This is a genomic window from Rhizobium sp. S163, assembly GCF_030380805.1.
Classification (GTDB): Bacteria; Pseudomonadota; Alphaproteobacteria; order Rhizobiales; family Rhizobiaceae; genus Rhizobium.
The window spans coordinates 230686-288137 of sequence record NZ_JAUDSA010000012.1; the positions used below are offsets into that span (position 1 = coordinate 230686).

Sequence of the window (57452 nt, forward strand, 5' to 3'; positions counted from 1 at the left end):
GGGCATCGACAACAAGCAGTCCTACAGTCTGTTCACGGCAGGGCGCGCGGCGATGATGCTGGAAGGCGACTGGCTGGTCAGCCAGCTGGAAACCAGCGGCGCCAATCTGGACGACTACGGCATGTTCCCGTTCCCGACCAACACGCAGCGCCTCTACGGATTTGCCGAGTATAACTACATCAGCACCAAGAGCCCGCATCCGGATCTCGCCGCGAAGTTCCTCGACTACTTCCTGTCGACCAAGGTGCAGCAGGATCTCGTCGGCCAGATCAGCTCGACATCGGTCAACAAGAACGTCCAGTACGCGAACCAGAAGCCGCTGGAAGCCGAATGGCTTGATGTCTTCAAGACCTACGGCAAGGTCTACATGAACGGCGACCAGGCCTTCCCGCTTGACGTCACGACCGAGTATTTCCGCGTGATCAACGACGTCGCAGCCGGCAACACCGAACCGGCCGATGCAGCGAAGCAGCTGCAGACGTTCATCGCCGGTCGCACCTAAGTCCTCCCAGGACATCGGTCGGTCCCGCACCTTGCTGGGACCGACCACCGCTCAATCCAATGCCACTCGCCAGACACACGTCGCGCGGAGCAGATACCCATGTCATTGAAAAATCGAACACACGACCCGCGCTTCCAGGCGCTCCTGTTGCTCGCGCCTGCCATGGCGATCTACGCGGTCTTCGCGCTTTACCCGATGTTAAACGTCGTGCTCCTCAGCTTCCAGAAGTGGAACGGACTAGATCCGCAACGCCCCTTCGTCGGCCTGGCGAACTACCAGTACATCTTCACGCGCGATCCGGTGTTCTGGGTCGCCTTCAAGAACACGGTCATCTGGACCATCATGTCGGTGGCCTTCCCGCCGATGGTCGGCCTGTTGCTGGCGCTGACGCTCAATCAGAAGATCTTCGGCCGCAACACGTTTCGCGCCATCTTCTATCTCCCCGTCATCATCGCGCCGATCGCGGTCGCGACGATGTGGAAGTGGATGTACGACCCCTTCTTCGGCCTGTTCAGCCAGCTCATGACCAATATGGGCCTGCAGATGTGGATCAAGGACTGGCTAGGCGACCGCAACATCGCGCTCTACTCGGTCTTCGTCGCCTATCTCTGGCAGTCCGTCGGCTTCTCGATGGTGCTGTTCCTCGCCGGCCTTCAGAACGTGTCGCAGACGCTGGTCGAAGCCGCCCGCATCGATGGCGCCGGTCGCTGGGCAATCTTCAAGCATGTGACCTTTCCGGCCCTGCGCACCACGATGACCATCGTGCTCGTTCTCTCGATCATCTCGTCGCTGAAGGCATTCGATATCGTCTACGGCCTCACCGGCGGCGGACCGGCGCAATCCACGCAGATGCTGGCGCTCTGGGCCTTCACGCAGGCGATGCAGATTTTCGATTTCGGCAGGGGTGCTGCCATCTCCGTCGTGCTGCTCATGATCACCATCGCGATCGTGGTGCCCTATCTGCGCTGGACGCAAAAGCATGAGGACACCGAATAATGACGATGACATCATCAGGACCGATCTCTGTGTCTGAAACCATCACCACCACGAACAAGCCCGGCCGTGACCCCGTCCTGATCGGCCTGTGGATCGCGCTGATCATCGTAGCCCTCGTCTGGTTCGCGCCCTTCGTTTTCATCGTCTTCACATCGCTGAAGACGAAGGCAGCGGTGACAAGCACCGGCGCGTTCATGCCGCCGGTCGAATTCGCCTTCGAGAACTATGCCAGTGCATGGAGCCGCGGCAACTTCGCCGAGTCGTTCATGAACAGCGTGATCATCACCGTCTTCAAGGTGCCGCTTGGCCTCGCCATGTCGGCGATGGCGGCCTACGCACTGGCGAAGATCAAGATGAAAGTAAGCAAGCTCCTGCTGCTTATCGTCGTCTTCGGAACTATGATCCCGTTCCAGGTGATGCTGGCGCCGCTCTTCACGCTGGTCAATTCCTTCGGCCTGATCGACACCTATCCCGGCGTCATCCTGCCCTACATCGCCTTCGGCGTTCCCTACCAGGTCTTCATCCTGCATGGCTTCTTCAAGGGCCTGCCGAAGGAGCTGTCCGAGGCCGCGCTGATTGATGGCGCCACTCACTTCACCATCTTCCGGCGCATCTTCCTGCCGGTCTGCCTGCCGGTTCTGGCTGCGCTCCTCATCCTCGACTTCGTCTCCACCTGGAACGAATTCGCGATGGCGCTGGTGCTTCTTCAGGACCAACACATGTGGACGCTGCCGCTCGGCCTGATGTCCTTCCAGGGCCAGTTCTCCAGCGATTACGGCCAGTTGAACGCCGCGATCGTGATGACGGTCCTGCCCGCAACGCTCGTCTATCTCATTTTCCAACGGTACTTCGTCTCAGGCCTCACCTCTGGTGCGGTCAAAGGCTGAGCGACCGAAATTCAAAGTCTTTCGAGGAGATCTTTCATGTCCACAGCAACAGTCGAAAAATGGGGTGTGTTCGAAGCGGCCTTCAACGGCCCGTCCGGCGGCAATCCCTATCTCGACGTGAGCCTCGACGCCGTCTTCACCCATAAGAGCCGCGAAGTCCGCGTGCCGGGTTTCTATGACGGCGATGGCGTCTATCGCGTGCGCTTCATGCCCGATGTCGAAGGCGAGTGGTCGTTCCAGACGCGCTCGCAGACCGCCGAGCTCAACGGCAAGACCGGCGCATTCGTCGCAACCGCACCGTCTGCCGGCAACCATGGCCCAGTTCGCGTGCGTAACAAGTTCCATTTCGCCTATGCTGACGGCAAGCCGTTCCTCTCTTTCGGCACGACCTGCTACGCCTGGACGCATCAGCCGCTTGAGATGCAGGCGCAGACGCTTGAGACGCTGAAGACCGCAGGCTTCAACAAGATCCGCATGGGCGTATTTCCCAAGGACTACCCCTATAACACCAACGAACCGCTCTATCCCTCTTTTGAAAGTGGCGCCGACGGCAAGGAAGATTTCGATCGTCCGAACCCGGTCATGTTCCGCCATTTCGAACAGCAGGTCGCGGCTCTCTGCGAACTCGGCATCGAAGCCGACATCATCATGTTCCACCCCTACGATCGCTGGGGCTACGCCGACATGTCGGCCGAACAGGATTTTCGCTATGTCGCCTATCTCGCGGCACGCCTTGCCGCCTACCGTAACGTCTGGTGGGCGCTCGCCAACGAGTACGACTTCCTGCTCGACACCAAGCCGGTGGAGCAGTGGGACCGCTATTTCCACATCCTGGAAGAGAACGATCCCTACCAGCACCTGAAGTCGATCCACAACGGCGAGGTGTCGATGAACTTCGATCACCGCAAGCCATGGGTCACGCATACCTGCATTCAGAACCCCGACGTCAAGCTGACGCAGACCTGGCGCGACGCCTATGGCAAGCCCGTCGTCAATGACGAGCCGGAATATGAAGGCAACATCGTGCAGTGCTGGGGCAACCTGACGGCGCAGGAACTGGTGCACCGCTTCTGGATCACCGTGACGCGCGGCGGCTATGCCGGACATGGCGAGACCTATTCGCACCCTGATGATCTGATCTGGTGGGCCAAGGGCGGCGAGCTGCGCGGCGAAGCCTGGAAGCGCATAAGCTTCTTCCGTAACCTCTTGGAGCAGGACGTGACACACGGCCTTGATCCCATGGGCGCTGTCGGCGAATGGCCGTGGACCCGCGTTTCCGGCGTGCGCGATGGCAGCACCGACCTGCGCTACATCTATCTCGGCGAGCATCAGCCCGTCGTCTGGTCCTCGGGCTTCCCGAAAGATGGCGACAACTATGAGGTCGACATCATCGACACGTGGAACATGACGATCACGCCCGCCAAGAAGGTGGAAGCGCCGATTCCGCACCCGACACGCCACGGCGCGATCGTGCGCGGCGGCAAGGCGGACGCCGCCTTCGGTGTCGAGCTGCCGGGCAAGCCATATCTGGCACTTCGCGTGCGCAGCGAGCGTTGAGCAGGTCTCACAGGGAGGAATTCTATGTCCGGATTGGCCATTAGAAATGTCAAGAAATCATACGGTGCCGTCGACATCATTCACGGCGTGGACGTCGACATCGCCGATGGCGAGTTCGTCATTCTCGTTGGCCCGTCCGGATGCGGAAAATCGACCCTGCTCAGAATGATCGCTGGGCTGGAGGAGATCACCGGAGGCGAGATTTCGATCGGCGGCCGCGTCGTCAACAATCTGCAGCCCAAGGATCGCGACATCGCGATGGTATTCCAGAACTACGCGCTCTATCCACAGATGACGGTGGCCCAGAACATGGGCTTCGCGCTGGAACTGGCCGGCGCAAAGAAGGCGGAGATCGACAAAAAGGTCGGCGAGGCTGCCGGCATCCTCGGCCTCCAGCCGCTGCTTAGCCGCAAGCCGGCGCAGCTCTCCGGCGGCCAGCGCCAGCGCGTCGCCATGGGCCGCGCCATCGTGCGCGATCCCAAGGTGTTCCTCTTCGACGAGCCGCTCTCCAACCTCGACGCCAAGCTGCGCGTCAAAATGCGCGCGGAAATCAAGGCCCTGCACCAGCGCCTGAAGACCACGATCGTCTACGTGACGCACGACCAGATCGAAGCCATGACCATGGCCGACAAGATCGTCGTGTTGCAGGGCGGTAAGGTCGAGCAGATCGGCACGCCGCTGGAACTCTACGATCGGCCGCAGAATGTTTTCGTCGCGGGCTTCATGGGTTCGCCGGCGATGAACTTTCTCGAAGGCAAGTTGACGGGCGGCGACACACCGCGGCTGACACTGGCATCCGGCCAACAGGTCGAGCTCTCGCAGGGTGCCGCGAACACCGATGGCCGCGAAGTCATCGTCGGCATTCGCCCTGAGGACCTCGCCTTCGCGCAAGACGACGGCGTTCCGGCCACCGTCAGCGTGGTGGAACCGACAGGATCTGAAACCCATGTCGCGCTTGAGGTCGAAGGCAAGGAGGTCACCTGGGTCATGCGCGAGCGCGCCGACCTGACACCGGGCCAGGTCATCAAGCTCTCGCTGAAATCGCCGAACGTGCATTTCTTCGACAAGGCTACGCAGCGCCGCATCTAGACTGCGACAAAACGAACAAGACTTGCATTCGTCGTTTCAAGGCGTTGGATGCAAGGCTTTGGCAGCAGTATTGCTTTCAAGGCAGGTATTGTCCCCATCGCGTGGCTGGTAACCTTACCAGCTAACCAAGCAACGTACTTTCAGTTGCATGGCAACATGAAGCAATGCCATCAAACGGACAGCGGTCCCAAACACCGTGGTCCGTGGGGTTACGGATCGGTAAACCCGTCCTCGCGGGGCGAGGACGGGTTCTAGACTTTCTATTATGCGATGAAATAGCTTTCAACGCCCGAAACCGAGCGTTGGCAGACAGTCGCTCAAGACGCCGTCTTGACCTGTGTTTCAGCTTGTTCGGCACGCATGCCGGCGCAAAACGCGGCCGTTCTGTTTGCGGCAAAGGCATGCGCGCGCTTTTTGGCCGCCGTTTCGAGCAATTCGGCGAAAACGCCGAGGCTGATCCGATCGGCCCGCAGCATCTGGCGGATCATCGGATCCCTCAACACTTCCGACATGGTCATGTCCTGCATGGCACACTCCTTTGTTGCAAGGAGGGATACTACGCGCATGTAACACCCAAATGTCGCCAGCGTGGCAGGATCAAGGCAAATGACACGTTGCAGTTGCTGGATGTCGCTGCGCCGATTTCATTTCCGCCCAGCTTCGCGGTTGAAAAGCTGAAAGCGATTGATAGTTCTGGCGCATGAGCAACGCGCGTACCGATTCAAACGATGCAGGCGGCACCGTCAAGACACTCCGAAAGCAACTGAACTGGCTGCAACGCGGAAGGGATATCCGTTCGCTTCAGCTGCAGGGTTTGCTTGCCTTCGTCGATCTCGCCATCTTGGCCTTCTTCCTGTTCGGGCCCTATCTGAGGACCGGGCCGTCCTATCTCATCATCGACTATATGATCGCCGTGTGGGTGACGATCGAACTGATCGCCCAGGCGATCGTTGCCGGAAGCCTGAAGGCTTTCGTGAAACGACCGATGAGCTGGATCGATCTTTTCATCCTGGCGACGCTGCTGCTTCCGGACTTGCTGTTCAACTTCACCTTCCTGCGGGCCATGCGGATCTGGGCGATCGGCAACAGCCCATTCCTGAAAGAGGGATTGCGGCGCCTTGGCTGTGCGCATCTGCTGGATGTCGTACGCGCCTGCGTCAACCTCGTGGTCTTCCTCTTCATCGTCACCGGCTTCGTCTACACCACATTCTTCTACCGCCAAGGCGGATGGGAGGGCTTCGTGGATGCCTTGTATTTCACCGTGGCGACGGTCACGACGACGGGCTTCGGCGACATCACCTTGCCCGGCGCCATGGGAAAGCTGACATCGATCGTGACGATGATCGTCGGCATCTCGCTCTTCGTCCGCCTCGCGCAGGCGGTCGTGCGTCCCTACAAGGTGAACTTCCCCTGCCCGCAATGCGGCCTGCAGCGCCATGATGCCGACGCCGTGCATTGCAAGGCCTGCGGACATCTGCTGAACATTCCCGACGAAGGCCAGTGACGGCGGCGCGATCAGCCACGACCGTTATATGTATAGATATGATCGCGGAAAGATGCTTTCCTCGGCGCAACATCGGAGGGATCACATGTCCGGACATCCATTCAATCTGAAGGGGCGGGTCGCCGTCGTCACCGGCGCCAGCCGCGGCCTTGGCCAGGCGATCGCCCTTGCGCTGGCGGATGCGGGCGCCGACCTCTGCATCACGGCGAGAGTGCTGACGTCGCTGCAGGACACGAAGACCAAGGTAGAAGGCCGGGGTGTGCGCTGCATCGCTATCGCACAAGATGTCGGCGATCTCACCTCGATCGACGCAGCGCTGGAACAGGCATGCGCGCTTACCGGCAGGATCGACATCCTCGTCAACAATGCCGGCATCGAGCAGGTCGCGCCTTCGCTCGATGTGGACGAAGCGCTGTGGGACCGGATTGTCGGAACCAATCTCAAGGGCGCATTCTTCTGGTCGCAGGCGGCGGCGAAGCGCATGTCCAAGCAGGAGACCAGCGGCAGCATCATCAATCTCTGCTCCCTGACCTCCTTTGTCGGCATTCCGACCGCCGTTCCCTACGGCTCATCCAAATCCGGTCTGCTAGGGATGACGCGTGCGCTCGCCGCCGAATGGGCCGAGGCCGGTATTCGCGTGAACGCGATCGCGCCCGGCTATTTCAGGACAGCGATGACCGACGGCTTCTATGAGGACGAGGACTGGCAGGCGCGCATGCTGACAAGGATCCCGCAGCGCCGCTTTGGCGAGGCGGCTGATCTCGGGGGCGCCGTCGTGTTTCTCGCCAGCGACGCGGCGGGCTATATCACCGGCCATTGCCTCCCCGTCGACGGCGGTTTCCTCGCCTCCATCTGACACATGACCGCCAGCAAGGTGCGGCGCACAATTCTCCGCGCAAAGTGCGTTGACATGGCATGTATATACATGTTTCACTCGGTCAAAATAAAATAATGCGGAACATCAATCCTCGACCTGAGCCACTGGTTTGAGTAGACAGCCGATCGAACGAACATCGGCGGCGAAGCTGTGCCCATTGCTGGGTTTTCGCCGGCGCTTGCCCAAGACGCCAACAAGGTTACGTGCACAATGACTGAAGTCTCCTTTTACGAATATTCGAAGCTTTCTTCAGACGAGAAATCGGCTCTGCTTCGCCGGTCGGAGACCGACATCTCCGGCTTCATCGAGAAGGTGGGCCCGATCCTCGAGGCGGTTCGCACGGAAGGCGACCGGGCTGTTGCACGCTTCGGCCGCGAGCTTGACAAGGCGGACGTAACGGAAAGCTCGATCCAGGTGACCGAGGCCGAGTTCGACGCCGCCTCCAAGCTCGTCGAGGACGACGTCATCGAGGCGATCAAGTTCGGCATATCTAACATCCGCACCTTCCACGATGAGCAGAAGCCCGAGGCCATGTGGCTGAAGGAAATTCGCCCGGGCGCCTTCGCCGGCGACCGCTTCACGCCGATCCAGTCCGTCGCGCTCTACGTGCCGCGCGGAAAGGGCTCCTTCCCCTCGGTCACGATGATGACCTCGGTTCCGGCCGTGGTTGCCGGCGTGCCGAACCTTGCGATCGTCACCCCGCCCGCGCCGGATGGAAGCGTCGATGCCGCAACACTGGTCGCGGCCCGTCTCGCTGGTGTCAACACCGTCTACAAGGTCGGCGGCGCCCAGGCCGTCGCCGCCGTCGCCTACGGCACGGAAACGATCAAACCGGCGCTGAAGATCGTCGGGCCGGGCAGCCCGTGGGTCGTCGCCGCGAAGCGTCTCCTGTCAGGCGTGATCGACACAGGCCTGCCGGCAGGCCCATCCGAGGCGATGATCTTCGCCGATGACACCGTGCATGGCGGGCTCGCAGCACTCGACCTCTTGATCGAAGCCGAGCACGGCCCGGATTCGTCCGCCTATCTCGTCACCCACAGCCGTCGTGTTGCGGAAGAAGCCATCGCGGCCCTTCCGGAGCATTGGGGCCGGATGACGGAACAGCGCGTCGGCTTCTCCAAGACCGTGCTCACAGGAAAATGCGGCGGCGTCGTGCTGACCTCCTCGATCGAGGAGAGCTATGCCTTCGTCAACGCCTACGCGCCTGAGCACCTCGAAATTCTCTCCACCGACGCCTTCGCGCATCTCGGCCACATCACCGAGGCCGCCGAGATTCTACTCGGACCGCACACGCCCGTCAGCATCGGAAATTTCTGTCTGGGTCCGAACGCAGTGCTCCCAACCAGCCGGTGGGCGCGCACCTATGGCCCGCTGTCGGTCACTGACTTCGTCAAGCGCAGCTCGATAGGCTACGTCACAGCACCTGCTTATCCCGAATTCGCAGCGCATGCTCACAAGCTTGCGCTGTACGAAGGCTTCTCCTCGCACGCCAATGCCGTCTCCGACGTGCGCGACGCTTACCTGAAGACGAAAGGCTGAGCCCTTGAAAGCTGTGCGCCTCCACGATGCTGGGGATTTGCGGGTCGAAGCGATCGACCCGCCATCGGCCCCACCCAGTGGCTTCGTCAATGTGGAGATTCGCGCCGCTGGCATATGCGGCTCCGACCTGCACAACTTCCGCACCGGCCAGTGGATCAGCAGGCGCCCCTCGACGGCAGGTCACGAGTTCTGCGGCCGGGTGACGGATGTCGGCGAGGGAGTCGAGGATATCATGGTCGGCGACTACGTGGCGGCCGACTCGCGCGTCTACTGCGGCACCTGCCCCGCCTGCACGTCGGGCCGCAGCAATATATGCGAGGCGCTGGGCTTCGTCGGAGAGGCATGCGACGGCGGTTTTGCCGAGCATGTTCAGCTGCCGGCAAAGCTGCTCTTCAAGCATGAGCCAACGTTGGCACCGAAGGTCGCGGCGATGGCGGAGCCGCTCGCGGTTGCGCTGCATGCTGTCAAACGCCTCAACGCAGCACAGAATGAAGCGGTTCTCGTTATCGGCTGTGGCACGATCGGCGGCTTGAGCGGGCTGCTGTTGTCGAAGCTCCATAAGGGCAAGCTTCTGTTCGCCGACACCAATGCCGAGCGCGCGGCGCTGGTCGCGCGCATCTGCAGCGGGACGGCGGTCGCGCTGGACAAGGCTGCGATCGACACCGCGCTGATTGGCGAACGGCTGCGCTATGCCATCGATGCGACAGGCAACGTTGATGCGATTGCCGCCGGCCTCGATCTGCTTGCCGGCGGCGGCGGCTTGGCGCTTGTCGGCATCAGCCATGGTAAACTGGATCTCGATCCGAATATCCTGGTCGAACGGGAAATATCGTTGGTCGGCTGTCATGCTTTCGCATCCGAGCTGCCGGAAGCAATCGCCCTGCTGGCCGAGTTGGAGCCAGCGCTCATCGAATTCAGCGAGGTCTTGGCGTCGCTCGACGATGTCCCGAATGCTTATCAGCGGCTGCTCAAAAGCCAGAGCCAGAAATTGAAGACCATCGTCGAGATTGCGGATTGAGGTTCGCCACGCGATAGCCGTTCACGAGAACGAACTGGAGAGTTTGTCATTGAGTGCACTTTCGGATTCGGCATCGCCGCTCTACGAGAAGGTCAAGGACTTCGTGCTCGCGAACATCGGCAGCGGCAAGTGGGCGCAGAATGCCCGGCTTCCCTCCGAAAACGATCTCGTGAATTCGCTGGGCGTCTCCCGAATGACCGTTCACCGTGCGCTGCGCGAACTCACCTCGGAAGGCCATCTTCGCAGGGTCCAGGGCGTCGGCACCTTCGTCGCGCCGCCCAAGGCGCAGTCGACGCTGATCGAAGTCAGCAACATCATCAACGAGATCCTTGATCGCGGCGGAAAGCATCGCGCCGGCGTCATCCTGCTCGAGCGCGTCGAACATCCCGCGCCCGCCATTGTCCGCGCATTCGAATTCGATCGCGTCAAACCCGTCGATCACTCACTCGTCGTGCATTTCGAAAATGACATTCCGGTGCAGCTGGAGGAGCGGTATGTGAACCCCGCTCTCGTCCCGCATTATCTCGATCAGGACTTCACCTCGATCGCGACGCTGGAATATCTGCAGCGCTGCACGCCGCTGACCGAGGTCGAACACTTGATCAGCGCGGTGCCTGCCGGCGCGGAGCAGGCGCGTCTGCTGCACATGCCCGAGCGCGACAGCTGCCTCGTCCTGCACCGCAAGACCTGGACCGGCGCCACGGTCGCGACCGTCAACACCTTCACTCATGTCGGCAGCCGCTACTCCCTCGGCAGCCGGTATCGCCCGACCCACAAGCCTGCCTGACAACACGCATCAACACCCTATTTATTCGAGAAGCGCATTCCATGAGCCAGACCAACAGCCGAACCGCCATTATCCGCGATCACGCCAAGAAGCGCGATGGCGTGGCCGAGACACTTCTCGCCGAGTTGCTTTTCGATCTGTTCGAGCTCGATGCACAGAATCTCGCGATCAATTTCGATCAGTACAGCCTGAACTCGTTGAACGGCTTCTTCGAAAGCGGCGAGGAGAAATACTTCTTCAAATTCCACCAGGAGGAAGGCGAGGAGAAGATGGGCGGCGAGTACTACCGCGCCGATATCCTGACGCGCGCGGGCCTTCCCGTCGATCAGCCGGTGATGATGTCGACCCTGCCGGGTGAACAGATCCTCGTATACAAACGTCGCTTCGACCCGCGCTTCTCCGACGTGCTGCGCGCGATCGATCTTGAGCCGGATGCGGCCGCAGCCGTGGAGGCGGTGGACGCAGAGCGCGAGCTCAGCGAGGCCGTGCTGAAGGTCTATCTGGAGACGCTGCACCCGGTGACGCCGGCGCAGGTGGCCGAGGAGCCCGTGCACCGGCTGTTTTCCGCCCGCCTCGTCAGCGAACCTGGCGCGGCTTTCCCGGGCGGGCGCTACGAGAGCTTTTACATCGGCAAGCACTTCGCCTTCCCTGGCGTTTCGCTCGATTGGAGCGAATTCGCAGCGGCGCGCTTCGTCATCAACGGGATTGCCTATGAAAAGACGGTCGGCGAACTGTTTGACGATGCGCACAGCCGCCTTGCGCCACTTCGCCTCGCCGATGCCGGCGGCGTCACCGCCCATGGCGACGCTCACAACGCAAACGTCTGGTACCGCAAGAGCGAGGATGGTGCGTCGCTCGCCTTCTTCGACCCCGCTTTCGCCGGCGAGCATATTCCGACGCTCCTTGCCGAGGTCAAAACCACCTTCCATAACATCTTCGCACACCCGCTCTGGCTCTACGAGCCTGCCCTTGCCGAGCAGAAATTCGAAGCCCGGGCGCGCTACGAAAATGGCACGCTGCATGCCAATTTCGATTGGCAGCCGAGCCCGGTCCGTCAGGCCCTTCTCGACGTCAAGTCAACGGCGCTGTGGAAGCCGCTGCTTGCGGAACTGAAGAGCCGCGCACTGCTTCCAGCGGATTGGAGGACGGTGATCCGGCTCGGGCTGTTCCTCTGCCCGACGCTGGTGATGAACCTTCGCGCCGGCGCGGCCACGCATAATCCGACGTCCTCACTGATCGGCTTTTCAACGGCGGTCATGGTGGGCAGTGAGCCGACAGCGGGCGCCGATATCGTGACCCGCTTCCTCGACGCGATCGATCCGGAGCATGCGTAAGATGAGCGTTTTGCACCATCACGAATTCGCCAAAACGCGACATCGGCGATTGCCGAAATCGACAGGCGCATTCATAGAGGGGTAGAGGTTTTCTAACTTTGCGCGGCGCCAATTGGCGGTATCGCGCAGATTCAGATTTACAAGTTCGGGCAAAGAAATGACTATACATAATGCTGCTCAGCCGATCGCCCAAAATATAGGCTGAACATACAAAACGCACGAATGACGTCTCGGCTTCGAACCTAGCGAACACATCATCGTAGAAAAGAGGGGTTACCATGACATACGCATCGATCAAGTCTCACATGTCGCGCCTGGCCATCGTCGCCGGCGTTATCGGCGCTCTCACGCAGGCCGTCCCGGCTTCGGCAGCCGACATTCCCGCCAAGCCGGAAGCCGGCACCTTCAAGCTCGGCATCGAGCCCTGGCTCGGCTACGGCCAGTGGCACGTCGCCGCCAGCAAGGATCTCTTCAAGAAGTCCGGTCTGGAAGAAGTTGAACTGGTCAATTTCACGGAAGACAAGGACCTGAACGCAGCGCTCGCCAGCGGCCAGCTGGACGCAGCTAATATCGCGACCCACACCGCGATGGGCATGGTCGCCGCCGGCCTGCCGGTGAAAATCGTCTCGCTCCTCGACTTCAGCCTCACGGCCGACGCCATCCTCGCAGGCAGCGACATCAACAGCGTCGCCGACCTGAAGGGCAAGAGCGTCGCTTATGAAGAAGGCACGACCAGCGACATCCTGCTCAATTACGCGCTGGCGGCCAACGGCTTAACCATCGACGACATCACCCGTGTTCCAATGCCGGCAGCCGATGCCGGTTCCGCTCTGATCGCCGGCCAGGTCCCGGTTGCCGTGACCTACGAACCCTACATCTCGACCGCACGTGCGCAGGACAAGGCTGTCAAGCTTCTCTTCGAAGCCGGCAAGGATCCGGGCCTCGTGTCTGACGTTCTGGTTGTTCGCGAAGACGTTCTGAAGTCCAAGCCGGGCCAGGTTCTTGCCATGCTGAAGGCCTGGGACGCAGCACTTGCCGACTACAAGGCCAACACGGCCGAAGATCGCGCGATCATCGCCAAGGCCGTAGGCGCATCGCCTGAAGACCTCGCGACTGCATTCGACGGCGTGCAGTATTACACGACCGCCGAAGCGTCCAAGGCCTTCGCCGGCGAGTTCAAAACCAAGACCTTCGTCGATGTGCTCAAGGCCGCGAAGCTTGCGAAGATCCTGACCCAGGACGTGACCGCGGAACAGATGATCGACTCGTCCTTCGTCGACGCTGCCAACAAGTAACGCGCTATTCAAGACGGATCATCCATGTCGGCATCACAATCCTCGTCTGCCAGCACCGACACCCGCGCGCAGTCGCGCGCGGGTGTCGGACGACCGCCCAGTGCATTTCGCATCGGTGATCCGCTTGGCGCAAAAACGTTCCTCCTGATCGCAGTGTGCGTCTTCGCACTGCTGTTTGCCTTTTGGTGGTCAGCAACCGCGACCGGCTGGGTCAAGCCCATTTTCCTTCCGAGCCCGGGCGCTGTCTGGACCAAGATGGTGGAACTGACGCTTGACGGGACGTTGCTGAACGATGCCGGCATCAGCATCTATAGAATGCTCGTTGGCTTCGCGCTGGCATCGCTGATGGCGATCCCGATCGGCATCATGATCGGCTGCTACCGCACCTGGGAAGCGGCGATCGAACCGTTTATCGACTTCGTGCGCTACATGCCTGTCGTCGCTTTCGTGCCACTGACGATCCTGTGGGCCGGAACCAGCGACATCCAGAAATTCGTCATCATCTGGATCGGCACGTTCTTCCAGCAAGTGCTGATGGTGATGGACAGCGTCAAGCGCGTCCCGCCCGACTTCGTTGGGCTTGGACGAACGCTTGGTCTTTCGGAACCGAAGATCCTCTGGCGCATCGTACTTCCGTCGTCGCTGCCGGGGATCTGGGACACTCTCCGGATCAGCATGGGTTGGGCCTGGACGTGGCTCGTTCTGGCCGAGCTTGTCGCGGCCACCTCGGGGCTTGGCTACCGCATCGTTGTGTCCCAGCGCTATTTCCAGACGCAGACGATCATCGGCTACATCCTGCTTCTTGGCATACTTGGCCTGATCACCGATCAGAGCATGAAAGCTCTCGAGCGTGTTTTCTTCCGTTATACGTCGAGACATTGATATGAATGAACCGAAACTAAAGATCCAAGCGCTCAACAAGTGGTACGGATCGGGCAAGCGAAGCGTTCACGCCCTCAGCAACATCGATCTGGAACTGGCGGACAACGAGTTCGTGTCGCTGGTCGGCGCTTCCGGCTGCGGCAAGAGCACGCTTCTGTCGATCGTCGCCGGCCTGCAGAAGTTCAACGACGGAGTGCTCCTGACCGATGGTGCGCCGATCGTGGGACCCGGCCTCGATCGCGGCGTTGTCTTCCAGTCCTACACGCTGCTGCCCTGGCTGACCGCGCAGCAGAATGTCGAGTTCGCCCTTCAGGCGGCTGGCCTATCGGCTGCCGAACGCAGGGAAGTCGCGCGGCACCACATCAATCTGGTCAAGCTCGACCGTTTCGCCGATGCCTTCCCCTCGCAGCTATCCGGCGGCATGAAGCAGCGCGTCGCCATCGCACGAGCGCTGTCCTACAGGCCAAAGATGCTGCTGATGGACGAGCCCTTCGGGGCGCTGGATGCGCTGACCCGCCATCAGATGCAGGAATTGCTGACGCAGATCTGGGAAGAGCACCGCCTGACCGTGCTGTTTGTCACCCATGACGTCGAAGAGGCCGTCTACCTTTCCGACCGCATCATTTCGATGAGCATCAATCCCGGCCGAATCAACGCAACCTTCCACGTCGGCCTGGCGCGCCCGCGACATCAGGACATGATCTCGACCTCGGACTTCATCTCCATTCAGAAGGAAGTGCTGGCGGCGATCCGCGCGGGTTCGCAGCAGGATGATGCACTCTAAGCTGTGAACCGGCCGACGAGATTGAGCATAATGCGGCCGACATCATTATCTTTTCCCGTCGCCGGCAGCGCGCCGATCCACGCAACGGAGCTGGCGGAAAAAACCAATCCGCCGGCATCGTGACGGTAAATCGTCATGTCCGATCGCCGCATCGCGGCCCGCTCCGCTTCGCCATCGGCAAGCCAAAGATCGGGACGCACCTGAAAGCTGTCGTCGAAACCATCGGCGACCGCCAGCCGAACCAGGTTGGCTGGGGTTTCCTCCGAACGCAGCACCGCATCCACCTCGTATCCCGCCGCGCCGCCGAGTACCGTGCCACTATCGCCGAAGGCCTCGCCGACACCGTCGAACAGCCATGCATGTTCGCCGCCGTAACTCCCTTCCAGCCGGCGGTACGGTCGCGATGGACCAAAGCTCATGATCACATAGGTGACGCCAACAAGCGCCTGGGGATGACGGTTGCCGCGATCTTCCCAGTTTCCGCCCGGCTCGCCCGTCATCGAGAGGTGCATTTCGCCCGGCCGGCCACTCCAGATATCGTTCTTGCCGCGCCGCAGTTCCATGTTGTCGCCGTCAAAAGCGACCACCCAATAAAAGCCGTTACCACCGAGATAACCGAGGCTTCCGCCGGCCGCGAGATAGCGATCCAACCCGCTCATCATCGCGGACGACCAGTATTCCGGATGACTGCCTGTCAGCACCAGGCTGTAGGCCGACAGGCTCTCCAAGCCTTCGTCGTGAAGATCGCGATCGGTCAGCACATCGACCGCGATGCCATGGCGCGCGTAGAATTTCAGCAGCTGCAGATCGACAGAGAGAAGATGCGGCGAGTTCGACAGAGGGTAGTGATAGTCGTCCCTCAACGTCGCGCGCGGGCGCCGGCTCGAGGTCAGGCTGACGCCGCTGAGGTCGCTGTGGGTGTCGTATAGGCTGAGGAAATTGTTGTCGATCGCGAACAGGTGGGCGCGGTCGCTGCCATGCCAGGGGTAGCGATGCGGCGGCAGTTGTTCGTCGGCGTAAGCGAGATAGGTCGCCGTCGGCAGCAGCACCGCCACGTTCGATTGAGGCTCTGTCGGGCGAACGAAGAATGGTAGCCTCTCCACGCCGCGATCGGTCCCTATCTCAAGCGCATAGACACCGGATCGGGCATCCTCGGGGATGTGAACAGTCAGATCCGCCGCCCAGTCGAAACCGCCGAAATCATCGTCGTGCAGGTGGATGGAATCGAAATGATCGGGATCCAGACGGGGATCATGGATTTCACCGGAAAAGCGCGGCGAGGCGACGGCAAATGTCGGCGCATTGTGGAGGATGATCGCAGGATCACCTTGCTGGACAGGCCGAATATCGCCCATCGGCCCGCGCGTGGGAAAGCGCCATTCCGTCTCGTGGCTGGCGCTGATTAACCGGATGCGGCCGAGCCTGCCGTTCAAGGTCTGTCGCGAGCGATCCGCGGCACCGCCGATACAGATCAGCCCGGCGGTATCTGCCGCGACGAGCGGGATCGTCCGTACCGCTACGGCCTGCTGGTCAGCACGCCTAACCCTGTAACCGATCGCGCTCGGCGAAACGGAGACGTCGAGTTGATACCATCGCTCGTTGCGGACTTCAGCAACGGTATGGCTCTGACCATCAATCACGGCAACCAGACGGCCATCCGGCTCCAGGCTGAGAAGCAGGGAACCGATCGCGATAACCGGCTTCGATGTCTCGTTCCTGGTGAAGAGGATTTCGAGGGATAGTTCATAGACATCAGACCGAAGAGCCGTAGCCGGGATCTCGGCCCAGGAGCCGAGTTCGTACTCCCGGATGGAGAGCGTGGTCGAATGCCGTGCGATCTCCCATTCGACGGCTACCACCTCGTCGCGATCAAGCGTGACGATCCTGACGCTTGCGTTCGGATCGGCGCAGGACAGAAAACCACCCGTGGCGCCGCCGGCCTTCACGCTCCAAGGCTCGATGAAACCAATCGCAGCCATTGCGTCGTGGTTCAATTGCTTTCGCATGCAGGCACACCCCGTATTCTCAAAGTAGGGGCGGCAATCCGATGGCGACCCAGTATCGGCGGGAGTTTTGTCTATACATCTTCATGCCGTCAAGCGCTCCGCCGGCTGAGATATTCTTGCGATGCGTACCAAACCGACAGATTCTGACCTGTTAACGACGAGGGCAATAGGCTAAGAGCGCTTTGGCCGCATCCGTTTTCCCCGATGCGGCCAAAACTTCAGCCTCGCCCCTACGCGAGGCTTTTCTTTGTCCGCCAACCATTCTTCAATACGTGGACAACCCTTTCACAGCGTTGAGTTTTTTATCTCCCCAATGCACGATATGCGCAATGCGAGGGAGACTCACATAATGCGTTCAGGATTGGGGACGATCACCATTGCCGATGACGGGCATAACGGCCATGTTGCCTACGAAATGACAGAGAAGGACGGGCTGTTGTTTGCCGGCGAAGAATTGCTGCGGCGCGCGAAGGCCGCCAAGCGAGTAATTTTCCGACCGCTTGCTGCGACGACCGAACACCGAATCCGCATCGGAAGCGTTGATGCAAGCTGCGCCAATTTTATGGTGATCAGCTAAGCGGACTGCGTCGTCGGTTCACGTGAGATTGGTAGAACCCGCCCATTTCAACGCTCCGAGAAGGCAAGCTCAGCGAAATCATAGACGCGCGCGAAGGCAGCGTCCGCTCCATCGATGACGGCCCGCTCCTCTCCATCGCTCAGTTCCACGCTGTCGAGCGCTGCGGTAAACGTTCGCCAATGCAGGCCACGCCCTTCAGGCGCACCTGCAAGATGGCGCGCGCCCATCGTCTCGTCGAGACCGAGTTTGGCCGCATATTTCAAAAGGAATGCAGCACCAAGATTGGACCCTTCGATCACGTATAGCCATCCAAGGGAATCGCCGAGTGCGACCTTGTCTCCCTTGGTGAATGTCGGAGTGCATATCGACTGCGGGACTGCGATCCCGAGATCGGCAAGGTCCTGCTCTATGAACGTCAAACGACGGCGACCGGAGAGATCTGGCAGCAAAGCGCCGAGCTCTTGATTGAAGAATAGGGCATCGAGATCCCGGTGAAACAGGTACTGCATGGTGACGAACCGGCCGTAGCTCTCGCGATCTGTGAAGGGATTAGCCTGCATGATGCGCTTGTCCAGTCGTTCGTGCGCGGCATGCGTCGCAGCCTTCAGTCGCTGGGTACGCTTTTCCTCGGGCACCGCCGAAATTTCCGTGGCAATCGACATTGTATTCCGTCCTTCAGTCAGTTCTCGGCCATTGAGCTTGCGCCCAGCCAGGTTCTTGCACTTCGCTTCTGCGAAGCCAGGCCGTGATATCGAATGCCGATCGAGGGCCCAGCATTATCACCCATCCACCGCCCAAATGGGACCGGACAGCATTTAGCGCTTGGTTGCCCAAGCGCGCTCAACGGCCGATTTCAATTCCATCTCGGAATAGGGTTTGCGCAGGAGGAGAGCCTTCGACGGAGCGCCCGTCGGTAGACTGTGTTCTCCCGTAGCGAATACAATGGCGACGTCTGGATACAGACGGCGTACGGCCGCAGCCAGATCGACGCCGCTGACATCAGGTAGTCCGATGTCCGCGACCAGTACGTCGATCTCGTTTCCCTGCAAGAACTCGAGCGCCTCCGCGCCATCTGCCGCTTCCGTCACCTGGTGCCCCAGTTCGAGCAGCATTTCAGCTGTGTTGGAGCGGATCAGGAAATCGTCCTCGACAAGCAGAATTCGTGGGACCACCGCAGCCATAGGCTTGTCGATCGGTGCCGCGCTGCGCGGCGAGGAGGCCTGGCTGATCTGCTTCTGGTTGGCGATCACATGGCGGAGCCGGCGCGCCAACGCCTCCCGCGTATAGGGCTTCGATAGCAACTCGACACCCGGGTCGAGCCTTCCGCCGTGAACGATCGAGTTTTCCGTATAGCCTGACGTAAAGAGCACTGCCACACCGGGCAGCCGCTCCTTCGCGCGGCGCGCCATCTCACTGCTCTTCAGCGGCCCGGGCATGACGACGTCGGTGAAGATCACGTCGATTTGCATGCCACTTTCGATCACATTCAGTCCGGCCTGCGCGTCCTTCGCAGTCAATACGCTGTAGCCGAGATCGGACAGCGTCTCGACGACGATCGCGCGGACTTCCTCATCATCTTCGACGACAAGCACCGTTTCCGTGCCGCCCACCACAGGCCCGCCATGCATTGTCACCTCGCGGTCCTCGTCGGCAACGGAACGCGGCAGATAGATGCGCACCGTCGTTCCCTGATCTACCTCGCTGTAGATCTTCACATGTCCGCCCGACTGCTTGACGAAGCCATAGACCATGGACAGCCCGAGCCCAGTTCCCTTGCCTTCTGGCTTGGTCGAGAAGAACGGCTCGAACACCTTGTTCAAGATTTCAGGCGCCATACCCGTGCCGGTGTCGGTGACAGCGAGCATCACATACTGACCCGGCATCACCTCCTGATGGCTGCGCGCATATTCCTGGTCGAGCGCCGCGTTGCCCATCTCTATCGTCAACTTGCCGGAACCGTTCATAGCGTCGCGCGCGTTGATCGCGAGGTTGAGCAGCGCGTTTTCCACCTGCGTGGGATCGGCATAGGTGTTCCACAGCCCGCCACTGGTAATGACCTCTATCTCGACCGCTTCGCCCAACGAACGCCGCAGCAGATCGTCCATTCCGCCGATGAAGCGGGCGATATTGATAACCCGAGGTTCGAGCGCCTGCCTGCGACCGAAGGCGAGCAGCTGGCTTGCGAGCTTCGCACCGCGGTTGACGCCTGCAAGCGCATTGGCCAAGCGCCGCTCCGCCCGCTCATTGCCCGTTAGATCCTTGGACAGGAGCTGCAGGTTACCCGAGACCACCTGAAGAAGATTGTTGAAGTCGTGCGCCACGCCGCCCGTCAGCTGGCCAATCGCTTCCATTTTCTGCGCTTGTTGCAACGCGCGCTCGGTTTGATGGCGCTCGGCGATTTCGGCTTCAACTCGCGCCTCAAGGCTTTCGTTCAGCTGCCGCAGCTGCTCTTCGGCTCTCACGCGGTGGCGAACCTGGCGCTCGAGGCTTGTGGCGTGCTCCTGAAGGCTGGCCTCTGCCTCGCGCTGTTCGGTGATATCAGTATGAACACCGACCCATTCCTCGATCTCGCCCGAAACATCGAAGATCGGCACGCCGCGAATGGCGAACGTCCGGTAGACGCCATCGGCGCGCCGGACCCTGTGCTCATGAACATAGGTGGCCTTTGCCGCGACCGCCGCCTTCCAGCTTTCGACCGAGCCGTCCTGGTCATCCGGGTGCACGGCGTCCGCCCAGCCGTAACCCTGGTAGCTCTCGAACGGCTGCCCAGTCAGCGCCGACCATGCCGGCTGCTCACCGAGCATGCGGCCGTCGGCGGCGTTCGTCCAGATCACACCGTGGACGGCATTCACCGCCGCGCGGAAACGGCCGTTGCTCCGCTGCAAGGCTACTTCGGACCGCTTGCGATCCTCAATATCGATCATCACCACATAGATGCCTTCGACATCGCCGCCTGAAGCCCGCCGGGGCACATAGCGTATCTCGACATTGCGATCCGTTCCATCCGGCCGGGTGATGGATGTATCGGTGATGATGCGGTCGCCGGCCATCGCCTGCTCGACCAGGGGAAGGCGTGTCTGATAGCTGGTCTGGCCAATCACCTCAGCCACATGCTTGCCGACCACATCGGCTGCGTCGAGGCCGAACCATTCCACGTAGCCCTGGTTGGCGAAGCGGTAGATATGGCTGCGATCGATGAAACCGACGAGGATGGGGAGCGCATCCGTCAGCCGTTTCAGCTCCTCGCGGCTTTCCGCAAGCTCGGCCACCGCCTTCACCTTGTCGGTATTTTCGAGCACCGTGCAGAGAACGCCGTTCACCTTGCCGTCGTCATCATAGATCGGCGTGTAGAATAGGTCGAAAACGACTTCCTCAGGGAGGCCGTGGCGATGCAGAACCATCTTCTGGTCGCGGTATGACTGGACCTCACCGCGGAAGCCGGCCTCGAGAATCTTGCTGTTCCAGTCCCAGATCTCCGGCCATATCCCGGGGACCGTCGCGCCGAGCGCGCGCGGATGATAATTGCCGGCAATTTCCACGTAGCCGTCGTTGTAGATCATGACATGATCATCGCCCCACATCAGCACCTGCGGGATGGGCGAATTGACGATCGAATTGACCTTGATTCTCAGGTTCTGCGGCCACTCGCTGATCGGGCCAAGCGAGGTTGCCGCCCAATCGAAACGGCGAACAAGTTCTCCGGTCTCGCCGCCGCCGATGGGCCAATGGCCGGACGTGAACTGATAAGTCATAAAGCCACCAAATGAACCAGAAATTCTCTTGTTTCATAGGGGACGGGAATGACCCTGTCCATGGCGCTAGGGCGAGAACAAGCGCGCCAGCAGGCATAATATTTTGGCGCTGACGCGCGCCGGAAAACCGCTAAATGCAGAAGATGGAACGACGGCCGTTGGAGTTGCACTTCGGTTGCCATAAGCAGAAAAAAGACAGCCGACGCGATCACCGGCTTTTTCATTTAAGTTGACGCTGCTATGGGAGCATGATGTCGTCCGTTAGAACGAGGAAACAGGCGAGATGAGCGATAACGTCATCCAGTTCCGCAAACCCGCGCCACAAAAGACCCCGAAGCCGCCACGCCCATGGCTGCGCAAGCTGATCTCGATCGTCGTGGTGATCGCCGCCTTTGTCGCGGCTTGGATCTATTTCACGCTGGCTGGCTGATCCGGCCACTTGCAAGTCGCATTTAAGACTCGACCGCATTAAAACGAAAACGGCTGGAGAGCGAAACAGATCGCTCTCCAGCCGTTTTCACGAGTACGGTCAGCTTACCACTTCTTGGCAAGCTTGAAGGTGAAAGTCCGGGCATCGCCGTAGCCGCAGGCGCCTTCAGTGCGGCAAGCCTCGACATATTCCTTGTCGAACAGGTTGGCGACGTTGAGCGATGCCGTCCAGTTTTCCTTTTCGTAGCGGATCGCCGCGTCGAACACGGTCGATTCCGGAACGCGAAGCGTGTTGGCCTCATCCGCCCAGGAACGACCCTTGTGGCGAACGCCGGCGCCGAGGCTGAGGCCTTCGAGCGGGCCGTTCGTCACAGTGTAATCGACCCACATGGAAGCCGTATAGTCAGGCACGACGTAAGGCGTCTTGCCGATCAGGCCGGGGTTCGGGTCGTTCTGTTTAACGGTCACGTCGGTCGCGGCGAAGGCGCCGAGCAGCTTCCAGTTGTCGTCGATGTTGACCTTGGCTTCGAGCTCAAAGCCCTTCGATTCCACTTCGCCGAGCTGGTCGGTAAAGGGCGCGACCGGGATAGAGACAGAGTTGTTGCGCTTGTTGATGTGGAAGACGGAGGCGGTGAAGGACGCATCCATGAAGGTCGGCTCATACTTGATGCCGGCTTCATACTGTTCGCCCTCTTCCGGCTTCAGCGGCCCGTGTCCGCCACGGCCGACCAGCGGGTTGAAGAAGGTCGCGGCGCTGACATAGGGCGTCAGGCCGTTGTCGAACTCGTATGCAAGACCGGCGCGGCCGCTCCAGGCGCCGTCGGAATCCTCGAAGCTGTTAGAAGACGCCAGCCGATCCTTGAAATCGGTATTGACGTGATCGTAGCGGCCGTTGAGCGTTGCCAGCCAACCATCGCCGAAATGGATCTGATCCTGCGCGTAAAGGCCGATCTGATTCATGGTGACTTGCTCGCTGTAGAGCGGGTCCATCGGCAGCTGCGGGAGGCCGTAAACGGGGTTCGTCACGCTGAGCGAGCCGGAGCCGAACTTGTTGTTCTGCACGTTGTCGATGCGGTACAGGCGGTAGTCGACGCCCAGCATGACCTTGTGCTCGGTGCCGCCGAGATCGAAGGTGTTTTCGATGCGGTTATCCCAGGCCAGCGTATCGACGGAGGTGTCGCCCTCGAAGTTAAGGAGCTGAAGGTCTGTCGGACCGGACCACAGATAAGGATAGACAAGGCGCTCATACTTATCGAGATGACCGTAACGGGCATTCGACGAGTATTTCCAGCCGCCCTCGAACTCGTGCTCGAACTCGTAGCCGATCATCTGCTGATCGTAGCGGCCGGTATCGATATCCGGATCACCGGGGAAGAAGCGGCGCGAGATCTTGCCGACGCCGGGCCGGTCGACGACCGTACCTTCGTAGGGCAGGAAGCCATTGCCCGTGTGAACCTGATCAAGACCACCGGCATAGGCCCAGACGGTCAGGCTTGTTGTATCATCCGGCGAGATGGTCAGCTGCGGCATGACGAAGCCGCGCAGATCATGGGTGTAATCGGTATAGCCGTCACCGCCGGCGATCTTGCCGGTCAGGCGATAGGTCATCGTGTCGCTCGACCCGACCTTGTCGGAAACGTCGAAGCCGGTGAAGGCGTTGCCGTTCGAGTTGATGCCGATTTCGGTGTAATAGAGCGGATCGTCGGTCGGCCGCTTTCTAATCATATCGATGATGCCGCCGGCATTGGCGCCACCATAGAGAACCGAAGCCGGACCCTTCAGGACGTCGACGCGCTCCAGCATGAAGGGATCAATCTGGAAGTTGCCAAAACCATAGGAAAACAGGTTGAGGCCATCGAGATAGACACCGCTCTGTCCGGCATCGAAACCACGGATGTAGAACCAGTCAGTATCAGGATCGGTGCCGAAGGTCTGCGTGGCGACGCCCGCCGTGTAACGCAGGGCCTCATCGACCTTGTTGACAACAGCCCGATCATCGAGCTCCTGGCGGCCGACAACGGAGACGGACTGCGGTATTTCGTTGATTGGCGTATCCGTTTTCGAACCTGCCGTGCTCTTCTTGGCCACATAGCCCTTCACGGGGCCGGTTGCCTCGCTGGCGCCGTCCGCCGCCGAATTGCCGGCGCCCTGGATGACGACCGGCTTCAGCTCGGTCGCATCCTGCGCGACCGCGAATGTGGCGCTCGCGCCGAAGATGGCGACACCCGCCAGAAGCTTTGCCTTGAAGATCACTCGGTCTGCTCTCGCACCCATATTTGTCGTCACCCTACTCACGCCACCGTCATCCCAACGGCCCGGCTAACATCACGAATAAGATGAGTGATTAACTCAATTTTAACGGCCCAGCTTGTCGCGATCCCGGACGAATTGAATGTTTTTGGGCAATTTTTCGCGGAGCGGCCAAACGCTCACTCAGTGTGTCGTTCAAGCAACGTGGGCCTTTTTCCAGGTGGCGGGCGGCGTTCCGATATTCTTGCGGAAAACGCGCGTGAAATGCGCCTGGTCCGAAAAACCGGTCTCGGCTGCGATGACCATGAGCGGCTGGTCGCCGTTCAGCAGGAGCTCTTTCGCCCGCTCCAGCCGCGCATTCATCTGCCACTGATGCGGCGCCATGCCGGTGGATGCCTTGAAGGCATGGCTGAAGTGGGATTGCGAGAGCCCGGCGAGCGTCGCAAGCTCTTCTAGTCGGATATTGCGCATGCAGTTCTCGGTGATGAAATCCGTTGCCTTGCGCAATTGCCATGAAGCGAGCTTGCTGCGCTTGCGCACCTCGCTTTTCCCAAGCTTCATCACGTCGATGATCAGCGCCAGCGCCAGACCGTCGCCATAGAGATCGTGCAACGGCGCCGGGTTCATGCATTCGGCCGCGATCATCCGCGACAGCGTCAGCACGCGCTCGTCGGAAAACAGTAAGCGCGGGCTCGTCAGCCGATCGGGATCGAGCTCCTCCATCAAACGGCGCGCGACCATCTCGGCGTCGAAATGCAGATCCAGGTGACGAAGAAATTGCACGTTCTTCAGATTGGCCCAGAGCTCCATTCCCGCAGGCACATAGGAAATCGGCTGATTCTCGTCCTCTTCCGCGGAACCCGCACCCTTTGAACTCAGCTTCATCGTCGAACGGCCGGCGCCATTCATGTCAAGAAGGATAAAAAGCCTGGGATCATTGGACACATAGTAACCGCCGGCATAGGGCGCGCACTCCACATCCCAAACATCCGCAACGATGCCGTTCCAGGATCGCCTGTGAAGGCCGCCGACGACGGAGAAACCTTCGATCTTGTTCTGCATGCGGGGCTGAAATGTCATGGATGGGGCGCGCACTATACCTTCTTAATAAAGTCAAGTTTAAAGCAAGCGGTGATCTAACGCAATCCCGCGCTATAAAAGCCCCCCATATTTTAGGGCGCAGTGGCCGTGCGACTTCGATCAGCCCTTGCGGATGGACCCGCGCCAGATGAGTTCGGCTTTCAAGCGAACCGAATGAGCCTCTTCCGGCTCGTCCTCATTGCCACCGGTAGCAAGCCACTTTACCGCCTGCGTGGCGATCGCCATAACCGGCTGCGCGAAGGTCGTGAGATTGAAGGAAGACCACGACGCCTGCTCAATATCGTCAAAGCCGGCAACGCACAGCTGATCCGGGATCGACAGACCGAACTGGTGACGCGCGGCATCCATGAAACCGAAGGCGAGCAAATCGGTGGCGCAGAACACGCCATCAGGCCGCTCGGCGCGCGTCAACATACGCTGCGCAAGCACCCGACCCGCCTCGTATCCCGTCGATCCATAGCGCTCGACGACGACCTCGAGGCCGAGCTTTGTGGCGGCAGCGATAAAGCCGCGCTCGCGACCCATCAAGCTTGGCGTCCCAGCTTCGGAGTTCGCGAAAGCGAGGGTCTTGCACCCCGCGCGCACGAATGCGGTCGCGATCCTGCCGCCGGACTCGTAGTCGTCGAGGTTGATCTTCAACGGACCGGGCTGGTCGTCATCGCGGTTGATCAGCACCAGGCGCTGGCCGCTGCGCAGGCAAAGCTGGGTGATCGACTTATCCGGCAGTCCGGAGAGGATGATCGAGGCATCGGCCCGGTAGCGGATAGCCTGCTGCAGCGCGCGGTCGACGCTGCCGTCCGAGCGATCAGTGTTGACAAACATCGCGACCTTGCCGGCGTTCTGCAACTGGATTGTCAGTTCCCGCAACAGCGCCGAGCGATACGGCGTCGCGACATCGGAAACGATCAGGCACACGATGCCGCTCTCATTTCGCATCAGGCCGCGGGCGAGATGATTGACGTGATAGCCGAGTGCCTCAGCTGCTTCCAGCACCCGCCTGCGGGTGTCAGCGGATACGCTGGCTCCGGGCGTGAAGGTTCGCGATACGGCGGAACGTGACACCCCTGCCCTCTCGGCAACTTCTTGCGCGCTGACGAATAATTTAGACGGCATAGCGATCCTTTTGTTGCACGCACCTTTGCATCGAGTTGCACTTGCGTGCAATCCGTAACGACCCTAGCCAATATGAAGTTTTCATGACGAATATTGACATCACGCACAGCGATGTGTTCGCTTTGCACGCGCTTGCAAGCGCGACTTTCAGCGGCTGTATCCAGCCATCGTTTCCAATAAAGGACATGTTGCGATGACATTGCGCGTTATTCCAGGGCTCGAAGCACGTCTGGCCCTAGCCGCGGCTGTTGCCCGCGAGGCAGGCGCCGTGGCGCTCGATTATTTCAAACGCCGCGACACTCTGGTGATTGAGACGAAACGCGACCCGCAGGACGTGGTGTCGATCGCTGACCGTGAGGTCGAGAACCTGATCCGCGCACGGTTCGCGGACGCCTATCCTGGAGATGGCGTTCTCGGCGAGGAGTATGGCCTGACATCAGGCACGTCGGGCTTCACCTGGGTGATTGATCCGATCGACGGCACAAGTCCCTTCGTCAGCGGCATGCCGAACTGGTGCGTCTCGATCGGCCTGCTGCACGACGATATGCCTGTCGTGGGTGTCATCGCCTCGCCTTGCCATGATGAGATATACGCCGCAGCCCTCGGCATGGGCGCCACCCTGAACGGCAAGAAGCTTGAACTCAGCCCCGACCGCAACATCCGCAACGCGGTGACCGGTATCGGCGCGAACAGCCATGTTTCGCCCGCCACGGTCGCCAAGATGGTCGAGGAACTGCTGGAAGCGGGCGGCAATTTTATTCGCAACGGTTCCGGCGCGCTCATGCTCGCCTATGTCGCCGCGGGCCGCCTCGTCGGATATTACGAGCCCTATATGCATGCCTGGGACTGCCTGGCCGGATATTGCCTCGTCCAAGAAGCCGGCGGCTGGTTCCATCCCTTCCCGACCAATGGAGAGGGATTGACCAAGGGAGCCAAGGTGCTCGCGGCGGGACCCGGCGCCATCGACGATCTCCGCAAGATCGCCGGCGTCTAAACACGCTCGCCTCGACGGCGGGCGCGAGAACAGAAGCGACATCGCGCCTCTCGTCCCACGCGATTTTGCAACCTATATATACATGCGAAGAATGCCGGCGATCCGCGCCGGCTGAACGGAGACATGTATGAGCCGAGATCCGTACGAGCTTCTGGGCGTCAAAAAGGACGCTACGCAAAAAGAGATCCAGAGCGCGTTCCGCAAACTCGCCAAGAAACTGCACCCGGATCTCAACCCTGGCGACAAAAAGGCGGAGGACCGTTTCAAGGAAATCTCTGCCGCCTACGAGATCGTCGGCGATGAGGACAAGCGCAAGCGCTTCGACAAAGGCGAGATCGACATGACCGGCGCCGAGCAAGCGCAGCGCAACTATTATCGCGACTACGCCTCGCAGGCCGGTGCCGGCAGCCGCTATCAGAACAATGCCGGCTTTGCCGATTTCGGCGACAGCGACGATATATTCTCAAGCTTCTTCTCCGGACGCGGACGCGGCGGCGGGCAGTTCCGTTCTCAGGGGCAAAACCGGCAATACTCGATGGAAGTCGATTTTCTCGACGCCATCAACGGCACCAAGACACAGATACGCCTTCCCGATGGCCCGGCACTCGACTTGCAGATCCCGGCGGGAACCCGCGACGGCCAGACGCTGCGCCTGAAGGGAAAGGGTGAGCCGGGGATCGGCGGCGGTCCGCCAGGTGACGCTTTGGTGGAGATCCGCGTTCGTCCGCACAAGGTTTATGTTCGCGATGGCGATGACATCCGCATCGATCTGCCGATATCGCTTCCTGAGGCGGTGCTCGGCGGCAAGGTGCGTGTGCCAACGCCATCGGGCGCGGTCAATCTGACGCTGCCCGCGAATTCCAGCAGCGGCAAGGTCTTGCGCCTGAAGGGCAAGGGCGCGCCGAAGCGCGGCGGCGGGGCCGGCGATATCTATGTGTCGCTGAAAGTCGTCTTGCCGGATGAGCCGGACCCGAAGCTTGCCGAATTCATGAGCGAGTGGACGCCGGCCAATCCGCAGAATCCGAGAAAAGGCATGGAGGAGTAGCCATGAATGATCTTGAATTCCGCCGAACCCTGAAGATCGACGTGACCGTGGTGGACGTATGGATTGAGCAGGGGTGGCTGATCCCCGAAGCGCATGATGGCGATCGTGAGTTCCGCGACGACGATGTCGCGCGCGCGCGGCTGATCCTCGACCTCACCCGCGATATGGGCGTCAACGAGGCCGGCGTCGACTTGATCATGGATCTCGTTGACCAGATACACGGGCTGCGCGGCACCGTCCGTGACATGCTTGGCGCCATGGAGCAGCAGGACGACGACGTACGCCGCCGGCTGCGTCGCAAACTCGACGCGCTGTCCACGCGAGCAGGCTGAACGGCGCAGCCTTGCGGGTTACAAAGGGACCGGACAAGAAAAGGAGACCATACTTGAACAACGATGACGGCTCCCACGACGCAGATTATCCGCATCAACCCATCGACTGGCGCGAACACGGCGTGAAGGTCATCCCGGGTAATGCGCTCGATCCGAACACCGCGCAGACCCCAGGCATGAACCGAGCAACGGCGATCAACAATGCCCGCGCCGGCGCTGAGAAGATTTGGGCCGGTACGGTCACGATCCACGCCAACGCGAAGACCGGCGCGCACCATCATGGCGACCTCGAAAGCATCATCTATGTGGTGAAGGGCAAGGCCCGCATGCGCTGGGGCGACAATCTTGAATTTACTGCCGAGGCCGGACCCGGAGACTTCATTTTCGTGCCGCCCTACGTGCCGCACCAGGAGATCAATGCGAGCCAAAACGAGACGCTCGAATGCGTCCTCGTGCGGTCCGGACAGGAGCCCGTGGTGGTCAATCTCGATATTGAACCGGTTGAACTGCCGGAAGACGTTCGGTGGATCGATCCGATACACAAATAATCCACTCTCGGTAGTGCGCTAACGAAGAATTGATCGACGGCGACATCCGAAATTCGCTTCAGATAATTCTTTCGTCTCGGCAGATGACGGTCATCGAGCCCCAAGGCCGAAATCGACCAGAAAACGACAGCCGGTTCATGTTTCCGTCCAGCACCTTACGTCAAAAGCACTGCCCAGCAGGGACTTTCGGTGGCCGGCGCGAACAAGCGCAGACCACAACAATAAGTTCAGAAGGTACTAATCCAATCTTCAATCCGCCGCGTACACCGTTTTGTTACTGCCCGGAAACGCCCTAAAAAGACCGTTCCAGGCGGATATCAAGGCCTTCGGCGCAAGTCTCAAATTCCGGCGATTTATCTACCGGAAGATGTATATAAGCCTCGTTTGGTCAAAACAAACCGGAATACTTACTTATGATTGCATTCGACGTCGCACAAATTTGCTGAACTACAGGCTTTTTTCAGTTGAAAGTCAGGGTCTTCAGGCACATGAGTTGGCGGGAATAAAAGTGAGCGGCACAATTGATCCGTTCAAATATCTTGGTAAGGTTGCCGCAGGGAATAATAAGCACGCCGCAACTGGCGTTAGAAGGATAAGGCCATGAAAGAAGCTCCGCATACCGTCGACGTTCATGTAGGCAAGACGATCCGTATCAAGCGCCTGATGCGCAAGGTTTCGCAGACCGAACTGGGTGACCGCGTCGGCGTCACGTTCCAGCAGATTCAGAAATACGAGAAGGGCTCGAACCGCGTTTCGGCAAGCATGCTGGTCGAAATCGCCGGTGCGCTCGATGTCGACGTCCGCTCCTTCTTCGAAGATATTTCGGCCAACGCCAATGACAATCCGACCCCGAGCGACGAATTCGTCGTATCGCGCGACGGTGTACTCCTGAACGCTGCCTTCCTGTCGATCAAGAATGAGCAGGTTCGCAAGAAGATCGTCAAGCTGGTGCAGGCAATTGCCGGCATGGAGCAGATCGAAAGCGAAGCCGCCGAATAAAGCGGCTTCGGCGGGTCCCATCAACGATTAGTGGCGCTCCAGTACGACGAGGTTTTCTCGCGCGTCTTTCATTGCCACTTTCGTCTTGGTACCGATCAGCTTCTCCAGATTCACGTCCAGCTCACGCTCCGGGTCGATTCCATCCCAATCGATGACGACCTGAAGCAGAGCCATGTTCGTCAGATGCGTCAGGTTGTTCAACTTGAGCTTCTGCGCTTCGTCCTTCGCGGCCGACAGCAAGCGGAAAATCCTCGCGTATTCGCTTCCGCTTCCCTCGTCCATCGTCTGAATGTTCATCTCGTCCGCTCCGCCTCTCTGAGACGCCCCAAACACCACTTTGGGGCTCCAGTGCTTCCATCATTCAGGCGTGGCGTTATTAGAGCGTTACAGGCGTTACCGGGGTGCTGATTTCCGCATGCAGCATCTCCCAGTGTGACGTTGCCGCGAAGCCCCAGTTGCGCTTTCCAGCAGTGAATTTCACGCTCTCGAGGTAATCCAGAACCATATCGGCATCGGCGCGCTTGCGCTCGATCTTGTTCGCGCGAATCAATTTCACGATCTCCTTGGCGCGCACGGTGTTGTCGAAAGCGCAGCGTTCCACCGCCTTCGGATAGGTGCGCTCGGAAAAATGCAGCGCGCGGCCCGCCAGAAGAAGCTTCTTGTATTCGCCCGACAACAGCAGGCCCTGCCTGTTCAGCGCGTCGATGGTCGGCTGATAATCGACCCACGGAACGGAGAGCGGCAGCCAGCCCAGCTCCGCCGGCGCGTGAACTAGCGCCACCGCCTCATCGTCGATGAGCCGGCCATCGGCGTAGTCGTCATAGATCGAGCCGATGCCGACCATGCCGAACGCCGAGCATTCAGCGGCTCTGAGCGCGCCCATGCTGGCGCCGCCTGCGACGACGACGTTCTGCTCGAGCGCGAAGAGGATTTCCTTGTGCCAGACGGACGGCATCTCGCCGAAATAGCCATCGACGATGCCGATGGCACGCGCGCCGTCACGCACCGCCTGCAGGATATCGCCTCGGGCGGCTGGCCCGCGAAACTCGATCGACGGATGCTCGGCTTGAAGCCTGTCGAGATCCCGGCCGAAGCTCGGTCCTGCGAAGATAACTCTCATGCCTGGGCTCCCTGCATGGCGCCGATCGCGCGCAAGCCAAGTTGAATGAATTCTCCGCTGACATCGACCTCGAGGCCGGGCACGATGACGCGGACAACGGAGACCGGAAGGCGCGGATGCGGGATCGGCACGGTCACGACCTGCTCAATACCCCGCGCACGCAGCCGATCCAGAATGTGGCGAATGGTCTGCTGGATGCTACGCTTGGCAGGCTCGGCAAAGCGCGGTGCGACCGCCGTCTCGTCGCAGAGTTCGATAAGTTGCTGCATCGGTCCGTCGCCATCGAGGCGCTGGTAGACGCGCGGCGAGAAGTCGTCACGGCTGCCGGCAATCGCCGTCAGCCGGCTCTGCGCTGCCTCGGTGATGGCGCGCAGCGCCGCGCGAACAGGATCGGGATGACAACCGCAGCCGCCGCAGACATTCGTCCAGCGCGCATCGACGCGGTCGCCGAGGTCGCCGGGAACGATGACAGCGAGAAAGCTCGGCACGCCGATATCGGTCGTCATATCAAGCAGCAGGAGCCGCATGCCGGCGCGGGCGATGCGGTCGGTGATGATGTCGATGACGGGATCGCCGAAGCCAGCCGGATCGATGCGCGAGCCGCGCAGTTCATCGAAGGGCCGCAGCTGCGTCAGCGCCCATGCGTCACGCTCGACCAGTTCGCACAGGCCGTGAAGTACGGCTTCGGCAGGGCGATTGCCCGATGCCAAGCCGTCGCTGGACTGCTCGAAGCCGGAAGGGCGCGTGCCACGATGGTCGAGGCCAACGAGCGACCACGGCACGAAAACCGGCGTGTTGTTCATGATATCAAGACCTTCGCTCCAGGCGAGCGGTCCTGTATCGATTTCGTCCGGCACGCAGCGCGCGACGGAACCGAGATCGATGAGCGGCGCCCGCTCGGCCTTCATGCCGGCGAGCGTGGCGATCACCAGATCATCCGGCTGCATCTCGGCAACGCGGGTTTCGACCGCTTCCATGGCAGCCGAGGTCATCGCGGCGTCCTCGTCGATGCCTTTGCCCTGGAAGACGGACAGTGTGTAGCTGTTCGGACGGGTCGCGAAGGCGACCGGAATTTCGAGAAGATCGAGCGCCGTCAACAAGCCGACGCGCGTTATTCCAAGCTCGGCAAAGTGCGGCTTGATCGCCGCGAATGTCTGTCCAGGCGTCAGGGAGCGGTCGTGGTAGGCGCTGACGCCCGCCGCGGAAAGACTTAGATCCCCAGCCAGATCCGTGAGTGCTGCCTGAACAGACATTCGCAAAAACCTCAACGGAACTTCAGAGCGTGAACGATGTTCGCGGTCGCGTTGGTGTCGAGCTGAACGGCGTTCTGCTTCAGGACGGCCTGGGCAGCAGCGGAGAGGCGAACGGTGGACTTGATTGCGTTGGTCATGGTTTTCTCCTTTTGGTGGCAGCACTTGCTGCGGACAGGAGAGACTGTGACCGGCCGGCGTTATTCCGGTGTGACTGGAAATTTCGCTAATTAACGGCAAAAATCGTCATGTGTCGCACTTCAGGACAGGCCGGCCATCCTGAGTCCGTCTATCAACTGGCGAGTATCGTCAGGGTTGCGATCCGGCACGAAACGCCAGACATCTTCCGTGCGAAAATCCGGAAAATTCTCGAGGACAACCGAGGCATAATGCGCTGCGGTGGCCTTGTCGCCGTTCTTGGCGTGCGCTGCGGCGAGCAGACGCGAGGTCGCCGGCCGGTCCTTGACGCGGTCGAGCACCTCGATCGCCTTGGCGTAATTCTCCTGGACGAAATGAATGCCGCCCAGGTTCCAGTAGTAGTAATCCGGCGGCAGCGGATTGAGCTTCAGCGCGGCGTGGCTGAGCTCTAGCGCGCGGTCGCTCTGCCCGTCATGCAAAAGCGCATCCGCGTGATCGGCCAGAATATCCGCGTCATTCGGATTGAGCATCTGCGCTTCGGCGAAGAAATCGAGGCTATCGGCAAAGCGGCGGCGATAGAGCGCCACGAAGCCTAGCTCGCGCATGGCTCTTCCGCTGTTCGGATCGCTGTCGCGAGCCTGCCATGCCGAGCGATCGGCCTCTTCCAGAAGTGCGGTGTCCTTCATGCCGCGAACGAGCCATTCCATGCCCAACACGCGAGCCATGCCGGCATGGGCGGAGGAGAAGCGGTCATGTCTCGACAGCGCCGACTTGAACCATTTGCGTGCCTGCCGGAGGTGCTGCAGATCGGTCTTCGAAACCAGCCGCTTGCCCTCGAGATAGAGCCGATAGGCCGAGGGCGAGACATCGTGCATCATATCCGTCAATTCGCGCCGCTCGATCGTATCGGCGAGCGTCATGACAATGCGCCGCGCCAATTGGCCGAAGGACTGGTTGACCTTCTGCATGGCAAGCGGCAAGTCGATCGCCCAAAGCACTTCGGCGGTCGAGGTCTTGGTCAGTCGGCAGGTCGCGTAGATCTCGTCCTCACGGCCGTGGATCGTCACGTAGACGGTGTAATCGAAACGCAATTCCGGCGGCATCGGCTGCAGTTCGCCGCTGGCGAGGCTGCGGTTCAGGATCTCGACGCTGGTATGCGCAGCAATCACCTTGAAGCCGCGCTGCTGGCTGAGACCGATCGTGACGTCCTCGAGCAGCGCGCGGCCGACACGCTGCAAAAGCGGTTCCGACAGCATTGTTTCCGGCGGAAGGATGAGCACGCGCGGCTGGCCGAGCGGATCGGCGGTCGCGGGCCGGACGGGGGCGGCTTCGGCTACGGCAGGGGCGGCCGGCGCGATGATGCCGAACTCCAGCGCGAGCGCCTGCGTTGCCGCATCCGGCTCGGCGCCGTACTCGGCTTTCAATTCGTTGCGGCAGCGGAAATAGGCCTGCCGTGCGGAAGCAAGATCGCCCGCCGTCGCATGCGCATTCATCAGTGCGCGGCAGGCCGCCTCGTTCGCCGGATCGGTGGCGACCAGCAAGCCGGCCAGCAATACGGTATCGGCGAGCGTCAGCTTGTCGGGCGAATCAAGCAGCGTCATCAGATGCGCATCGCGGTATTCGGCGATGCGACGGCGCTCGATCGTGACCCACTCGTCCGCTTCCATCGTCGGCGCGCGAAAACCTTCGAGCAATTCGCCCGCAAGCAAAGCCCAATCGCTCCGCGCCAGCGGATGCGTTGCATCCCTGAGCAGCAGGACATCGGTGGCCCAGTACTCGGCATTGAGCGTGATATGGGTGTTGGTGGCGGTGATCAGGCGGGGAAGCCCTTCCGGCACGCTGCGATCGATGCGGGCGAGCAGCTGTCGAAGGCTGCCGGCGCGCTGTTTCGACACGTCGGACTGCCAGAGCATGCCCCGCAATGTCTCACGCTCCATCGAGAACTGCGACGACGCAGCCACGAAAGCCAGGAGCGGATAGGCTTTTTCCGGAAGCACGATTTCGCCGTTATTGGCGAAAAGCGCGGGCTTTCCGAGCAAGCGAAGCAGGAGGCTGTGCTTAGCCACTGACACCAAGGGTAACTCGCGTTTGGATGATCCAAGGCAAGTATAGTGAAAAGAGACTGTAACGCAAAAGGAATGCGGCTGCTCGGTTGAGTTTTTCAACCGTTAGACGATGGCGATCACAAACAGGGTTTAGAAAAATCGGGATCGGCGGGAAGAAATCGCAGCGATCGTCGATCGCCGTGCCAATGCGAGGCACATCAACCGTGATCCAAAAGAAATGGCGCCGGCCTTTCGACCAGCGCCATCACAATCAATCAGGATTTGGCTTAGGCGGCAGCCGAAGCGAAACCAGCCGTCGGAACTTCCGAGATCGTCTTCAGAACCTGGGAAGCGATCTGGTAAGGGCAACCCTGCGAGTTCGGGCGGCGATCTTCCAGATAACCCTTGTAGTCGTTCTTGACGAAGGAGTGCGGAACGCGGATCGAAGCGCCACGGTCGGCAACGCCGTAGGAGAACTTGTTCCACGGAGCAGTTTCGTGCTTGCCGGTCAGACGCTTGTCGTTGTCCGGGCCGTAAACGGCGATGTGGGCATCGAGGTTCTTTTCGAACTGCGCCATCAGAGCCTCGAAGTAGGCCTTGCCGCCAACTTCGCGCATGAACTTGGTCGAAAAGTTGCAGTGCATGCCCGAACCGTTCCAGTCGGTGTCGCCGAGCGGCTTGCAGTGATACTCGATGTCGATGCCGTACTTTTCAGTCAGGCGCTGCAGCAGGTAGCGAGCCATCCAGATCTGGTCAGCGGCCTTCTTGGAGCCCTTGCCGAAAATCTGGAATTCCCACTGGCCCTTGGCCACTTCAGCGTTAATGCCTTCGTGGTTGATGCCGGCAGCGAGGCAGAGGTCGAGGTGCTCTTCAACGATTTCGCGCGCAACTGGACCAACATTGCTGGAGCCGACGCCGCAATAATAAGGACCCTGCGGAGCCGGGTAGCCCTGCTCCGGGAAGCCGAGCGGACGGCCGTTTTCGTAGAAGAAGTATTCCTGCTCGAAGCCGAACCATGCATCTTCGTCGTCGAGGATGGTTGCGCGGCTGTTGGAAGCATGCGGGGTAACGCCATCAGGCATCATGACTTCGCACATGACGAGGACGCCGTTGGTACGGGCCGGGTCCGGATAAACGGCGACGGGCTTCAGCACGCAATCGGAGCTGCGGCCTTCAGCCTGCATCGTGGAGGAGCCATCGAAGCCCCAGAGCGGCAGCTGCTCGAGCGTCGGGAATTCTGCAAATTCCTTGACCTGCGTCTTGCCACGAAGGTTCGGTACCGGGGTGTATCCATCGAGCCAGATGTACTCGAGCTTATACTTGGTCATTTGCGAGTCTCTCAAAACAAAGGTGTCAGCAGGTCCCAGGGACGCAGCGGCCGAAGCCGCCTTGCCCGTGGAGGGATGCCAAAGAGTATGCATGTAGCGTGCCAGTTCGCGACGAGAGGCGAAAAGACCACGCGGAAAGGGGCCGACGCAGTGCCGTTCAGGCAGGCGCCCGGCAATCGGTACGGGCCCTGAAGTGCCAGTGGACTCAAGCGTTTACGCCGCCTATCGATCGAACGTCTCCCTGGAAAAAGATGAACGGCAGGGTCGTCAGTTTTTTCCGCACAATACCCAGTTTGCGCATTTATTATGCAGATGCATATTTTATGTATTCAGCAAATTTCTGATATAAAGCTGCTCAAATTGCATATGCACACAATTCAAACATTTGTTGCACTTTTTTCAATCAAGTAGCGCATTCTCTGTGCAGCTGTGTTATTGTTTCCCTTAACGCTTTAGGGCGGACTCAATTTGGAGGCATGACATGGTTACTGGTGTGCATCACGAGTCGGCAACGATCTACGCTTTCCCTACGAAGCGCTTCGCTTCATCGCCGCTTCACCAGAAGGTGGATCTGGAAAAAGATCTGGAACCCTGCGTTTACGACAGCTGCTGGTACCACGAAGACGCCATGAAAGAGGAAGAAGCCTCGGCCCAGCCGCGCTTTACCCCGCGTTTCGTCGACTGACAGCTTTTTGTCGGCGAGGTTTGGTGCGCCCTGTTCGCATCGGCGTGTAACGTGATTGCGCGCCGCTCAGCCTTCGCGGGGTTGCGTATATTAAGCGCACGCGTCATGACGGGCCTGCGAGTTCAATTGCGGGCGAATATATGTCGGACAAAGAGGTAGCCATCATCGGCGGCGGACCGGCGGGGCTTATGGCGGCGGAAATCCTGTCTTCAGCCGGGCATAGGGTCACGGTCTACGACGCCATGCCGACCGTCGCCCGAAAATTCCTGCTCGCCGGAAAATCCGGCCTCAACATCACTCATTCCGAAGACTATCTGCGCTTTGCGACGCGCTTCGGCAGCGCGAACGGTCGGTTGCGCGATGCGCTCGACGCCTTTCGCCCTGACGACATCAGGCAATGGGCCGCCAATCTGGAGACCGAGACCTTTGTGGGAACCTCCGGACGTGTCTTTCCCATGGCGATGAAGGCATCGCCTCTCTTGCGCGCGTGGATCAGGCGGCTGGACGCGCAGGGGGTGACAATCCGGACGCGGCATCGATGGCAGGGCTTTTCTGATGGCGGCTATCTGTTCGAGACGACCGAAGGCGACCGCGTTGTGCGGCCCGATGCCGCCCTGCTCGCCCTTGGCGGCCAGAGCTGGCCGCGGCTTGGCTCGGACGGTCGCTGGGTCGATTGGTTGCGAAATGAGGCCGTTACGGTTCACGATTTCCAACCAGCCAATTGCGGCTTCGATGTCGACTGGAGCGCGGTGTTTCGCGAGCGCTTCGCCGGCGCTGCGGTCAAATCCGTGGTGGCAACCTCTCCAGCGGGATCGACGCAGGGAGAGTTCGTCGTTACCCAGCACGGCATAGAGGGAAGCCTAGTTTACGCCCATGCCGCGGCATTGCGAGACGCACTGACATCTGGACAGCCTGCCGAACTCATCGTCGACCTGATGCCCGGGCGGACGCTGGAGCGGATCGAGCGCGATCTCGCCAGGCAGGACGCCAAGACGAGCCTCGCCAACCGGCTGCGCAAAGGCGCCGGCCTTGATGGCGTCAAGGCTAACCTCGTTCGCGAATGCGGCGATGATGCCGACCTGCGCGACCCTGCGCGGCTAGCGCGGCTGATCAAGGCGCTGCCTGTACCCGTCGTCGCCCCGCGCCCGATCGCCGAAGCCATTTCGTCGGCGGGCGGCATCGCATGGGATGGGATCGACGAGCATTACATGCTGAAGCAGTGCCCCGGCCTTTTCGTCGCCGGTGAGATGATCGATTGGGAAGCCCCAACGGGCGGCTACCTGCTCACCGCGTGCTTCGCGACCGGTCGTGCGGCCGCGCGCGGCATCGCAGACTGGCTGCGGACCTGATCAACCTGCGCCTCCAGTCACTTCCCCTTCCATTGCATGCTCGCCTTCCGGCCGCTTGATCCGGAACCACGCAAGATAAAGCGCAGGCAGGAAAAGCAGCGTCAGCACCGTGCCGACGATGATGCCGCCCATCATGGCATAGGCCATCGGCCCCCAGAACACCTCGCGTGAAATCGGGATCAGCGCAAGGCTCGCCGCCGCCGCCGTCAGCAGGATCGGCCGCATTCGATGCTGCGTCGCCTCTCGCACCGCATCCCATGGATGATGCCCCTCGCGCCTGAGTTCCTCCACCTGCACAACAAGAATTACCGAGTTTCGGATCAGGATGCCGATCAAGGCTAGGATGCCAAGGATCGCCACGAAGCCCATCGGAGCGCCGCTCGACAATAGCGCGATCACAACGCCGATCAGGGCCAAAGGCGCGACCGCGAAGACCAGAAACAGCCGCGAGAAGCTTTGCAACTGGATCATCAGGATGGTCGCCATCGTAAACAGCATCATCGGCACCACGGCGGCGATCGGCGCCTGGCTCTTGGCGCTCTGTTCCACGCTGCCGCCCACCTCGACAGTAAAACCTGTTGGCAGTTGGGCGGTGTAGGCATCGATAGGCTTGGCCAATTGGTCGACAACCGTCGCCGGCTGCTTGTTGTCGATAACGGCGGCCTTGATCGTGACGGTCGCCAGGCGGTCGCGGCGCCAGATCCTCGGCGGCTCGGTCTCGTAGCGGAAATTCGCGATCGCCGCCAAGGGAACAGAGTTGCCGTTGCTGGTGCGTAGCTGCAGGTCGCGCAACGTCTCGATCGACCGCCGCTCGGATGCCTGGGCGCGCGCGAGAACAGTGATCAGATAGATATCGTCGCGCACCTGCGTGACTGACGCGCCGCCGACAATACCATTCAGTGCCGACGCTATATCCTCCGAGGTGACGCCGAGTTGACGCGCCTTGTCCTGGAGAACATCGACCTTGACGACACGCTGCGGCTCGTTCCAGTCGTAAACCACATCGCCGAGCGACCGATTCTGGCTCATGACCGCGCCGAGTTCCAGCGCGCGCTGGCGAACCCCTTCGATATCAGGACCGCTGAGACGATAGGCGACTGGGCGGCCGACCGGCGGACCGATGTCGAGTAGCTTCACATAGGCGTCGGTGCCGACGAAGGCCTTGGTAAGATACTCCTGAAGATCCACGCGCAGCTTGTCGCGTACTTCAAGGCTCTTGGTAATGATCACCACCTGACCAAAAGACGGGCTCGGCGGCTGCACGTCGAAAGAGAGCACAAAGCGTTGCGCGCCCTGCCCCACATAGGTGGACCAGCGCTCGATATCGGGATTGCCTTGCAGCTTCTCCTTCTCGAACTTCGCCATCTGCTGATCGGTTTCGTTGATCGAGGCGTTATTGGGTAGTGAAAAGTCGACAATCAGTTCCAGTCGGTCGGACGACGGAAAGAACTGCTCCTGGACGAAGCGCATGCCGTAGACCGCGCAGGCAAACGCGATGACCGTCGCCGCGATGGTAACCCAGCGGAAGCGCATGCAGACATCGAGGATCTTCGCGAAGCCGTTGGCAAACCATCCGCTCTTCTCCTCGTGCCGCTTCATCGTCTTGGGCAGGATGGTCACCCCAAGCAGGGGCGCGAACACCACCGCCACGATCCACGACACAACCAGCGACACCGCGATGACAACAAAAAGCGAGAAGGTGAACTCGCCGGCCGCGCTGTTGTTGAGCCCGACAGGCATGAAGCTCGAGACGGTGACCAAGGTTCCCGTCAACATCGGAAAGGCCGTATGCGAGTATACGTAGGTCGCAGCCTTGGTGATCGGATCGCCGGCTTCAAGCCGCGCGACCATCATTTCCACGGCAATCATCGCGTCATCGACAAGCAAGCCAAGCGCGATGATCAGTGCGCCAAGCGAGATGCGCTGCAGCGAGATGCCGTCATATTCCATGAAGACGAAGGTGATTGCCAAGGTCAGTGGGATCGCGAAGGCGACCACCAGCCCGGCACGCCAGCCGAGACTGACGAAGCTCACCAAGAGCACGATTATGATCGCTTCCGCCAGCGCTCGCGTGAACCCCGACACCGCCTCTTCGACGATAACAGGCTGGTCGGCGACGAGATGTGGCTCAATGCCGATCGGCAGCGTCGCATGCACCTTGCGCAACTCGGTCTGCAGCGCCTTGCCGAACTCAAGCAGATTGGCGCCCTGCTTCATGCCGATGGCCAGTGCAATCGCCGGCATGCCGTTAACGCGAAAGAGAGCCGTGGGCGGATCCGTATAGCCGCGCGTGATGGTCGCGATGTCGCTCAGCCGGAAGAAGCGGTTGTTGACCTGCAGATTGACGCTGCGCAGACTGTCTTCCGAGGTGAACTGGCCGCTGACACGCAGGCTGACACGCTCGCCTTGTGCCTGCAGCACGCCCGATGGCGTGATCGCGTTCTGCGATTGCAACGTGTTGAGGACATCAGCCTGGCTGATGCCGAGCGCTGCGAGTTGGCGGGTCGAGAATTCGAGGAAGATTACCTCGTCCTGCGCCCCGACGAGATCAACCTTCCCAACATTGGGGACAGTCAGGATACTACGGCGCACGCTCTCAACATAGTCACGCAGCTGGCGCTGCGTGAATCCGTCGGCGGTGAAGGCGTAGATGTTACCGAAAACGTCGCCGAAGCGATCGTTGAAGGTAGGCGCTTGCACGCCCGAGGGAAATTGCCCTTCGATATCGCTGATCATGTTACGAACGTTCACCCAGATCCCAGGCACATCGCGTGCTTTGGTGGAATCTTTCAGATAAACAAACACCGTCGTCTGGCCCGCAATCGTCAGCGAATTGGTATAGTCGAGCGAATCCAATTCCTCGAGCTTGCGCTCGATGCGTTCGGTGACCTGCCTCGTGGTCTCCTCGGCGGAAGCGCCGGGCCACTGCGTGGAGATCGTCATCGTCTTGATGGTGAAGTTCGGATCTTCCTCGCGCCCGAGGTTCATGTAGGAGAAAATCCCGAGCAGTGCGAAGACGATCATGAAGTACCAGATCATCGACCTGTGTTCGAGCGCCCAGTCGGAGAGGTTGAACTTGTTCATGAGCGCGCACCACCCTCGACCTTGATCTTCTGCCCCTCTTTCAAGCTATGAACGCCGGCGATGACGACGCGTGTCCCCGGCTCCAGACCCGAGACGACCTCCGGATGCGCCGACGTTTTGTCACGGAGCTTCACCTCCTGGGATCGAACGGTTTCGGCTTTCTCATCAACAATCCAGACCAGGGTCTTGCCGTCCTGATTGAGGACTGCCGAAGCCGGCACGAAGAGCTTTTTGATATCGCGGGCCTGCCGGATAGCCGTGATTGTTGTTCCTATCCTGAAGGCATCCGGCGGGTTCTGCAGCGCTATCTTAACGCGGCGGGTGCGTGTGGCGGCATCTGCTGTCGGCGCCACCTCGCGCACCACACCTGCCGACGTGATCGATGGATTGATCTGAAGCAGGATGGAATAGGCATCCCCTATCGCGGGGATCAGTTCGCCCTCGGGAATGTCAATGACCGCATCGCGTTCGCCGGGCATGGCGACCGTCAGCACGGATTCGCCAGCCGATACCACCTGCCCGACTTCGACGGAGGTGGCGGTCACGACCCCGTCGAAGGTCGCGAGAAGCTGCGCGTAGGAGAGATCCTCGTTCGACTTGTCGAGCGTGGTCTGTGCCTGCACCACGGCCGACTGCGCGGTCTGGGTCGCCTGAACGCTGCTCTCGAGGCTGGACTTAGTAGCCGTTCCGCCCTGGAAGGTGGCGCGGGCACGTTCTTCGGTGGATCTCGCATTGGCGAGCTGCGCCTGCGCATTGGCTAGCTGCGCCTGTGCCGATCTGACCGCAAGCTCCAGCGAAGTCGGCTCAAGGGAGGCCAGTAGCTCGCCCTTCGTCACGACATCGCCCGTGTTGACGTCGCGTGCCACCATAAGCCCACCGACGCGAAAGCCGAGCGGTGTCTCCGTCTTCGGCGCGACCGTTCCGGCAAAGCTCGGGGTCGGCAAGTCCGATAGCTCGACGATGCTAGACAGGACCGGCCTTATCGGGGGCGCGCTCTCCTTTTCTTCGCTGCATGCGCTGAGCGCTATGATCATGGGGATGACAAGAAGCTTCGGGATAGAAGACCGCCGCATCAGCTCTGCCCTCCTTCGACCGTCACCTTCTGACCCGGTCGCAGCATCTTGCCCCCATCGGTTACGACCATTTCGCCGGCATCGAGCCCGCCCGATATGATCACGCGGCCGGTCTCGTAGGTCGCGACCTTGACGGGCTTCAGGCCGACGGTTTCATCCTTCGGATCGATGATCCAGACCGCCGGTTTGCCGTCAATGGCAAACAATGCGGTCCAGGGCAGGATGATCATCTTCGTCGGCGCCGATTGCGCGAAGCCCGTTACCGGTGCCCCCAGCGTCATCCTCGGTGGCGTCTCTTCGAGCGTGATCTTGACGCGCACGGTGCCGGTGGAGGTGTCGATCGTCGGCGAGATCTCGCTGACCTTCCCGAAGGCAGTGACATTAGGATCGCTGACGAGCGCGATCTCGACCCTCGGCGCATCGGGTTTTGACTGCAGCAGCGTCTCGTAGATGTAAAACACCGCGTCGCGCGGCCCGTCCTGCGCCAGGGTGAACGCCGTCTGCGCAGCCTGCATCACTTGGCCGACTTCGACATTGCGGGCGGTGATAATGCCATCGGCATCCGTCTTCAGCTCTGTATAGCCGAGCGCATCCTTGGTCGTGCCGAGCTGCGCCTTGGCGTTGTCGAGCGAACCTTTCGACGTATCGAGGGCGGTTGCTGCCTGATCGTAGGATTCCTTAGAGATCGAACCGCTGGCAAGCAGCGTCTTGCGCCGCTCGAACTCCGAGGTCGCCTGCTCGACATCGGCCTGCGCTGCAACGAGCGCGGCCTGCGCGGCCTCAACATCGGCCTTCTGCTGCTGCGGATCGACCCGCGCGATCACCTGCCCGGCGGTCACGTGCGCGCCGACATCGGCGGTCCACTCGGTGACCTTGCCGCTGACGCGAAACGAGAGATTGGATTCAATATGGGCGGCGATCGCGCCGGTGAGCTTGATGCTGTAGCGGAAATCCTGAAACGCGACCGGCTCCGCATGCACTGGAATGGTCAGTTCGGCGGGCTCGCCGCCTTCTCTTTGGCAGGAGGTGAACGAGAGGCTTAAAAGAAGCAGGCTGAACGTCTTGATGTGCATCTTAGGAGTTCCCCCGAATTCCAAAACTGACGCAAGCTGAGTAGGCCTTATTGGCGCTGAGGACCTGTCGGCGGATGGCCTAAGGCTACAGCAATGAATTCACTCCTAAAAAGTCTTATAATCGCTGCGAACGCACCGGGATCGACATCACACCGTCATTGCTTCACCAGAACACGACCTGTGACATCATCAGGAAGCGACTTGCACATGAAGCATGCTGACTGTAGCGCACTTCCGCAAAGATGCAATTTCCGCGGAAGGCCCGCGACGAAAGATCGCTCAAGCGTGCAAAAGGCGCACGCGTTCACTTACGTGGCTGGAAGGTGTGTTCCACGCCCGGAAAGCGGCCGGCGCGGACGTCTTCGGCATAGGTCTCCACCGCCTGCGACACGAGCGAACCGAGCTCGGCAAAGCGCTTGACAAAGCGCGGCTTGAAATCGCTGAACAAGCCCAGCATATCATCCGACACCAGCACCTGGCCATCGCAGGCGACAGACGCGCCGATGCCGATGGTGGGAATGGAAAGAGATGCCGTGATCTCGCGCGCCAGCGGTTCGACCGTTCCCTCTATGACGACGGCAAAGGCGCCCGCATCGGCCACCGCCGCCGCATCGCGGCGGATCTTCGTCACCTCCTGCTCCGAGTGCCCCAGCGACCGGAAGCCGCCAGCCGTGTTGACCAGCTGGGGCATCAACCCGATATGAGCGAAGACGGGCACGCCGCGCGATGTCATGAAGGCGATTGTCTCGGCCATCTCCTCGCCACCCTCGAGTTTGACCCCGTCGCAGCCTGTTTCCTGCAGGATGCGGACGGCATTGCGGTAGGCTTGCTCCTTGGATTCCTGGTAGCTGCCGAACGGCAAATCGACGATTACGCACGCGTGCGACGTGCCGCGCATGACCGCGCGGCCGTGAGCGATCATCATGTCGAGCGTGACGCCGACCGTCGTCTCCATGCCATAAAGCACCATGCCCAGGGAATCGCCGACCAAAAGCAGATCGCAATGCGGATCCAGAAGGCGCGCAATCGGCGTTGTGTAGGCGGTGAGGCAAACGACGCGATCTCCTCCCTTCATCGAGCGGATCGAGGCCGTGGTCAGTCGCTTTTGCTTGCCCTGCGCGCTCATCAGGCGGTCCTCGACTGCGCTGTCAGGCCAATGACGCGATTATCGAGCAGCCGCGTGCTGCCGATGCGCACGAAAAGTGCCACGAGTGCCGGCGCCGATTGCAGCGAGGTCAGCGGTTCGAGTGTTTCGGGATGCCTGACGGCGACGACCTCAGCGCTTGCGAGCGGTTCGGATGCGACAAAGCGGTTCAAAGCGGCTTCCAATTGCGCGGGGTCATTACAGCCTCCGGCGTAGAGCCGGGCCGCTTCGTCGAGCGTCCGCGGCACGATGACGGCAGCGGCGCGCTCCGTCTCGCTCAGGTAGACATTTCGGGAGGAGCAGGCCAGGCCATCGGCCTCGCGCACGGTCGGCACTGCGACCACATTGACGGGTTGCGCGAGATCCTCGACCATCCGCTTGATCACCACGACCTGCTGGTAATCCTTCTCGCCGAAATAGGCGGCATGCGGCTGGACAATATTGAAGAGCTTGGTGACGACAGTCGCGACACCGGCAAAATGACCTGGGCGAACCTCGCCCTCCAACTGCCGGCCAATCTCCGGCACATCGACAACCGTCAGCATCGGGTGCGGATACATGTCCGTCACCTCGGGCGCAAACAGAAAGTCGACGCCGGCATTCTTTAGAAGCGCAGAATCCCGCTCGAGATCGCGCGGATAACGTGCAAGATCCTCGTTGGCGCCGAACTGCAGCGGATTGACGAAAATCGACACCACGGTCACGTCGTTTTCAGCCTTGGCGCGCGAGACGAGTTCCATGTGACCGACATGCAGAAAGCCCATGGTCGGCACCAGACCGATCTTTTTGCCCTCACGTCGATCGATCCTAAGGCACGCCCTAAGATCCGCTATCGATTTGATAATACGCACGAAACCGTCCTCCGAAGCTCTCCACCAGCAGAGCTAGTGCAAGAAGGTGGCGGATAGAACTCGATTTGACTGACAGCGTCAACGCAAGCGCCGGCATTATATCGATTAAGCATTCCTTCGGCATCCGATTTTCCTATGGATCTGATTTCCGAGCGGAAAACGATGTGGCAAGCCGGTGCGTCCAATCAAACTGTGGACAGACGGTGGATGCCTTCAGCCAATCCGGGCGTTCACGCAAACTTATGTATTCTTTTGTCCAAACTCTGCCCCAGTGATGGTAGAAGAACGGCATTGATAGACGAATGCCCTTCACGGGTGTCACGACGATGTCCGACAGCAGCGGAGGGACAGTGACCAATCCATACGAGATTCTCGGTGTCCGCAGGGACGCGAGCGATGACCAGATCAAATCTGCCTACCGTAGGCGCGCGAAGTCGACGCATCCGGATTCCGGTGGCGATCCCAACGCATTCGGGCGGGTGCAAAAGGCCTATGAACTGCTGCTGGATCCCGTTCGCCGCAAGGTGTTCGACGATACCGGCTATGACGTCGAACTCGCCGATCCCGTCGATCTGCAGGCGCTGATCGTCATCGAGAAACTCGTCAATGAGTTGACGCTGGATGAGCGCGAGCCCGGCACCTTCGATCCGCTCGCGCGCATGCGCGACGATCTCTCAGAGGACATGCGTAAGGCGCGCTTTTCCAAGCGCGAACTCGAGCGCCACGCCGCGCGTATCGAGCATCATCTGGAACGCCTAGAAAAGCGACCTTCGACCGACATTCTCGGCTCGATGCTACGCGCCCGCGTCAAGGCCATCGCCTCTGCGATCAGCGAGACGGAGGCCAAGATCAAGGCCAGCGAACGCGCCTGCGAGATGCTTTACGACTATGCGTATGAAGTCGACGTCAGCGAAAACGAAGAGGGCCTCCTCACAGAAGAGGAAGCCGCTCCAACAATTGCCGCGCCGCGTCGCGAAGATCGACCGCTTTGGGTCGTGCCTGCCGCAGCTCAGGAGGGCTGAAGCAGGACGTTAACGACATGGATATCAGGCAGCGCGCTGTTCGGTGCCCTGGATTGCCGCAAGCTTCCAGTCAGTGCCGGATTTGCGCACGAAGGTCCAGACCTCGGTGCTCTCAGTCGGCGAGCGCGTGTCGCCGCTGACCACCCGACCCCCATCACGCTCGACGACAGCATCGATGGACTGATAGCGCATGGCAAGCGTTGCGTAATCGGAACCGTCTTCACGCCAGGCTTCGGCGACATCGCCCTGCAGCAGCTTGACGTCGCTGACCTGGTTGCGAACGCCGTTGGAAGCGTTTTCGCCCAGTTCCTCGGCGAGATAGGACATGGCTTCCGGCGTGGTCAGCTTGCGCAGCGTGCCGTAGTCCTCGGCACCGTAGGCCGTCTGAACCTCGGTCAGGAGCCGTTCGAACCGGTCAAGGTCGTCAGGCTTAATCCCGATTTCGTCGCTCGGCTGATCGTTACGCGGCGGTTGCGGAGCGGCATTCGAGCCGCCGAGGCCAAAGCCGGCTGCACCGGAGCCGATGCTCGGAATGCGGAAAGACGAGTTGCCGTTCGATGCCATCGGGCTGACGCCGCTCGAACGCGCCGAGCCATAGGCCGGCTGCTGACCGCGATTGGCGAAGAAACGGACTGCGAGCATGACGGCGCCGGCGATCAGAGCGAACTGCAAGAGCATGCCGAGGAAGCCAAAGCCGCCGCCGAACCCGTGGCCAAGCAGCATGCCGAGCAAGCCGCCAGCAACCAGGCCGCCGATCATCGACCGGCCGAAGCCGCCAAACAGGCCACCACGCTGCTGAGCACCACCGAAGGCCGGCTGCGTCGCGGCGCCAGGCGCGTTGGTTTCAGGGCGCTGGCTCATCGAACGATCCATCGGAGCGGCAGGGGCCGGCGCGGTGCGGGTGACAGGCGGCGCCTGGAACGTGCGTGTACCGCGGCTACCGAAACCGGAGCTTCCTGCCCGCCGCGCATCCGCATCGCCGATGGACGCAAATACGGTAACGCCTGTCAGGGCGGCGATCGCCGCAACCTTGGCAAAACGCAAAACGGCACGAGGCATCTAAAGTCTCCCATATGGCAACAGTTGAGTTTCGCCTTCTTATATAGGTTTCTTTTTCTGCGTTTTAAGCTTTGCGTTGAATCTGGTTCAATTGTTCGTGTATCTGCCTATTGGCAAACGTCGACCCAGGTCGCCTTGGTCAACTCCGCCAGGCGATCCGTGGCGATCCGGACAGCCGAATTCGTCGATCCCGCGGCAGGCACCACCTCTTCAAATTGCTTGAGGGAAACGTCGCAATAAATGCGCAGCGGCGACGGAAGCCCGAACGGACAAACCCCGCCAACAGGGTGACTGGTCGCCGCGACGACCTCTTCGGCATTCAGCAGCCGCGCCTTGGTGCCGAACGTATCCTTGAACTTGCGATTGTCCAGCCGCGCCAGACCGCCCGCGACGACCAGGATCGGCGCGTCATCGAGACGCAGGCAGATCGTCTTGGCGATCTGCGCCGGATCGACCCCATGCGCCTCGGCCGCCTGCGCGACGGTCGCAGAACTCATTTCGGTTTCGACGATCTCGATATCGGGAGCGGATGCGCTGAGAAATGCACGGACGGTCTCTAGGCTCATGGGCAACAATCATCCTTGGTGGGAACACTGGAAAGCGTGTCACGCCAGCTCAGTCTGCGGCTGGCTTTGCGTGCTGGTCTCAATCAGCCGGACATCGTTCTCAAGACAGAACTGCCGCACGGATGGAACCGGGCAACGATCGGTAATAAAGGTGTGCACCTGGGAGAGCTGGGCAATCCTGACCGGCGCCGTGCGCTCAAACTTGGTGGAATCGGCGACCAGGATGACATGGCGGGCATTTGCGATGATCGCCTGTGCCACCTTCACCTCGCGGAAATCGTAATCGAGAAGCGCACCATCCTCATCGAGCGCGGAGGCGCCGATCACGGCGTAATCAACCTTGAACTGCCGGATGAAATCGACCGCCGCCTCGCCGACGATGCCGCCATCGGCGCTGCGCACCACGCCACCGGCAATCACAACCTCGATGGCCGGCAGCAACCTCAGCCGGTTGGCGACGTTGATGTTGTTGGTGATCACCATGAGCTCGTGATGATTGATGAGGGCTTCACCGACGGCCTCGGTTGTCGTGCCGATATTGATGAACAACGACGCGTTGTTGGGAATGAGGCTGGCGGCAGCCAGGCCGATGGCCTGCTTTTCGCTCGAGGCGATCTGACGTCGCGCTTCGTATTTGACGTTCTCCGTACCGCTCGGGAAGACCGCGCCACCATGCACTCGGGTCAAAATCTGGGCATCGCAGATGTCGTTGAGATCCTTGCGAATGGTTTGCGGCGTCACGGAGAAATGTGCTGCCAGATCCTCGACGAATATCCGGCCTTTCGACTTGGCCATATCGACGATTTCGGTTTGACGGTCGCTAAGGAACATTATGCGAGTGCTTTCGCTTCAGTTTCGTTTTCTGCCCGAATACCCATAACAGAGCACAAGCCAGCGCGCAAAATGACGATGATGAGTTTCGTTCATAACAAAATTCGCGGCTTGGGTCACTTTAGTGTGTATCGACGCGCCGATGGTGCCGCGCTAGGGAAGCCCCGCGTCCCAGCCCTGCGGCGGACCACGCAATGCCCCCCAAGGCTCTTCCGCGATCGGCAGCTTGTCCGAGGACAAAGCATGGCCGATCGCGGTCGAAATCCCCCCTTAAAACCACCCATAGACCGGCCGGAGAAGAGCATTCGGCCTGCGATAGTCGTCGCATTCGCGCGCGCGACATATACTAGGCGTCACATCATTAAACTCTTGTAATAAATGACGAAAACGTAACAATTACCTAATCTATATTTAATTTGAAAATACATCCTGGTCGGCAGATATGTATCTCACGCGTCTACTACTGGTGAAAGCCATCACGCGATCGAGCAACACATATAAAGGACAGACATCATGTCAAACATCCTCAATCGCCGCCGGTCAGCAGCCCTTCTCGGTGCGGCAATCATCGTTGGCGCGGCCTCGCTTCCTTATGCGTTCGAAACGTCACCGGCCGTAGCGTCGCCGGCGTCGGTCGCCACCTCCCCCAACGGCAGCGGTTCTTTTGCCGATGTCGTCGATGCCGACAAGCCGGCCGTGGTGACCATCGTGACGACGATGAAGGCATCGGGCGCCGATGACAGCACCGACAATTCCGAGATGCAGCAGCAGTTCAAGCAGTTCTTCGAGCAGCAGGGGATTCCAGTGCCGCATCAGGCACCGCAATCGGGTGAGCATGCGCAGGCCCTCGGCTCCGGCTTCATCGTCAGCCCGGACGGCTACATCGTCACCAACAACCACGTCATCGCCAACGCCACCGATATCAAGGTAACGCTCGACGACGGCACGGAACTGCCCGGCAAGCTGATCGGCGCCGACGCTAAGGCCGATTTGGCCGTGGTCAAGATCGAGGCCCCGAAGGCCCTGCCGACCATCGCCTGGGGCGATTCCGGCAAGCTGAAGCTCGGCGACCAGATTCTGGCGATCGGCAACCCCTTCGGCATCGGCACGACCGTGACGGCCGGCATCGTCTCGGCACGCGGCCGCGATCTGCACAGCGGCCCATATGACGACTTCATCCAGATCGATGCGCCGATCAACCACGGCAATTCGGGCGGTCCGCTCGTTGATCGCGACGGTCATGTCGTCGGCATCAACACCGCCATCTATTCGCCGAACGGCGGCAGCGTCGGTGTCGGCTTCGCGATCCCATCGGATGAAGCCAAGACGATCGTCGCCAAGCTGCAGAAGAACGGCTCCATCGAGCACGGCTATCTCGGCGTTCAGATCCAGGGCATCACACAGGATGTCGCCGATGCGATCGGTCTTGCCAAGCCGCAAGGCGCGCTCGTCGCCGACGTCTCGGAAGGCTCACCCGCTGCCAAGGCTGGTCTCAAGGCTGGCGACGTCGTCACCAACGTCGGAAGCGACAGCGTGACATCGCCGAAGGATCTCTCGCGCCTGGTGGCAGATCTGTCGCCTGGCGACAAACAGACCGTCACGGTCTGGCGCGGCGGCAAGAGCGTCGACTTGAAGGTCTCGATCGGCGGTGGCGATGACGGACAGCAGCTCGCAAGCGCAGGCGGCACCGAAAAGCATGCTCAGAGCGGGCCGAGGATCGGCGTTGCACTTGCCGACCTCACCCCCGATATCCGCGCACAGCTTGGCCTGTCGCAGAAAATCGAGGGCGCGGTCATCGCCAACGTGTCGCCGGACAAGCCCGCCGCGAAGGCCGGCCTACAGACCGGAGACATCATCCTGTCGGTGAACGATAAGACCGTTCACGACGCGAGTGAAGCTAAGAACGCGGTGGCGGATGCAGCAAAGACCGAGAAGAAGTCCGTGCTGCTCCTCGTACAGCGAGGCGGCAACAAGACCTTCGTGGCTGTTCCCTTCGCTGCGGCCTAGCGTTCGGGAGGACCGGCGTCACCACACGCCGGTCCTTTTATTAATTTGAGACAGGACTATGCCGATCATCATAAGCCAGGCGGCTTTCCGCCTGGCTTATTGCACGCCGAAGACGCCGACGAAGTTCTTCATGCGCTCAGCCGCCAACTCCGGCCGATCGAGCACATTTGCCTTGTCGGCTAGGCGGAAGATATCCGCATAGTGATTGATGCCGCGCGCCGATTGCATGCCGGCGGGCAGGCTGAAATGGCGTTGGTGGCCGTTCAGCCACGCCAGGAAGACCACGCCTGCCTTGTAGTATTGCGTGGGCGCCTCGAAGATCTTGCGCGACAGCGGCACCGTTGGCTCGATCACGGAGCGGAAGGTCGTGGTATCACCCGCCGCCAGCGACGCGAGCGCCTTGGAGGCAGACGGCGCCACGGCGTCGAAAATACCGAGAAGCGCGTGGCTGTAGCGTTTGCCATCACCCTCGATCAATTCAGCGTAATTGAAGTCGTCACCGGTGAAGCACATTACCGCCTCTGGAAGACGGTCGCGAAGCTGCACTTCCTTGGCGTTGTCGAGCAACGAGATCTTGATACCTTCGACCTTGCTCCGGTTTTCATTGATGATATCAAGCGCGCATTTGAGTGCTGGCTCGAAATCAACGCTTCCCCAATAGCCGGCAAGGTTCGGATCGAACATGTCACCCAGCCAGTGCAGGACAACCTTGTCCTTCGCCTGCGAGAGAATGCGGCTGTAGACCTTGATGTAATCGTCAGGTGATTTGGCGACGCGGGCAAGCGCGCGGCTCGCCATCATGATGGCGCGACCACCGTGTTTTTCCACGAACTCGATCTGCGTTTCGTAGGCCTTGATGACGTCATCCAGCGAGCGCGCATCGGCGGCAGCTAGATGGTCTGTGCCAGCGCCGCAGGCAAGATCGGCACCATCGACATGGCGCGCCTCTTCCAGCGACCGGCGAATGAGCTCCTGCGCACCTGCCCAATCAAGCCCCATCCCGCGCTGCGAGGTGTCCATGGCTTCGGCGATCTTGAAGCCTAGGCTCCAGAGATGGCGCCTGAAACCGATCGTCGTATCCCAGTCGATCGCCGGCTTGCCCCAGGGATCGAAATCCCGGCGCGGATCGGAGACGACGTGGGCCGCAGCATAGGCAATCCGATTGAATACCGGTGGCTTCGACGGCCGCTCGATCGGGGTTCCGACGAGGCGATATTCGCGAACAGCACCATCGGCGTCAGGCAGATTCAAGGTCAAGCTCATGGGGTCCTCCTCAAGACGTGGACAATGCAATAATTTGGATCGTTCCAAATTGCAAGCCTGTTTTATCCCATGGGAAGCACGCGCCACCTGTCGCTTTCAGCACGCCAGCAAGTGACGAAATCAGTTGTTTTCCGCCATTTTGCACCGCAACAGATACTTTCCGGTGAATTCCACCGGGAGCATCAGCGTCGACCAATTAACTCCGCTTGACAAAGTTGGAACGTTCCAATTATTAACAGGAAAAAAGGCGCTGGCTAAGGGAGGACATTCATGGGCAAGGGACGGGTCACCGTCATCGACATCGCGAAGGCTGCCGGCGTTTCCAAGTCGACCGTCTCGTTGGTGCTGCAAGCCTCGCCCCTGGTGAATGAGAGCACCCGTACGAAGGTCAACGCCGTCATGCGGGAGCTGGGCTATGTTTATAATCGCGGCGCGGCGAACCTTCGCCAGGCGAATGCGCGATCGAAGATCATCGGCATCGTCGTCAACGACCTCACCAATAGCTTCTTCGCCGAACTTGCCGTGGGCGTCGACACGGTCGTGCAGTCGGCCGGCTTCGTGCAATTCCTGTCAAACACCAGCGAGAGCATCGATCGCCAGCGCGAAGTCATAGCCTCGATGCGCGAGCATGGCGTCTCGGGCCTGATCATCTCGCCGGCGCGCGGCACCGAAGCGCTCGACTTGAAGCCGCTTGTCATGGCCGGCATTCCGGTCGTGCTCGTCGTTCGCAACATCCCCGGCGCCAAGGTGTCGTCGCTCGTCTCTGACAATCATGCCGGCACCTTTGCCGCCGTCGAGCATCTGGCAGCGCTCGGCCACAGCCGCATTGCATTCGTCGGGGGCTTTCCGGACACCGCCGTCTTCGACGAGCGCCTGGGTGGCTATCGCGACGCCATGTCGAAAACCGGCACCGGCTTCCAAGAGGAGCTTGTCGTCTCGTCCGCGCCATCGCGCGCTGGCGGCGTCGATGCGCTTGCACGCGCTATGGCCATGCCAGATCCGCCAACGGCCGCCGTCTGTTTTAATGATGCGGTTGCCTTCGGCGTCTGCGACGGGCTGAGAGCGCGCCGCATCGAGCCCGGCAAGAACTTCGCCGTCGTCGGCTTCGACGACGTGATCGAGGCAAAGACCACGGTGCCGGCACTGACCACCATCTCGGTCGATCCGCAGGGGATCGGCCAACGCGCCGCACAGATGCTGCTGAAGCAGATCAACGCTGGAAAGCCAGAAGCGGAATCAGCCGTGAGCTCGGTGCGCCTGATCGTGCGCGAAAGCTGCGGCGCGGCGATGAACAAGCCTGGGAGGAAAATGGCATGACGGTTCGTTGGGGTCTCATCGGCGCGAGTACGATTGCGCGCGAATGGGTGATTGGAGCAATTCGCGCCACTGGCGGCGAGGTCGTCTCCATCATGAGCACCAGCCCGGAGCGCGCCCGCTCCTATGCCGCCGAGAATAATATCGGCAAGCACGTCTCCGATCTCGATGCTCTCCTCTCCGACCCCGAGATCGATGCTGTCTATATTTCGACCACCAACGAGCTGCACAGCGCCCAGGCAACTGCCGCCGCGCGCGCGGGAAAGCATATTCTCTGCGAAAAGCCACTGGCGCTTTCTCTCGAGGATGCTCATGCGATGACCAAGGCTGCAGATGAAGCGGGCGTCGTTCTCGCCACGAACCACCACCTGCGCAATGCCTCGACCCATACTGCGATGCGTGACGCAATCGCGGCCGGCCAGATCGGAAAGCCGCTCTCGGCACGCGTGTTCCACGCTGTTTACCTGCCGCCGCATCTGCAGGGCTGGCGGCTCGACAAGCCGCAGGCCGGCGGCGGGGTCATTCTCGACATCACCGTCCATGACACGGACACGCTGCGCTACGTGCTCGGACGAAACCCCGTCGAGGTGATCGCGTTTTCGCAGGCCGGCGGCATGGGCAAAGAAGGTCTAGAGGACGCCGTCATGGGCGTCATGCGCTTCGAGGACGATATCATCGCCCAGTTCCACGACGGCTTCACCACGAAATACGCCGAGACCGGTTTGGAGGTGCACGGCACAGAGGGCTCGCTGATCGGCCGCAATGTCATGACCCAGCGGCCAGATGGCACCGTCACCTTGCGGACCGCAGACGGCGAGCGGTCGCTGTCAGTCACCGGCGGCAATCTATACGAGACCGCGCTCACCGCATTTCACGCCGCCGTCGCCGGCAATGGAAAGCCGTCGGCAACGGCCAAGGATGGCATATGGTCGCTGGCAACGGGTCTCGCGGTTGCGCAAGCCGCGCGCACGGGTGCTGCGGTGCCGGTCAAGACAGGACTTTGAGAGAGATGAACAAGCACGTCACCCCATCGCAAGCTGCTGACCTGATCCCCGACGGCGCCGTTGTTTCGGTCTCCTCGTCCAGCGGCCTGGGCTGCCCCGACCTGATGCTTAAAGCGATCGGCGAGCGCTTCGAAGCAACAGGCCATCCGCGCGACATCACCACGCTGCACCCGATCGCCGCCGGCGACATGAGCGGGATCAAAGGCATCGACCACATCGCGCGCAAGGGTCTCCTGAAGCGGATCATCGGTGGCTCCTACCCCTCCGGCCCGTCGACCGCCGAACCGCCGCTGATCTGGCAAATGATTACCGGCAACGAGATCCCGGCCTATAACATCCCCTCCGGCGTGATGTTCGACATGCACCGCGAGGCGGCCGCCAAGCGACCCGGCGTTCTGACGAAAGTGGGGATGGACACATTCGTGGACCCGAAGCGTCAGGGCTGTGCGATGAACGCCGCCGCTCAGGAAACACCCGTGGTCAAGCGCGTCTCTTTCGAGGGAGACGACTGGCTGTATTTTCCGGCCATCACGCCCGATGTCACAATCATCAGAGCAACGACGGCTGACGAGCACGGCAACCTGACCTATGAGCACGAGGGCGCCTATCTCGGCGGGCTAGACCAAGCCCTCGCCGCGCGCAACAATGGTGGCATCGTCATCGCGCAGGTAAAGCGCATCACCAAGCAGGGCTCGCTGAAGCCACATGACGTGCGCGTGCCGGGTATGCTCGTGGACTACATCATTGTCGACCCAGAGCAGAAGCAGACGACACAGACGCTCTACGATCCTGCGATTTCAGGCGAAATCTTCCGCCCGCTCGATACGTTCCGCGTGCCCGAATTCAACATCCAGAAGGTAATTGCGCGTCGCGTCGCGCAGGAGCTTCAGGCCAACAGCTGCGTCAATCTCGGCTTTGGCATCTCGGCGAATGTGCCCCGCATCCTGATGGAAGAGGGCCAGCACGGGGCGGTCACCTGGGTGATCGAGCAAGGTGCGGTCGGGGGCGTTCCGCTGCTCGACTTCGCCTTTGGCTGCGCCTCGAACGCCGATGCCTACATGCCATCGCCCTACCAGTTCACCTATTTCCAGGGTGGCGGTTTCGACGCGTCGCTGTTGTCCTTCCTGGAGATCGGCCGGGATGGCTCGGTCAACGTCTCCAAGCTCTCCTTCCGTCCGCATGTGACGGCCGGAGCCGGCGGCTTCGTCGATATCACCGCACGTGCCCGCAAGATTGTCTTCTCCGGCATGTTCAATGCAGGCGCCAAGCTCAGCATCGCCGATGGCAAGCTTGTCATCGAGAAGGAAGGCAAGCTGAAGAAGCTGGTCAACGAGGTCGAACACGTGACCTTCTCCGGCCGCCGGGCGATCGAGCAGGGCCAGGACATCACCTATGTGACCGAGCGCTGCGTAATGAAGCTCATCGCCGACGGGATCGTCCTCACCGAAATCGCACCCGGCATCGACCTGCAGACGCATATTCTGGAACAATCGGAGTTCCCCCTCTTGGTCGCCAAGGAACTCAAGGTGATGGACGCCGGGCTCTTTGCCGAAGGGCCGATCGGATTGTCGCTGCCGGTAAAAAGTGCCCGCGTTCTGGAGGGCACCTTCCATGACTAGCGGAACCGTGCGCATCGACATCGACCGCTCTCTCGCTATCATGACCGTATCACGGCCCGAGAAGCTGAATGCGCTCGACCTCGACATGCTGAAGGCTCTGTCGGAAGCCGCCGACGCGGTGGAAGCCAATCCGGATGTGCATGTCGCCATCCTCACCGGCGAAGGCAAGGCCTTCTCGGCGGGCGGCGATATCAAGGCCTGGGGGCACATGGCGCCGCAGGAGTTCGGGCACGCCTGGGTGCGCTACGGCCATCGTGTCTTCGAGCGTCTCGCCACGCTTCGCGTACCCCTGATCGCCGCGCTGAACGGCCACGCGCTCGGCGGCGGGCTCGAGTTGGCAGGCCTTGCCGACATCAGGATCGCCGAAGAGCAGATCAAGATCGGCCTTCCGGAAACGGGCCTTGGAATGATCCCCGGCTGGTCGGGCACGCAGCGTCTCGTCAAGCGGTTCGGCGCGCAGATAGTGCGCAGGATGGCGCTGGGCGGCGAGATCTTCACGGCCGAGGAAGCCCGCCAGTCCGGCATGGTCGACATGGTCGTGGCCACCGGCACCGCTGTCGACGCGGCACGTGACTACGCACGCCGCGTCGCGACACGCGGACCGGCGGCACTCGAGATCACAAAGCTTATGATCGCATCGGCAAATGGCGAGGACAACGGTACGGCGGTTGAAGCGCTCGGCTCGATCCTGGTCGCCAAAACCGGCGACCTCAAGGAAGGCGTGACCGCGTTCAGCGAGAAGCGCCCGGCACAGTTCAAGGGAGAATGGTAATGACGGTTCTGGTCACCCCAAAGGCGCTCGCCAATCAGACGGTTCGTGACTTCAAGATGCTGATTGATGGCAAATGGATCGCCGGCAATGCCGCACCGATCGAGCGTGTCGCGCCGAGCCACGGCGTCGTCGTCAGCCGCTTTCAGACTGGTTCCAAGGCGGACGCCGAGCGCGCGATTGCAGCCGCGCGCAAGGCGTTCGACACCGGCCCTTGGCCGCGCATGACGGCATCGGAGCGCTCCGCGATCCTGCTCAAGGCCGCCGATCTCATCGCCGCCAGGGCCGATGAGCTTGCCTATCTCGATGCGATCGAGGCCGGCAAGCCGATCTCTCAGGTCAAGAGCGAGATCGCAGGATCGGTCGATATCTGGCGCTATGCCGCCGCCCTTGCCCGCGACCTGCATGGCGAAAGCTACAACACGCTCGGCGACGGCACACTCGGTGTCGTGCTGCGCGAGGCGATCGGTGTCGTCTCGATCATCACGCCGTGGAATTTCCCGTTCCTGATCGTCGGCCAGAAACTGCCCTTCGCGCTTGCGGCAGGCTGCACTTGCGTGGTCAAGCCGTCGGAACTGACCTCGGGCTCGACGATCGTGCTCGGCGAAATCCTGCAGGAAGCCGGCGTCCCCGATGGCGTCGTCAATATCGTGACCGGCAC

At 60.8% G+C, this 57452-nt stretch carries 53 protein-coding genes (2 of these 53 only partly in view); 30 read left to right on the forward strand and 23 right to left on the reverse strand.

Features of this window, described 5'->3' with window-relative positions:
• From QTL96_RS10970 to ugpC, 5 genes are all read left to right on the forward strand, one after another.
• Positions 1 to 502, forward strand: partial view of an extracellular solute-binding protein gene (locus QTL96_RS10970; RefSeq protein WP_289727742.1) — the 3' portion only. It extends 737 nt beyond the left edge of the window; the window shows 502 of its 1239 coding nt (coding positions 738–1239); its start codon lies beyond the left edge, outside the window; its stop codon occupies positions 500 to 502.
• A 99-nt stretch (positions 503 to 601) separates the two neighbouring features.
• A complete protein-coding gene (locus tag QTL96_RS10975) occupies positions 602 to 1498 on the forward strand; it encodes a sugar ABC transporter permease (protein ID WP_289727743.1) in 897 nt (298 codons plus the stop codon).
• Positions 1499 to 1503: 5 nt separating this feature from the next.
• A complete protein-coding gene (locus QTL96_RS10980) occupies positions 1504 to 2385 on the forward strand; it encodes a carbohydrate ABC transporter permease (protein WP_026282700.1) in 882 nt (293 codons plus the stop codon).
• A 36-nt stretch (positions 2386 to 2421) separates the two neighbouring features.
• On the forward strand, positions 2422 to 3942 hold the full coding sequence (locus QTL96_RS10985) for a DUF5060 domain-containing protein (protein WP_289727744.1): 1521 nt from the start codon (positions 2422 to 2424) through the stop codon (positions 3940 to 3942).
• Between the two features lie 24 nt (positions 3943 to 3966).
• A complete protein-coding gene (gene ugpC / locus QTL96_RS10990) occupies positions 3967 to 5031 on the forward strand; it encodes a sn-glycerol-3-phosphate ABC transporter ATP-binding protein UgpC (protein ID WP_289727745.1) in 1065 nt (354 codons plus the stop codon).
• A gap of 317 nt (positions 5032 to 5348) precedes the next feature.
• On the opposite strand, the gene QTL96_RS10995 is transcribed toward ugpC, so the two are convergent.
• Entirely contained in the window at positions 5349 to 5558 is a 210-nt protein-coding gene (locus QTL96_RS10995; RefSeq protein ID WP_112819979.1) for a hypothetical protein, read from the reverse strand.
• 173 nt (positions 5559 to 5731) lie between these two features.
• On the opposite strand from QTL96_RS10995, the gene QTL96_RS11000 reads away from it, so the two are divergent.
• From QTL96_RS11000 to QTL96_RS11040, 9 genes are all read left to right on the forward strand, one after another.
• A complete protein-coding gene (locus QTL96_RS11000; RefSeq protein WP_289727746.1) occupies positions 5732 to 6535 on the forward strand; it encodes a potassium channel family protein in 804 nt (267 codons plus the stop codon).
• A gap of 85 nt (positions 6536 to 6620) precedes the next feature.
• Positions 6621 to 7391, forward strand: a complete 771-nt coding sequence (locus QTL96_RS11005) for a glucose 1-dehydrogenase (RefSeq protein ID WP_289727747.1) — start codon at positions 6621 to 6623, stop codon at positions 7389 to 7391.
• 231 nt (positions 7392 to 7622) lie between these two features.
• Positions 7623 to 8951: a histidinol dehydrogenase gene (hisD, locus tag QTL96_RS11010; RefSeq protein WP_289727748.1), complete on the forward strand. Its 1329-nt coding sequence runs from the start codon at positions 7623 to 7625 to the stop codon at positions 8949 to 8951.
• A gap of 4 nt (positions 8952 to 8955) precedes the next feature.
• Complete coding sequence (locus QTL96_RS11015) at positions 8956 to 9969, forward strand: alcohol dehydrogenase catalytic domain-containing protein (RefSeq protein WP_289727749.1); 1014 nt, start codon at positions 8956 to 8958, stop codon at positions 9967 to 9969.
• Positions 9970 to 10018: 49 nt separating this feature from the next.
• Complete coding sequence (gene hutC, locus QTL96_RS11020; protein ID WP_113198581.1) at positions 10019 to 10756, forward strand: histidine utilization repressor; 738 nt, start codon at positions 10019 to 10021, stop codon at positions 10754 to 10756.
• A gap of 41 nt (positions 10757 to 10797) precedes the next feature.
• A complete protein-coding gene (locus QTL96_RS11025) occupies positions 10798 to 12090 on the forward strand; it encodes a hypothetical protein (RefSeq protein WP_113198580.1) in 1293 nt (430 codons plus the stop codon).
• 278 nt (positions 12091 to 12368) lie between these two features.
• Positions 12369 to 13385, forward strand: a complete 1017-nt coding sequence (locus tag QTL96_RS11030) for an ABC transporter substrate-binding protein (protein WP_112943322.1) — start codon at positions 12369 to 12371, stop codon at positions 13383 to 13385.
• 24 nt (positions 13386 to 13409) lie between these two features.
• Positions 13410 to 14267: an ABC transporter permease gene (locus QTL96_RS11035; RefSeq protein ID WP_112819994.1), complete on the forward strand. Its 858-nt coding sequence runs from the start codon at positions 13410 to 13412 to the stop codon at positions 14265 to 14267.
• Position 14268: 1 nt separating this feature from the next.
• The gene (locus tag QTL96_RS11040) at positions 14269 to 15051 is read left to right on the forward strand and encodes an ABC transporter ATP-binding protein (RefSeq protein WP_289727750.1); all 783 of its coding nucleotides are present in this window, start codon (positions 14269 to 14271) and stop codon (positions 15049 to 15051) included.
• Here QTL96_RS11040 and QTL96_RS11045 read toward each other — a convergent pair.
• On the reverse strand, positions 15048 to 17057 hold the full coding sequence (locus QTL96_RS11045) for a N,N-dimethylformamidase beta subunit family domain-containing protein (RefSeq protein ID WP_289727751.1): 2010 nt from the start codon (positions 17055 to 17057) through the stop codon (positions 15048 to 15050). The two genes, QTL96_RS11040 and QTL96_RS11045, sit on opposite strands and share 4 nt — an antisense overlap.
• 349 nt (positions 17058 to 17406) lie before the next feature.
• Between QTL96_RS11045 and QTL96_RS11050 the strand changes: the two genes are divergently transcribed.
• Positions 17407 to 17634: a hypothetical protein gene (locus QTL96_RS11050; RefSeq protein WP_165936888.1), complete on the forward strand. Its 228-nt coding sequence runs from the start codon at positions 17407 to 17409 to the stop codon at positions 17632 to 17634.
• Positions 17635 to 17681: 47 nt separating this feature from the next.
• Here the strand turns inward: QTL96_RS11050 and QTL96_RS11055 are convergent, their stop codons facing one another.
• Positions 17682 to 18296: a biliverdin-producing heme oxygenase gene (locus tag QTL96_RS11055; RefSeq protein WP_289727752.1), complete on the reverse strand. Its 615-nt coding sequence runs from the start codon at positions 18294 to 18296 to the stop codon at positions 17682 to 17684.
• A gap of 153 nt (positions 18297 to 18449) precedes the next feature.
• Positions 18450 to 21386 (reverse strand): PAS domain-containing protein, encoded by a 2937-nt coding sequence (locus QTL96_RS11060; protein WP_289727753.1) that lies wholly within the window; start codon positions 21384 to 21386, stop codon positions 18450 to 18452.
• 283 nt (positions 21387 to 21669) lie between these two features.
• Here QTL96_RS11060 and QTL96_RS11065 point away from each other — a divergent pair, with 283 nt between their 5' ends.
• Positions 21670 to 21816 carry a hypothetical protein gene (locus QTL96_RS11065; RefSeq protein ID WP_018896790.1) on the forward strand — a complete coding sequence of 49 codons (147 nt, stop codon included), beginning with the start codon at positions 21670 to 21672 and terminating at the stop codon, positions 21814 to 21816.
• 104 nt (positions 21817 to 21920) lie between these two features.
• Here the strand turns inward: QTL96_RS11065 and QTL96_RS11070 are convergent, their stop codons facing one another.
• From QTL96_RS11070 to QTL96_RS11080, 3 genes are all read right to left on the reverse strand, one after another.
• A complete protein-coding gene (locus tag QTL96_RS11070) occupies positions 21921 to 24089 on the reverse strand; it encodes a TonB-dependent siderophore receptor (RefSeq protein WP_289727754.1) in 2169 nt (722 codons plus the stop codon).
• Positions 24090 to 24260: 171 nt separating this feature from the next.
• Positions 24261 to 25145: an AraC family transcriptional regulator gene (locus QTL96_RS11075; RefSeq protein ID WP_289727755.1), complete on the reverse strand. Its 885-nt coding sequence runs from the start codon at positions 25143 to 25145 to the stop codon at positions 24261 to 24263.
• A gap of 120 nt (positions 25146 to 25265) precedes the next feature.
• Positions 25266 to 26279, reverse strand: coding sequence for a substrate-binding domain-containing protein (locus tag QTL96_RS11080; protein WP_289727756.1), 1014 nt, complete (start codon positions 26277 to 26279; stop codon positions 25266 to 25268).
• Positions 26280 to 26472: 193 nt separating this feature from the next.
• On the opposite strand from QTL96_RS11080, the gene QTL96_RS11085 reads away from it, so the two are divergent.
• The 5 genes from QTL96_RS11085 (at position 26473) to QTL96_RS11105 (ending at position 30197) form a co-directional block, all read left to right on the forward strand.
• Positions 26473 to 27273, forward strand: a complete 801-nt coding sequence (locus QTL96_RS11085; protein ID WP_113168211.1) for an inositol monophosphatase family protein — start codon at positions 26473 to 26475, stop codon at positions 27271 to 27273.
• A gap of 127 nt (positions 27274 to 27400) precedes the next feature.
• Positions 27401 to 28318, forward strand: a complete 918-nt coding sequence (locus tag QTL96_RS11090; protein WP_132668210.1) for a J domain-containing protein — start codon at positions 27401 to 27403, stop codon at positions 28316 to 28318.
• A gap of 2 nt (positions 28319 to 28320) precedes the next feature.
• Entirely contained in the window at positions 28321 to 28650 is a 330-nt protein-coding gene (locus QTL96_RS11095) for a chaperone modulator CbpM (protein WP_112436559.1), read from the forward strand.
• A 53-nt stretch (positions 28651 to 28703) separates the two neighbouring features.
• Complete coding sequence (locus QTL96_RS11100; RefSeq protein ID WP_113168212.1) at positions 28704 to 29198, forward strand: cupin domain-containing protein; 495 nt, start codon at positions 28704 to 28706, stop codon at positions 29196 to 29198.
• A gap of 600 nt (positions 29199 to 29798) precedes the next feature.
• Positions 29799 to 30197 carry a helix-turn-helix transcriptional regulator gene (locus tag QTL96_RS11105; RefSeq protein WP_018896782.1) on the forward strand — a complete coding sequence of 133 codons (399 nt, stop codon included), beginning with the start codon at positions 29799 to 29801 and terminating at the stop codon, positions 30195 to 30197.
• A 27-nt stretch (positions 30198 to 30224) separates the two neighbouring features.
• On the opposite strand, the gene QTL96_RS11110 is transcribed toward QTL96_RS11105, so the two are convergent.
• The 6 genes from QTL96_RS11110 to QTL96_RS11135 all read right to left on the reverse strand — a co-directional run bounded on the left by QTL96_RS11110 (position 30225) and on the right by QTL96_RS11135 (position 36078).
• On the reverse strand, positions 30225 to 30494 hold the full coding sequence (locus QTL96_RS11110; RefSeq protein ID WP_018896781.1) for a hypothetical protein: 270 nt from the start codon (positions 30492 to 30494) through the stop codon (positions 30225 to 30227).
• A gap of 79 nt (positions 30495 to 30573) precedes the next feature.
• Complete coding sequence (locus QTL96_RS11115; RefSeq protein WP_289727757.1) at positions 30574 to 31317, reverse strand: TfuA-like protein; 744 nt, start codon at positions 31315 to 31317, stop codon at positions 30574 to 30576.
• Positions 31314 to 32570, reverse strand: a complete 1257-nt coding sequence (locus QTL96_RS11120; protein WP_289727758.1) for a YcaO-like family protein — start codon at positions 32568 to 32570, stop codon at positions 31314 to 31316. Before QTL96_RS11120 ends, QTL96_RS11115 begins: the two co-directional genes overlap by 4 nt.
• A gap of 11 nt (positions 32571 to 32581) precedes the next feature.
• On the reverse strand, positions 32582 to 32707 hold the full coding sequence (locus QTL96_RS11125) for a hypothetical protein (protein WP_280637067.1): 126 nt from the start codon (positions 32705 to 32707) through the stop codon (positions 32582 to 32584).
• A gap of 120 nt (positions 32708 to 32827) precedes the next feature.
• Positions 32828 to 34777, reverse strand: coding sequence for a BTAD domain-containing putative transcriptional regulator (locus tag QTL96_RS11130; protein WP_289727892.1), 1950 nt, complete (start codon positions 34775 to 34777; stop codon positions 32828 to 32830).
• A gap of 260 nt (positions 34778 to 35037) precedes the next feature.
• A complete protein-coding gene (locus QTL96_RS11135; protein WP_112820026.1) occupies positions 35038 to 36078 on the reverse strand; it encodes a glutamine synthetase beta-grasp domain-containing protein in 1041 nt (346 codons plus the stop codon).
• 481 nt (positions 36079 to 36559) lie between these two features.
• On the opposite strand from QTL96_RS11135, the gene QTL96_RS11140 reads away from it, so the two are divergent.
• The gene (locus tag QTL96_RS11140) at positions 36560 to 36763 is read left to right on the forward strand and encodes a DUF2735 domain-containing protein (protein WP_112943335.1); all 204 of its coding nucleotides are present in this window, start codon (positions 36560 to 36562) and stop codon (positions 36761 to 36763) included.
• A gap of 140 nt (positions 36764 to 36903) precedes the next feature.
• Positions 36904 to 38112, forward strand: a complete 1209-nt coding sequence (locus QTL96_RS11145) for a TIGR03862 family flavoprotein (protein ID WP_289727759.1) — start codon at positions 36904 to 36906, stop codon at positions 38110 to 38112.
• Here the strand turns inward: QTL96_RS11145 and QTL96_RS11150 are convergent, their stop codons facing one another.
• From QTL96_RS11150 to panC, 5 genes are all read right to left on the reverse strand, one after another.
• Positions 38113 to 41196, reverse strand: a complete 3084-nt coding sequence (locus QTL96_RS11150; protein WP_289727760.1) for an efflux RND transporter permease subunit — start codon at positions 41194 to 41196, stop codon at positions 38113 to 38115. It lies immediately after the preceding gene.
• Positions 41193 to 42269: an efflux RND transporter periplasmic adaptor subunit gene (locus QTL96_RS11155; RefSeq protein ID WP_112943338.1), complete on the reverse strand. Its 1077-nt coding sequence runs from the start codon at positions 42267 to 42269 to the stop codon at positions 41193 to 41195. Before QTL96_RS11155 ends, QTL96_RS11150 begins: the two co-directional genes overlap by 4 nt.
• Positions 42269 to 43342: an efflux RND transporter periplasmic adaptor subunit gene (locus QTL96_RS11160; RefSeq protein WP_289727761.1), complete on the reverse strand. Its 1074-nt coding sequence runs from the start codon at positions 43340 to 43342 to the stop codon at positions 42269 to 42271. Before QTL96_RS11160 ends, QTL96_RS11155 begins: the two co-directional genes overlap by 1 nt.
• A 304-nt stretch (positions 43343 to 43646) precedes the next feature.
• Positions 43647 to 44468: a 3-methyl-2-oxobutanoate hydroxymethyltransferase gene (gene panB / locus QTL96_RS11165; RefSeq protein ID WP_289727762.1), complete on the reverse strand. Its 822-nt coding sequence runs from the start codon at positions 44466 to 44468 to the stop codon at positions 43647 to 43649.
• A complete protein-coding gene (gene panC, locus QTL96_RS11170) occupies positions 44468 to 45337 on the reverse strand; it encodes a pantoate--beta-alanine ligase (RefSeq protein WP_112943341.1) in 870 nt (289 codons plus the stop codon). Before panC ends, panB begins: the two co-directional genes overlap by 1 nt.
• 350 nt (positions 45338 to 45687) lie before the next feature.
• Between panC and QTL96_RS11175 the strand changes: the two genes are divergently transcribed.
• On the forward strand, positions 45688 to 46359 hold the full coding sequence (locus QTL96_RS11175) for a J domain-containing protein (protein ID WP_112943599.1): 672 nt from the start codon (positions 45688 to 45690) through the stop codon (positions 46357 to 46359).
• Positions 46360 to 46383: 24 nt separating this feature from the next.
• On the opposite strand, the gene QTL96_RS11180 is transcribed toward QTL96_RS11175, so the two are convergent.
• The 3 genes from QTL96_RS11180 to QTL96_RS11190 form a co-directional block, all read right to left on the reverse strand.
• The gene (locus QTL96_RS11180; protein WP_289727763.1) at positions 46384 to 47418 is read right to left on the reverse strand and encodes a Tim44 domain-containing protein; all 1035 of its coding nucleotides are present in this window, start codon (positions 47416 to 47418) and stop codon (positions 46384 to 46386) included.
• A 107-nt stretch (positions 47419 to 47525) separates the two neighbouring features.
• The gene (locus QTL96_RS11185) at positions 47526 to 47984 is read right to left on the reverse strand and encodes a YbaK/EbsC family protein (RefSeq protein WP_112943343.1); all 459 of its coding nucleotides are present in this window, start codon (positions 47982 to 47984) and stop codon (positions 47526 to 47528) included.
• Between the two features lie 39 nt (positions 47985 to 48023).
• Positions 48024 to 48815, reverse strand: coding sequence for a DeoR/GlpR family DNA-binding transcription regulator (locus QTL96_RS11190; protein WP_112943344.1), 792 nt, complete (start codon positions 48813 to 48815; stop codon positions 48024 to 48026).
• Between the two features lie 513 nt (positions 48816 to 49328).
• Between QTL96_RS11190 and QTL96_RS11195 the strand changes: the two genes are divergently transcribed.
• Complete coding sequence (locus QTL96_RS11195) at positions 49329 to 50822, forward strand: DegQ family serine endoprotease (RefSeq protein WP_289727764.1); 1494 nt, start codon at positions 49329 to 49331, stop codon at positions 50820 to 50822.
• Positions 50823 to 50918: 96 nt separating this feature from the next.
• Here the strand turns inward: QTL96_RS11195 and QTL96_RS11200 are convergent, their stop codons facing one another.
• Positions 50919 to 52085, reverse strand: coding sequence for a dihydrodipicolinate synthase family protein (locus QTL96_RS11200; RefSeq protein ID WP_113168220.1), 1167 nt, complete (start codon positions 52083 to 52085; stop codon positions 50919 to 50921).
• Between the two features lie 10 nt (positions 52086 to 52095).
• The gene (locus QTL96_RS11205) at positions 52096 to 52281 is read right to left on the reverse strand and encodes a hypothetical protein (protein ID WP_289727765.1); all 186 of its coding nucleotides are present in this window, start codon (positions 52279 to 52281) and stop codon (positions 52096 to 52098) included.
• A gap of 74 nt (positions 52282 to 52355) precedes the next feature.
• Between QTL96_RS11205 and QTL96_RS11210 the strand changes: the two genes are divergently transcribed.
• The 5 genes in view from QTL96_RS11210 to QTL96_RS11230 are tightly spaced (at most 5 nt apart) and all read left to right on the forward strand, a layout consistent with a single transcriptional unit that may run on beyond the window.
• Entirely contained in the window at positions 52356 to 53402 is a 1047-nt protein-coding gene (locus tag QTL96_RS11210) for a LacI family DNA-binding transcriptional regulator (protein WP_112943347.1), read from the forward strand.
• Complete coding sequence (locus tag QTL96_RS11215; RefSeq protein ID WP_112943348.1) at positions 53399 to 54403, forward strand: Gfo/Idh/MocA family oxidoreductase; 1005 nt, start codon at positions 53399 to 53401, stop codon at positions 54401 to 54403. Before QTL96_RS11210 ends, QTL96_RS11215 begins: the two co-directional genes overlap by 4 nt.
• Positions 54404 to 54408: 5 nt before the next feature.
• Positions 54409 to 56022 (forward strand): acyl CoA:acetate/3-ketoacid CoA transferase, encoded by a 1614-nt coding sequence (locus QTL96_RS11220; protein ID WP_113009048.1) that lies wholly within the window; start codon positions 54409 to 54411, stop codon positions 56020 to 56022.
• Positions 56015 to 56794, forward strand: a complete 780-nt coding sequence (locus QTL96_RS11225) for an enoyl-CoA hydratase/isomerase family protein (RefSeq protein ID WP_112943350.1) — start codon at positions 56015 to 56017, stop codon at positions 56792 to 56794. The genes QTL96_RS11220 and QTL96_RS11225 overlap by 8 nt, the downstream gene beginning before the upstream one ends.
• Positions 56788 to 57452 carry the 5' portion of an aldehyde dehydrogenase family protein gene (locus QTL96_RS11230; protein WP_289727766.1) on the forward strand. It continues 850 nt past the right edge of the window, so the window shows 665 of its 1515 coding nt (coding positions 1–665); its start codon is at positions 56788 to 56790; its stop codon lies beyond the right edge, outside the window. Before QTL96_RS11225 ends, QTL96_RS11230 begins: the two co-directional genes overlap by 7 nt.

What these genes read in the sequence shown, in the direction of transcription:
- QTL96_RS11210 (WP_112943347.1), top strand. Translation starts at nt 52,356, where the DNA reads ATGGGCAAGGGACGGGTCACCGTCATCGACATCGCGAAGGCTGCCGGC.
- QTL96_RS11085 (WP_113168211.1), top strand. Translation starts at nt 26,473, where the DNA reads ATGACATTGCGCGTTATTCCAGGGCTCGAAGCACGTCTGGCCCTAGCC.
- QTL96_RS11055 (WP_289727752.1), bottom strand. Translation starts at nt 18,296, where the DNA reads ATGTCGATTGCCACGGAAATTTCGGCGGTGCCCGAGGAAAAGCGTACC.
- QTL96_RS11050 (WP_165936888.1), top strand. Translation starts at nt 17,407, where the DNA reads ATGCGTTCAGGATTGGGGACGATCACCATTGCCGATGACGGGCATAAC.
- QTL96_RS10985 (WP_289727744.1), top strand. Translation starts at nt 2,422, where the DNA reads ATGTCCACAGCAACAGTCGAAAAATGGGGTGTGTTCGAAGCGGCCTTC.
- QTL96_RS11220 (WP_113009048.1), top strand. Translation starts at nt 54,409, where the DNA reads ATGAACAAGCACGTCACCCCATCGCAAGCTGCTGACCTGATCCCCGAC.
- QTL96_RS11035 (WP_112819994.1), top strand. Translation starts at nt 13,410, where the DNA reads ATGTCGGCATCACAATCCTCGTCTGCCAGCACCGACACCCGCGCGCAG.
- QTL96_RS11030 (WP_112943322.1), top strand. Translation starts at nt 12,369, where the DNA reads ATGACATACGCATCGATCAAGTCTCACATGTCGCGCCTGGCCATCGTC.
- QTL96_RS11125 (WP_280637067.1), bottom strand. Translation starts at nt 32,707, where the DNA reads ATGACCAACGCAATCAAGTCCACCGTTCGCCTCTCCGCTGCTGCCCAG.
- QTL96_RS11200 (WP_113168220.1), bottom strand. Translation starts at nt 52,085, where the DNA reads ATGAGCTTGACCTTGAATCTGCCTGACGCCGATGGTGCTGTTCGCGAA.
- QTL96_RS11115 (WP_289727757.1), bottom strand. Translation starts at nt 31,317, where the DNA reads ATGAGAGTTATCTTCGCAGGACCGAGCTTCGGCCGGGATCTCGACAGG.
- QTL96_RS11195 (WP_289727764.1), top strand. Translation starts at nt 49,329, where the DNA reads ATGTCAAACATCCTCAATCGCCGCCGGTCAGCAGCCCTTCTCGGTGCG.
- QTL96_RS11005 (WP_289727747.1), top strand. Translation starts at nt 6,621, where the DNA reads ATGTCCGGACATCCATTCAATCTGAAGGGGCGGGTCGCCGTCGTCACC.
- QTL96_RS11070 (WP_289727754.1), bottom strand. Translation starts at nt 24,089, where the DNA reads ATGGGTGCGAGAGCAGACCGAGTGATCTTCAAGGCAAAGCTTCTGGCG.
- QTL96_RS11155 (WP_112943338.1), bottom strand. Translation starts at nt 42,269, where the DNA reads ATGCGGCGGTCTTCTATCCCGAAGCTTCTTGTCATCCCCATGATCATA.
- QTL96_RS10975 (WP_289727743.1), top strand. Translation starts at nt 602, where the DNA reads ATGTCATTGAAAAATCGAACACACGACCCGCGCTTCCAGGCGCTCCTG.
- QTL96_RS11225 (WP_112943350.1), top strand. Translation starts at nt 56,015, where the DNA reads ATGACTAGCGGAACCGTGCGCATCGACATCGACCGCTCTCTCGCTATC.
- QTL96_RS11105 (WP_018896782.1), top strand. Translation starts at nt 29,799, where the DNA reads ATGAAAGAAGCTCCGCATACCGTCGACGTTCATGTAGGCAAGACGATC.
- QTL96_RS11150 (WP_289727760.1), bottom strand. Translation starts at nt 41,196, where the DNA reads ATGAACAAGTTCAACCTCTCCGACTGGGCGCTCGAACACAGGTCGATG.
- QTL96_RS11040 (WP_289727750.1), top strand. Translation starts at nt 14,269, where the DNA reads ATGAATGAACCGAAACTAAAGATCCAAGCGCTCAACAAGTGGTACGGA.
- QTL96_RS11110 (WP_018896781.1), bottom strand. Translation starts at nt 30,494, where the DNA reads ATGAACATTCAGACGATGGACGAGGGAAGCGGAAGCGAATACGCGAGG.
- QTL96_RS11160 (WP_289727761.1), bottom strand. Translation starts at nt 43,342, where the DNA reads ATGCACATCAAGACGTTCAGCCTGCTTCTTTTAAGCCTCTCGTTCACC.
- panB (WP_289727762.1), bottom strand. Translation starts at nt 44,468, where the DNA reads ATGAGCGCGCAGGGCAAGCAAAAGCGACTGACCACGGCCTCGATCCGC.
- QTL96_RS11095 (WP_112436559.1), top strand. Translation starts at nt 28,321, where the DNA reads ATGAATGATCTTGAATTCCGCCGAACCCTGAAGATCGACGTGACCGTG.
- QTL96_RS11045 (WP_289727751.1), bottom strand. Translation starts at nt 17,057, where the DNA reads ATGCGAAAGCAATTGAACCACGACGCAATGGCTGCGATTGGTTTCATC.
- QTL96_RS11060 (WP_289727753.1), bottom strand. Translation starts at nt 21,386, where the DNA reads ATGACTTATCAGTTCACGTCCGGCCATTGGCCCATCGGCGGCGGCGAG.
- QTL96_RS11135 (WP_112820026.1), bottom strand. Translation starts at nt 36,078, where the DNA reads ATGACCAAGTATAAGCTCGAGTACATCTGGCTCGATGGATACACCCCG.
- QTL96_RS11180 (WP_289727763.1), bottom strand. Translation starts at nt 47,418, where the DNA reads ATGCCTCGTGCCGTTTTGCGTTTTGCCAAGGTTGCGGCGATCGCCGCC.
- QTL96_RS11065 (WP_018896790.1), top strand. Translation starts at nt 21,670, where the DNA reads ATGAGCGATAACGTCATCCAGTTCCGCAAACCCGCGCCACAAAAGACC.
- hisD (WP_289727748.1), top strand. Translation starts at nt 7,623, where the DNA reads ATGACTGAAGTCTCCTTTTACGAATATTCGAAGCTTTCTTCAGACGAG.
- QTL96_RS11140 (WP_112943335.1), top strand. Translation starts at nt 36,560, where the DNA reads ATGGTTACTGGTGTGCATCACGAGTCGGCAACGATCTACGCTTTCCCT.
- QTL96_RS11025 (WP_113198580.1), top strand. Translation starts at nt 10,798, where the DNA reads ATGAGCCAGACCAACAGCCGAACCGCCATTATCCGCGATCACGCCAAG.
- QTL96_RS10980 (WP_026282700.1), top strand. Translation starts at nt 1,504, where the DNA reads ATGACATCATCAGGACCGATCTCTGTGTCTGAAACCATCACCACCACG.
- QTL96_RS11080 (WP_289727756.1), bottom strand. Translation starts at nt 26,279, where the DNA reads ATGCCGTCTAAATTATTCGTCAGCGCGCAAGAAGTTGCCGAGAGGGCA.
- QTL96_RS10995 (WP_112819979.1), bottom strand. Translation starts at nt 5,558, where the DNA reads ATGCAGGACATGACCATGTCGGAAGTGTTGAGGGATCCGATGATCCGC.
- QTL96_RS11000 (WP_289727746.1), top strand. Translation starts at nt 5,732, where the DNA reads ATGAGCAACGCGCGTACCGATTCAAACGATGCAGGCGGCACCGTCAAG.
- QTL96_RS11090 (WP_132668210.1), top strand. Translation starts at nt 27,401, where the DNA reads ATGAGCCGAGATCCGTACGAGCTTCTGGGCGTCAAAAAGGACGCTACG.
- QTL96_RS11120 (WP_289727758.1), bottom strand. Translation starts at nt 32,570, where the DNA reads ATGTCTGTTCAGGCAGCACTCACGGATCTGGCTGGGGATCTAAGTCTT.
- QTL96_RS11145 (WP_289727759.1), top strand. Translation starts at nt 36,904, where the DNA reads ATGTCGGACAAAGAGGTAGCCATCATCGGCGGCGGACCGGCGGGGCTT.
- QTL96_RS11190 (WP_112943344.1), bottom strand. Translation starts at nt 48,815, where the DNA reads ATGTTCCTTAGCGACCGTCAAACCGAAATCGTCGATATGGCCAAGTCG.
- QTL96_RS11185 (WP_112943343.1), bottom strand. Translation starts at nt 47,984, where the DNA reads ATGAGCCTAGAGACCGTCCGTGCATTTCTCAGCGCATCCGCTCCCGAT.
- QTL96_RS11215 (WP_112943348.1), top strand. Translation starts at nt 53,399, where the DNA reads ATGACGGTTCGTTGGGGTCTCATCGGCGCGAGTACGATTGCGCGCGAA.
- ugpC (WP_289727745.1), top strand. Translation starts at nt 3,967, where the DNA reads ATGTCCGGATTGGCCATTAGAAATGTCAAGAAATCATACGGTGCCGTC.
- QTL96_RS11075 (WP_289727755.1), bottom strand. Translation starts at nt 25,145, where the DNA reads ATGACATTTCAGCCCCGCATGCAGAACAAGATCGAAGGTTTCTCCGTC.